This window comes from Bacillus sp. FJAT-47783, from assembly GCF_022808615.1.
Classification (GTDB): Bacteria; Bacillota; Bacilli; order Bacillales; family Aeribacillaceae; genus Bacillus_BZ.
Genome location: NZ_JAKZKS010000016.1, coordinates 1 through 57,671, shown reverse-complemented (window position 1 = coordinate 57,671; position 57,671 = coordinate 1). Strand labels below are relative to the sequence as shown.

At 36.9% G+C, this 57,671-nt stretch carries 45 protein-coding genes, 3 pseudogenes, 2 CRISPR repeat arrays and 1 riboswitch (1 of these 51 running past the window's edge); of the genes and pseudogenes, 13 read left to right on the top strand and 35 right to left on the bottom strand.

Annotation, left to right across the window (positions count from 1 at the left end; all coding sequences use genetic code 11):
* Together MLD65_RS12085 and MLD65_RS12080 are read right to left on the bottom strand one after the other, a co-directional pair.
* Nucleotides 1-1,635 carry the 5' portion of an IucA/IucC family protein gene (locus MLD65_RS12085; protein WP_243292121.1) on the bottom strand. 327 nt of this gene lie to the left of the window's left edge, so only the first 1,635 of its 1,962 coding nucleotides appear in the window; its start codon is at nt 1,633-1,635; its stop codon lies off the left edge, out of view.
* The gene (locus tag MLD65_RS12080) at nt 1,632-3,452 is read right to left on the bottom strand and encodes an IucA/IucC family protein (RefSeq protein WP_243292120.1); all 1,821 of its coding nucleotides are present in this window, start codon (nt 3,450-3,452) and stop codon (nt 1,632-1,634) included. Before MLD65_RS12080 ends, MLD65_RS12085 begins: the two co-directional genes overlap by 4 nt.
* Nucleotides 3,453-3,805: 353 nt before the next feature.
* Between MLD65_RS12080 and MLD65_RS12075 the strand changes: the two genes are divergently transcribed.
* A complete protein-coding gene (locus MLD65_RS12075; RefSeq protein WP_243292119.1) occupies nt 3,806-5,662 on the top strand; it encodes an acyltransferase family protein in 1,857 nt (618 codons plus the stop codon).
* Between the two features lie 177 nt (nt 5,663-5,839).
* Here MLD65_RS12075 and MLD65_RS18305 read toward each other — a convergent pair whose 3' ends face one another.
* Nucleotides 5,840-7,072 (bottom strand): DUF418 domain-containing protein, encoded by a 1,233-nt coding sequence (locus tag MLD65_RS18305; RefSeq protein WP_243292118.1) that lies wholly within the window; start codon nt 7,070-7,072, stop codon nt 5,840-5,842.
* A gap of 724 nt (nt 7,073-7,796) precedes the next feature.
* The gene (locus MLD65_RS12065) at nt 7,797-8,750 is read right to left on the bottom strand and encodes an L-lactate dehydrogenase (RefSeq protein WP_243292117.1); all 954 of its coding nucleotides are present in this window, start codon (nt 8,748-8,750) and stop codon (nt 7,797-7,799) included.
* Nucleotides 8,751-8,962: 212 nt separating this feature from the next.
* Between MLD65_RS12065 and MLD65_RS12060 the strand changes: the two genes are divergently transcribed.
* On the top strand, nt 8,963-9,898 hold the full coding sequence (locus MLD65_RS12060) for an LCP family glycopolymer transferase (RefSeq protein ID WP_243292116.1): 936 nt from the start codon (nt 8,963-8,965) through the stop codon (nt 9,896-9,898).
* Between the two features lie 133 nt (nt 9,899-10,031).
* Here the strand turns inward: MLD65_RS12060 and bioF are convergent, their stop codons facing one another.
* The 4 genes from bioF to MLD65_RS12040 form a co-directional block, all read right to left on the bottom strand.
* Nucleotides 10,032-11,195, bottom strand: a complete 1,164-nt coding sequence (gene bioF, locus MLD65_RS12055) for an 8-amino-7-oxononanoate synthase (protein WP_243292149.1) — start codon at nt 11,193-11,195, stop codon at nt 10,032-10,034.
* Complete coding sequence (gene bioA, locus MLD65_RS12050) at nt 11,188-12,552, bottom strand: adenosylmethionine--8-amino-7-oxononanoate transaminase (RefSeq protein WP_481748524.1); 1,365 nt, start codon at nt 12,550-12,552, stop codon at nt 11,188-11,190. The genes bioF and bioA overlap by 8 nt, the downstream gene beginning before the upstream one ends.
* A 2-nt stretch (nt 12,553-12,554) precedes the next feature.
* Complete coding sequence (locus MLD65_RS12045) at nt 12,555-13,319, bottom strand: 6-carboxyhexanoate--CoA ligase (protein WP_243292115.1); 765 nt, start codon at nt 13,317-13,319, stop codon at nt 12,555-12,557.
* A 538-nt stretch (nt 13,320-13,857) separates the two neighbouring features.
* Nucleotides 13,858-14,919, bottom strand: coding sequence for a M24 family metallopeptidase (locus MLD65_RS12040; protein WP_243292114.1), 1,062 nt, complete (start codon nt 14,917-14,919; stop codon nt 13,858-13,860).
* 481 nt (nt 14,920-15,400) lie between these two features.
* Between MLD65_RS12040 and MLD65_RS12035 the strand changes: the two genes are divergently transcribed.
* Nucleotides 15,401-15,988, top strand: coding sequence for a hypothetical protein (locus tag MLD65_RS12035; RefSeq protein WP_243292113.1), 588 nt, complete (start codon nt 15,401-15,403; stop codon nt 15,986-15,988).
* Between the two features lie 447 nt (nt 15,989-16,435).
* On the opposite strand, the pseudogene MLD65_RS12030 reads toward MLD65_RS12035, so the two are convergent.
* A pseudogene (locus MLD65_RS12030) lies at nt 16,436-17,062 on the bottom strand (peptide ABC transporter substrate-binding protein); the annotation flags it as partial.
* A 268-nt stretch (nt 17,063-17,330) separates the two neighbouring features.
* Between MLD65_RS12030 and glpT the strand changes: the two are divergent.
* Entirely contained in the window at nt 17,331-18,689 is a 1,359-nt protein-coding gene (glpT, locus tag MLD65_RS12025; protein WP_243292112.1) for a glycerol-3-phosphate transporter, read from the top strand.
* Between the two features lie 245 nt (nt 18,690-18,934).
* Here the strand turns inward: glpT and MLD65_RS12020 are convergent, their stop codons facing one another.
* The 3 genes from MLD65_RS12020 to MLD65_RS12010 are packed head-to-tail and all read right to left on the bottom strand — an operon-like array spanning nt 18,935 to nt 20,622.
* The gene (locus MLD65_RS12020) at nt 18,935-19,342 is read right to left on the bottom strand and encodes an IDEAL domain-containing protein (RefSeq protein ID WP_243292111.1); all 408 of its coding nucleotides are present in this window, start codon (nt 19,340-19,342) and stop codon (nt 18,935-18,937) included.
* 14 nt (nt 19,343-19,356) lie between these two features.
* On the bottom strand, nt 19,357-20,133 hold the full coding sequence (locus MLD65_RS12015; RefSeq protein ID WP_243292110.1) for a hypothetical protein: 777 nt from the start codon (nt 20,131-20,133) through the stop codon (nt 19,357-19,359).
* An 18-nt stretch (nt 20,134-20,151) separates the two neighbouring features.
* Complete coding sequence (locus tag MLD65_RS12010; RefSeq protein ID WP_243292109.1) at nt 20,152-20,622, bottom strand: flavodoxin; 471 nt, start codon at nt 20,620-20,622, stop codon at nt 20,152-20,154.
* Between the two features lie 366 nt (nt 20,623-20,988).
* Here MLD65_RS12010 and MLD65_RS12005 point away from each other — a divergent pair, with 366 nt between their 5' ends.
* The gene (locus tag MLD65_RS12005) at nt 20,989-21,870 is read left to right on the top strand and encodes a dihydrodipicolinate synthase family protein (RefSeq protein ID WP_243292108.1); all 882 of its coding nucleotides are present in this window, start codon (nt 20,989-20,991) and stop codon (nt 21,868-21,870) included.
* Between the two features lie 317 nt (nt 21,871-22,187).
* The gene (locus MLD65_RS12000) at nt 22,188-23,642 is read left to right on the top strand and encodes an aldehyde dehydrogenase family protein (RefSeq protein WP_243292107.1); all 1,455 of its coding nucleotides are present in this window, start codon (nt 22,188-22,190) and stop codon (nt 23,640-23,642) included.
* Between the two features lie 287 nt (nt 23,643-23,929).
* Here the strand turns inward: MLD65_RS12000 and MLD65_RS11995 are convergent, their stop codons facing one another.
* The 5 genes and pseudogenes from MLD65_RS11995 to MLD65_RS11980 all read right to left on the bottom strand — a co-directional run.
* Entirely contained in the window at nt 23,930-25,114 is a 1,185-nt protein-coding gene (locus MLD65_RS11995) for an NAD(P)/FAD-dependent oxidoreductase (protein WP_243292147.1), read from the bottom strand.
* Between the two features lie 3 nt (nt 25,115-25,117).
* Complete coding sequence (locus MLD65_RS11990) at nt 25,118-25,453, bottom strand: (2Fe-2S)-binding protein (protein ID WP_243292146.1); 336 nt, start codon at nt 25,451-25,453, stop codon at nt 25,118-25,120.
* Nucleotides 25,453-25,725 carry a (2Fe-2S)-binding protein gene (locus MLD65_RS11985; RefSeq protein ID WP_243292145.1) on the bottom strand — a complete coding sequence of 91 codons (273 nt, stop codon included), beginning with the start codon at nt 25,723-25,725 and terminating at the stop codon, nt 25,453-25,455. Before MLD65_RS11985 ends, MLD65_RS11990 begins: the two co-directional genes overlap by 1 nt.
* Nucleotides 25,726-25,801: 76 nt before the next feature.
* Nucleotides 25,802-25,957: pseudogene (locus tag MLD65_RS18440) on the bottom strand (helix-turn-helix domain-containing protein); the annotation flags it as partial.
* Between the two features lie 71 nt (nt 25,958-26,028).
* Nucleotides 26,029-27,193 (bottom strand): annotated as a pseudogene (locus MLD65_RS11980) (sigma-54 interaction domain-containing protein); the annotation flags it as partial.
* A 490-nt stretch (nt 27,194-27,683) separates the two neighbouring features.
* Here MLD65_RS11980 and MLD65_RS11975 point away from each other — a divergent pair.
* The 3 genes from MLD65_RS11975 (at nt 27,684) to nhaC (ending at nt 31,449) form a co-directional block, all read left to right on the top strand.
* The gene (locus MLD65_RS11975) at nt 27,684-28,865 is read left to right on the top strand and encodes an NAD(P)/FAD-dependent oxidoreductase (RefSeq protein ID WP_243292106.1); all 1,182 of its coding nucleotides are present in this window, start codon (nt 27,684-27,686) and stop codon (nt 28,863-28,865) included.
* On the top strand, nt 28,862-29,884 hold the full coding sequence (locus MLD65_RS11970; RefSeq protein WP_243292105.1) for a 4-hydroxyproline epimerase: 1,023 nt from the start codon (nt 28,862-28,864) through the stop codon (nt 29,882-29,884). The genes MLD65_RS11975 and MLD65_RS11970 overlap by 4 nt, the downstream gene beginning before the upstream one ends.
* 146 nt (nt 29,885-30,030) lie before the next feature.
* Nucleotides 30,031-31,449, top strand: a complete 1,419-nt coding sequence (gene nhaC, locus MLD65_RS11965) for a Na+/H+ antiporter NhaC (RefSeq protein WP_243292104.1) — start codon at nt 30,031-30,033, stop codon at nt 31,447-31,449.
* A 133-nt stretch (nt 31,450-31,582) separates the two neighbouring features.
* Here nhaC and MLD65_RS11960 read toward each other — a convergent pair whose 3' ends face one another.
* Nucleotides 31,583-32,743 carry a GNAT family N-acetyltransferase gene (locus MLD65_RS11960; protein WP_243292103.1) on the bottom strand — a complete coding sequence of 387 codons (1,161 nt, stop codon included), beginning with the start codon at nt 32,741-32,743 and terminating at the stop codon, nt 31,583-31,585.
* Between the two features lie 119 nt (nt 32,744-32,862).
* Here MLD65_RS11960 and MLD65_RS11955 point away from each other — a divergent pair, with 119 nt between their 5' ends.
* Both MLD65_RS11955 and MLD65_RS11950 read left to right on the top strand, forming a co-directional pair.
* Nucleotides 32,863-33,189 carry a hypothetical protein gene (locus MLD65_RS11955; protein WP_243292102.1) on the top strand — a complete coding sequence of 109 codons (327 nt, stop codon included), beginning with the start codon at nt 32,863-32,865 and terminating at the stop codon, nt 33,187-33,189.
* Between the two features lie 339 nt (nt 33,190-33,528).
* The gene (locus MLD65_RS11950) at nt 33,529-33,720 is read left to right on the top strand and encodes a hypothetical protein (protein WP_243292101.1); all 192 of its coding nucleotides are present in this window, start codon (nt 33,529-33,531) and stop codon (nt 33,718-33,720) included.
* A gap of 16 nt (nt 33,721-33,736) precedes the next feature.
* Here MLD65_RS11950 and MLD65_RS11945 read toward each other — a convergent pair whose 3' ends face one another.
* The 4 genes from MLD65_RS11945 to MLD65_RS11930 all read right to left on the bottom strand — a co-directional run bounded on the left by MLD65_RS11945 (nt 33,737) and on the right by MLD65_RS11930 (nt 37,554).
* Nucleotides 33,737-34,618 carry a hypothetical protein gene (locus MLD65_RS11945; RefSeq protein WP_243292100.1) on the bottom strand — a complete coding sequence of 294 codons (882 nt, stop codon included), beginning with the start codon at nt 34,616-34,618 and terminating at the stop codon, nt 33,737-33,739.
* Nucleotides 34,619-34,693: 75 nt separating this feature from the next.
* Nucleotides 34,694-36,478 carry a M3 family oligoendopeptidase gene (locus MLD65_RS11940; RefSeq protein WP_243292099.1) on the bottom strand — a complete coding sequence of 595 codons (1,785 nt, stop codon included), beginning with the start codon at nt 36,476-36,478 and terminating at the stop codon, nt 34,694-34,696.
* Between the two features lie 218 nt (nt 36,479-36,696).
* On the bottom strand, nt 36,697-37,239 hold the full coding sequence (locus tag MLD65_RS11935; RefSeq protein ID WP_243292098.1) for a GNAT family N-acetyltransferase: 543 nt from the start codon (nt 37,237-37,239) through the stop codon (nt 36,697-36,699).
* Between the two features lie 12 nt (nt 37,240-37,251).
* The gene (locus MLD65_RS11930) at nt 37,252-37,554 is read right to left on the bottom strand and encodes a hypothetical protein (protein ID WP_243292097.1); all 303 of its coding nucleotides are present in this window, start codon (nt 37,552-37,554) and stop codon (nt 37,252-37,254) included.
* A gap of 126 nt (nt 37,555-37,680) precedes the next feature.
* Between MLD65_RS11930 and MLD65_RS11925 the strand changes: the two genes are divergently transcribed.
* Together MLD65_RS11925 and MLD65_RS11920 are read left to right on the top strand one after the other, a co-directional pair.
* Entirely contained in the window at nt 37,681-39,006 is a 1,326-nt protein-coding gene (locus MLD65_RS11925) for an amidohydrolase family protein (protein ID WP_243292096.1), read from the top strand.
* A 159-nt stretch (nt 39,007-39,165) separates the two neighbouring features.
* Nucleotides 39,166-39,786 (top strand): RraA family protein, encoded by a 621-nt coding sequence (locus MLD65_RS11920; RefSeq protein ID WP_243292143.1) that lies wholly within the window; start codon nt 39,166-39,168, stop codon nt 39,784-39,786.
* A gap of 107 nt (nt 39,787-39,893) precedes the next feature.
* On the opposite strand, the gene MLD65_RS11915 is transcribed toward MLD65_RS11920, so the two are convergent.
* The 13 genes from MLD65_RS11915 to MLD65_RS11855 all read right to left on the bottom strand — a co-directional run.
* A complete protein-coding gene (locus tag MLD65_RS11915; RefSeq protein WP_279326059.1) occupies nt 39,894-40,124 on the bottom strand; it encodes a cysteine-rich CWC family protein in 231 nt (76 codons plus the stop codon).
* Between the two features lie 187 nt (nt 40,125-40,311).
* Entirely contained in the window at nt 40,312-40,515 is a 204-nt protein-coding gene (locus tag MLD65_RS11910) for a hypothetical protein (protein WP_243292095.1), read from the bottom strand.
* Nucleotides 40,516-40,918: 403 nt separating this feature from the next.
* Nucleotides 40,919-42,247, bottom strand: coding sequence for a Na+/H+ antiporter NhaC family protein (locus MLD65_RS11905; RefSeq protein WP_243292094.1), 1,329 nt, complete (start codon nt 42,245-42,247; stop codon nt 40,919-40,921).
* Nucleotides 42,248-42,347: 100 nt separating this feature from the next.
* Nucleotides 42,348-42,454, bottom strand: a riboswitch (SAM riboswitch).
* Between the two features lie 218 nt (nt 42,455-42,672).
* Entirely contained in the window at nt 42,673-44,109 is a 1,437-nt protein-coding gene (locus tag MLD65_RS11900; RefSeq protein ID WP_243292093.1) for a carbon starvation CstA family protein, read from the bottom strand.
* Nucleotides 44,110-44,337: 228 nt separating this feature from the next.
* A CRISPR array of direct repeats spans nt 44,338-47,222; the repeat unit is 30 nt; unit sequence GTTTCAATCCCTCATAGTTAAGATAAAAAC.
* Nucleotides 47,223-47,414: 192 nt separating this feature from the next.
* Nucleotides 47,415-48,161: a CRISPR-associated endoribonuclease Cas6 gene (gene cas6 / locus MLD65_RS11895; RefSeq protein WP_243292092.1), complete on the bottom strand. Its 747-nt coding sequence runs from the start codon at nt 48,159-48,161 to the stop codon at nt 47,415-47,417.
* Between the two features lie 16 nt (nt 48,162-48,177).
* Nucleotides 48,178-48,441 (bottom strand): CRISPR-associated endonuclease Cas2, encoded by a 264-nt coding sequence (cas2, locus tag MLD65_RS11890; protein ID WP_243292091.1) that lies wholly within the window; start codon nt 48,439-48,441, stop codon nt 48,178-48,180.
* A gap of 10 nt (nt 48,442-48,451) precedes the next feature.
* Nucleotides 48,452-49,453 carry a type I-B CRISPR-associated endonuclease Cas1b gene (gene cas1b, locus MLD65_RS11885; protein ID WP_243292090.1) on the bottom strand — a complete coding sequence of 334 codons (1,002 nt, stop codon included), beginning with the start codon at nt 49,451-49,453 and terminating at the stop codon, nt 48,452-48,454.
* A 2-nt stretch (nt 49,454-49,455) separates the two neighbouring features.
* On the bottom strand, nt 49,456-49,965 hold the full coding sequence (gene cas4, locus MLD65_RS11880; RefSeq protein ID WP_243292089.1) for a CRISPR-associated protein Cas4: 510 nt from the start codon (nt 49,963-49,965) through the stop codon (nt 49,456-49,458).
* Nucleotides 49,966-49,973: 8 nt separating this feature from the next.
* Nucleotides 49,974-52,313 (bottom strand): CRISPR-associated helicase Cas3', encoded by a 2,340-nt coding sequence (gene cas3 / locus MLD65_RS11875; RefSeq protein ID WP_243292088.1) that lies wholly within the window; start codon nt 52,311-52,313, stop codon nt 49,974-49,976.
* A 63-nt stretch (nt 52,314-52,376) separates the two neighbouring features.
* Entirely contained in the window at nt 52,377-53,102 is a 726-nt protein-coding gene (gene cas5b / locus MLD65_RS11870) for a type I-B CRISPR-associated protein Cas5b (protein WP_243292087.1), read from the bottom strand.
* Between the two features lie 11 nt (nt 53,103-53,113).
* Nucleotides 53,114-54,061 carry a type I-B CRISPR-associated protein Cas7/Csh2 gene (cas7b, locus tag MLD65_RS11865; RefSeq protein WP_243292086.1) on the bottom strand — a complete coding sequence of 316 codons (948 nt, stop codon included), beginning with the start codon at nt 54,059-54,061 and terminating at the stop codon, nt 53,114-53,116.
* Nucleotides 54,054-55,823, bottom strand: coding sequence for a TIGR02556 family CRISPR-associated protein (locus tag MLD65_RS11860; protein WP_347709296.1), 1,770 nt, complete (start codon nt 55,821-55,823; stop codon nt 54,054-54,056). Before MLD65_RS11860 ends, cas7b begins: the two co-directional genes overlap by 8 nt.
* Before the next feature lie 232 nt (nt 55,824-56,055).
* Nucleotides 56,056-57,397: a CRISPR direct-repeat array (repeat unit 30 nt; unit sequence GTTTCAATCCCTCATAGTTAAGATAAAAAC).
* 72 nt (nt 57,398-57,469) lie between these two features.
* Nucleotides 57,470-57,671, bottom strand: a 202-nt coding sequence (locus MLD65_RS11855; RefSeq protein ID WP_243292084.1) for a transposase domain-containing protein, incomplete at its 5' end; no start/stop codon positions are given.

The window sequence follows — 57,671 nt, the reverse complement described above, 5'->3', positions numbered from 1 at the left end:
AGGATACAATTGAAAAGTTATTCCTTGCTTTTCTAAGCGCTCCTTATAAATCCGGGAGCCTCCCCAATCTCGAAAAAGCAACTTCACTGGCTTTCCATCTTGAAACACGACGACCGAATTTTGCAGATGACCCTCTACTCCGATTCCGTATTTCACCATAAACGTCAAATATCCCGGTAATGTAATTTGGCAATAATCATAAATAAAAGATTCAGCCGCTTCCTTGGAAGTCAATGATTGATTTTTACAATATTCATCAAAAAGATCCTCTAATAGACGCTTTTCTGTTGTAACTGTAACACTATGAAAGGACGAAGCCGGAACAGGTATTTCCCCTTGCTTAACGTACTTCGAAATTCCCTCACGTATCATCGCCGTTAAATTCCGGCTTTTTACTCGATCATTGGATAAAAATCCAATTCCGAATGTTTCATGAATTGGTATAAAAGTGGATGCCAACCATTTTTCACGTCCCAAAATAGTTTGAATCAGTCTCGAAACAACGGGGCCATTCATCGCTGTTTGAATCGATATGGAACGCGTTGTCGAAGTCATCTGACTATGTACCGCTAATTTTACAAATAAATCCTCATCATCTGGGACTACCGTCCGAAATGACGTCGTCGCTTTAGATGGAATCGAAAAATCTTTAAGTGGCACGATGGTTCCATCTTTTATTTCTTGTTCATACAAATCAAATAAAACGTGGTCAAATTGCCAAGAATGGACTGGAATAAGGGCATATTCATTTTGTATAAGCTTTTGAATTCGCTCGTTGTGAAGGGATGGAAATTGTTTCATTAATATTTCATTTGAGTCTTCTCCGTTTATCGTGTTTTTTGCAATACAATCCTTTTTTACGGCAACAAACTTTATATCTACTTCTCCATTTAATTCAGGAGCATATCGTACAACGTCCTCAACTTCCATTCCCATTTTCGTTTTCGTTCCAGGATGCAGATGATGCCCTTCTGTACACAATTGCTCAAAATATAAGCCCATTTGTATAGGGGACATTCCATCCTCTTTCCTATTGTCCAACGATTTCTTTTTTTCAAAAAACGTATACGAAAGGGCTAAGTTAACACTTCCGTTCATGAGTTCATTCAGTAGTTTTTCCCAATTTCTCTGTTCTTCATGTATGCGGGGAAAGCTTTCAAATAAACTGTTAAACAACTGTACACAGTCCGGTATCACTCTTTCTTCCCCACGATAAAACAGTACGTCACCCTCTAATTGATAGCGATAAAATGCATGCTTGGTGCTGAATGGAATTAAGTAAAAACAGTTATCAGACACCGGTAAAAATAAATATTTCTTTCCTTCTTCGATTGAAACATGTGCTAAAATACGGCTTACTTGCTCCCATTGATAAGAAAATTCTGGATCATTCACAACAAAAACATTTCCAATTCGCTGTATTTCAAAACTATTACTTCGAAAATGAAGAATATCTTCTCGCAAAAAAGACTCAAGAAGCCGATAAAGAATGGTTCGCTTTCCGTGCTCTAATTGCTTTTGAAATGTATAGAAATGTTCTTTTTCCTCTTTTTCCATATAACGCAGACAAGATTGTTCATACTCTAAGTACGGTTCAATATTTAAGCGACTATTTATGACAAGGTGAATGCTCAATGGATTCCCTCCTTCATTTTCCAAAGCGGATTGTTCACTGCAACAAACTCATTTTCAATGGAGTTGTAAAGCCTCATTTTTACTAAGCTTTTTAACGAAATAAATGGCTTTCGTATCATTTCTTGATCTTGAGGTTGCTTCAAATGATCAAATGTGTTCATCCACTCCATTTGAACGATTTCCCATAGTTCTTGTTCCTTTATAGGAAGATGCTTGACAAGACAAATAATCAATTCACCAAGATGATTTTGAATGACGGCATGAGAGAACGTTTCGTACAACTCGTCAAGTTCGGTTGCCTTAAGATGTGATCCTTTCTCTAGTTCAATAGACAAGCCTTGTTTCTCCAGCCGTTTATTGTATAGTTTAATTCCGCCGTAATCCCGGATGATAAGCCGAACAGGCTTCCCATGTTGAAACACAGGAATACTATTTTGCAAGTGTGCTTCAAAGCTTACACCATACTTCGTCATAAATGGAATAAGCGTTGAAAAACATAATGCTACATATTCCTTCATAAAAGTGATGACAGCTTCTTTATCTGACGCTATTTCGTGTTCTTTTTTAAACGTGTTTAAAACATCTAATAGAACAGGTTTGTTAGAAAATGGTGAATCTGAAATTAAGGAGACAGCTGGAATTGCCATTTCTTGAGATTCAAATGATACAAGCTCTTCCGGATTTTGACGAATAATCGCGGCTAAATTTTTTCCTAGCTCATATGCTTTCTCATCTGTTTCTCCTTTAGATCGATAATGGATACCACTGTATTCCTTTAATAAACTGAGCTTCTTAGCTACCGCTTTTTCTTTTTGTAAAATAGTTGTAAACAATGTTGATAGCTTCGGTCCGTGAATCGTTGAAGGAGGAGATACAGTTCGAATCGCACTCGTCGCTTGAACATTTATTGCCGTTTTGATATGAAATAAAGCTTGTCTTCCCGACTTCTTTGCTAATAACGTCCGTAAAGAGGCTAATGCATAAGTTTCTCGCTTTTCAGAAAGGATGACTAGCTCTCCTTTTTTTATCGGCTCCTCATACATCGTTGGCAGTGTATGTTCGAGCTGCCACGGGTGAACGGGAATAATCTCATAATCATCCGGAATGAGCCCCTTCTCTAGCAACTCTTTTCTCACCAATGCTTGTAGATGTGGAAATTCTTGATACACCAAATCGGAAAATCGTTCTCCTTCTATTGATGTAACATGTGTACTATCACGTTTTACAGCCACAAAAGAAATAGAAGGTTCACCACCACACTCAGGTGAGTAACGAACAACCTCTTCTTTGGAAAAACCGAGCTTCGTTTTCGTACACGGATGAAGCGTATGACCATGTACAATGAGTTGTTCAAAAAAAGCTAGTGGACTAAAATCATTATTTTCTTGTACTTGCTGTAAGCACCAATCGATCGAATTATGATGTGTCCCTTTATTGATTTCGTTTACACGACTTTGAAAAGTTTGAAGAGACAAGGCATAGTTTTGAACACTATTTTCAACCTCTTTGAAAAGCGTTTGATAACTTTCTTCAGGGAATACAGCTTCTCTTTGCAACAATGTTAATAAGGTCAGAGGGTCTGTAATTTTCTTTTCTTTACTTTCTTCCTTCCATATTACTTCTCGAAGATCAAACCGATTTAGTTGATAGGTTCGCTGTAATTTTACGGTTAATTCAGCTCCTGTTGACAATGAGCTTTTTAACTTTAGTGGTTCAATCAGAGTGAGATCCAATAATCTCTCACGATACAAACACTCAAGTAACCGATTCATAATTCCTTTTTGACTTTCTTTAATAAAATTTATATTGACTGTCACTATTTCCCCTCCTTATGATGATAATGATTATCAATATCATAAAGCTTATTTTATTCTAATTGAAAACTATTATCAATAGGGGGAGGAAAAATTAGACCTTTTGTTTTATTTATCCATTTTCATTTACATGGCTTATCTCCTATTTATGTCGTTTGATAATTTAAAGGAGCATTCATTATGAGAAAAATTGAGGTCTTAAAAAGGGGGAAAGGAGATGTTAACATTCTGTAACCTCTCTCTACATCTTCCATGCTATTCTTTTTCATGATTACTTTGCTCATGTACATACAAATAGTCATTTAAATTTATAGAAGTATTATCAAAGAGTTGTACAAGTAGTTGGAGGAATAATAATGTTAGAGAAGCAGAAGCAAAACCATCGTTACGTTTATGGACTTGATGGACTTAGAGCTATTGCTGTCCTGTCCGTTATTGCTTACCACTTTAACTTCTACTGGGCTAAGGGAGGTTTTCTAGGTGTAGACATTTTCTTTATTCTATCCGGGTATTTAATTACGTCTATACTTTTATCCTCGTTTGAAAATAAACAAAAGATCAATTTACGAGAATTTTGGATGAAACGTTTTAGACGTTTACTTCCAGCTGCCTATGTAATGATTATAGTGACAGTCGTATGGGTTATCTTGTTTAAACAAGAACTATTAACAACAATCCGCGGAGATGCCTTATCTTCTCTTTTCTATATAAGCAATTGGTGGTTTATCTTTCATGAAGTTTCATATTTTGATAGCTTTGGTTCTCCTTCACCTTTAAAAAATTTATGGTCTTTAGCTATTGAAGAACAGTTTTATATCATTTGGCCACTCGTTTTAACCGTTGGCCTTTTTATATGTAAAAAACGATTCAAGTTTTCAATTGTTATCTTTATAGGAGCATTATGTTCCGCACTTTTAATGGGGCTATTTTATGAACCAGGAGGAGATCCTAGTCGTGTTTACTACGGGACTGATACACGTTCTTTTTGTTTGCTTTTAGGTTGTTGCTTAGCTCTTGTTTGGCCAATGAACAGACTCAGCTCAAAAAAACTTCCATCACATATGGAAAAAATGCTGAATGTAACAACGATGATTACCTTCAGTATTTTTATAGTTTGTGTAGTATTTATCGATCAATATCAAACATTTCTTTACAGAGGAGGGCTTTTACTCATATGCCTAAACTCCACCGTTCTTGTAGCATGTGTCAGTCATCCAAGCAGTTTGTTAGGACGCATGCTCTCATTTAAACCTCTTCGTTGGATTGGTACAAGATCTTACGGAATATATCTTTGGCACTATCCTGTCATAGTTTTAAGTACGCCTGTTCAAGAAATTGGCAGTCCCGTTTACTGGCGTGTCTTCTTACAACTAAGTGTAACGTTAGTCATTGCTGAATGGTCTTATCGTTATGTCGAAATGCCTATACGAAAAAATGGATTTAAACCATTTGTCCAAAAGTATTTATTAAACGCACTTCTAAATTGGAAAAAGTTAACTATCCCTAAAAGAGTATTAACTACTATAACTTTTCTGATGTTACTCGTATTTAACTTCGGCATGGCAGGTTTAGTTGAAGAAAAAAAAGCAAATTCTCCTGTAACAGAAATAAAAATTAGCTCTAAAGAGAAGACTTCTGTCTTAAAAGATTCTCCTTCCAATGAGGAAAGCAATAAAGTTTCTAATGAAGACAAGGGAAAAGAACATGACAGTGAAACCGATCAAGAAAGTACAATGAATACAAATAACTCTTTTGAAAAAATACTTGCTATTGGTGATTCGGTTATGCTTGATATCGGCACAAAGCTCCAAGACATCCACCCTGACATCACGATTGATGGAAAAGTTGGAAGACAAGTAAGGCAAGCCGTTCAATTAGCACCTAGTTATGCATCATTTAATCACTCGGATAATGCCGTTATTATTGAGTTAGGAACAAATGGTTATTTCACGAATAGTCAGATCGATACATTACTTAGCTCTTTCTCTAAAGCACAAATTTATTTAGTGAATACACGTGTACCTCGACCATGGGAAAAGAAAGTGAATAGAGCGTTAGAACAAAAAGCAGAAGAAAATGAAAATGTGACTTTAATTGATTGGTATTCACAAGCTATTAATCATCCAGAATATTTTGGTAGAGACGGTGTTCATTTAACACCGGCAGGAATAGAAGCTTTAACATCCCTTATAAAAAAATCCATAACTAAATGATTTAAACCGCCTATATGCTCCTTAGCACTGATAGGAAACCACTAATAAATCGGTAGGAAAAGGACCTTATTAATTGGCCGAATCCCCTTCTTTTTGGGGATTTTTTTATTATTTGGGAGGTACTAGTTTTTGAGAAGGATTCAGCCAACGATAGAAAACTGACACCTAGCATACGTGTCAGTTCATTTCTTCTACTCGTTTTAATCGTTGTACACGCCCGTACGTCATCGTACGCCATACCCATTCGAGTGGTCCCATCCGATATTTCTTTAACCACCATGTACTGACGGCCATTTGCATAGCAAAAATCGCAACAGAAATCCATAGTCCAACAAACGGATTTACTTTCCCATAAAGCCCGAGCCCATAACTGTAAAATAGCAATGTACAAACAATTGATTGTAAAATATAATTCGAGAAAGCGGTTCTCCCTACCGCCGCCACCTTTTTACATCGATTTTGCCATGTCGGCCGCTGCATACATAAAGTCATCGACATCACATAAAACAGCATAAGAAATGGTGCACCAATCATTAAAAAAGATGTCTCGTAAGCTGCTAAACTATTTAGAGGAAGGCCTACAAGGAGACCCATCCACCAAATTCGTTTAATGAGTATATTATGTTTTTTTACGTCATAAAAAATTTTCAGCTTACTAAATGCTGCTCCAAGCAGAAACATGCTAAAGTATGGAATCATCGAAAAACCATAAAAAAGCGGATTGAAAGGCCACATCCCTAATGCTTCCATGTAATAGAGGCGGTCATGAATGCGCTGCTTAAAGACTTCCACGAACGTTCCATTTTGGTAATTTTCATACGCATTTTTTGCCTTTTCATTCATTTCATGTTGAAAAGAGCGGTCGTAAAACATATCAAGTGCATCTGGCTGTGTCATGGAAAATATACCAGCTGCCAATAAAGGTAGTGCATATAAAGAAAATAGCGAAATAGCCCAAATGATAAGCGTCTTTGGCTTACAATTACGGAAAAGTAATAAAATAAATCCAAGAATTGCATAATCCATTAAAATATCGCCATCCCAAATGAAAAATGCATGGAAAACACCGAAAACTAGTAATGCAAGTAGTCTTCGAGCATAAAGGGGTACAAACTTTTCCCCTTTCTCCTTTGCCCGCTCTAACATCATGACCATACCGAAGCCAAATAAAAACGAAAACATCGTAATAAATTTTCCTTGAATGAAAACATCTAAAAACCCTCTCGTCCAATGATCCAATCGGCTCCAAGTTTCTGTTATAAAATTAGGCTCCCCGACAAACATTATGTACATATAGGGATAACTAAATTGAGCCATGTTCACAAGTAATATCCCGAAAATGGCAAACCCGCGTATAACATCAATGACCTCTAATCGTTCAGACTTTAAAATAGGCTGTAATTTTCCCACGGTAAACTCCTTTCTACATTTTCCTTTCTACATTTTACCATATTCACTTTGTTGGAATGCCCTCTTTTTTCCTTGGGGTCGCCCTTCACAGGGTTGAAGAAGAATTGTTTCGAAAATCTGTTAACTTCATTCAGTGGGGGTTTTTTTCATCCCCCACTGAATGTTAGTCCCTACGGGATGACCTAAAGGCCCTTGTGACCCATAGGATGTGGGTTACACAGACGTGGCCACAGGACGTGGCGCTCTTAGTCTGTGTTCTTTATGTTCGGACCTTTACGGGCAGTTGTCCCCCACCGATCTTCTTTGCTTTACTACAGAATCTTGAGGTGGGGGTCTTACTGCCCGTTAAGAGTCGGATAAAAAAGCAAAAAATCATCATTTTTTCATACGAAAACGCTCTCAAAAATAGTTTTCTTAAATTGTGGAGAACTAATTGAGGATAATTGCACGAGTTTAAGAATGAATTGCACCAGTTTGGACAACTTTTGCACGAACTTCACCTTTAATTGCACGAAACTCAAAATAATTGCATATGATTTACACTAATTGCATATTTGATGCTGTAATTGCACATTTATAAGTTTAATTGCATCTACTTTTGCTTAATTGCACGACCTAACTAAAATCCCCCCTCTATACTAGACGTGAAAACCCAGAACAGTAAAAAACTGGTTGAAACAAAACTCTTTCAACCAGTTTTTTATAATCCATCATGAAAATGGACTTACATATTAAAATGTGGTGCTAAAATTTCTTTTAAAACGTTCGCACTGTGCTTGAATTGTTGTTTCTCTTCTTCATTCAACTCAATTTCCAGTACTTCACGAATACCACCGCGGTTAATGATGGCAGGGACACCAATATAAACATCCTTTTCTCCGTATTCTCCTTCGAGATAAGCGGAGACAGTTAAGATAGCATTTTCATTATGCAAAATGGCGCGAGTTATACGGACAAGTCCCATCGCAATTCCATAATACGTGGCACCTTTTTTCTCAATAATGTGGTAAGCTGCATCGCGAACATTTGTGAAGATTTGATTTAATTCTTCTTTTTTATACGTTTCATCACGCTCGACATATTGCTCCACTGGAATGCTCCCAATTTCGGCATGACTCCAAACGGGTAGTTCCGTATCTCCATGTTCACCAATAATATAAGCGTGAACATTGGTTGGAGCAACTTTGAAGTAATCACCTAATAAGAAACGAAATCTTGCCGTATCAAGAATCGTACCAGAGCCGATGACTCGCTCTTTAGGTAAACCGCTAAATTTCCACGTCGCATATGTTAAAATATCAACTGGATTTGTCGCCACAAGAAAAATCCCGTCAAATTGAGCTTTCATAACTGAATCTACAATGGATTTAAAAATTTTAATATTTTTATCAACAAGTTCTAGTCTTGTCTCTCCAGGTTTTTGATTCGCCCCTGCACAAATGACAACTAAGTCTGCATCACGGCAATCTTCATAATCCCCATACCAAATATTCGTCGGATGTGGTGCAAATACTTTTCCGTGGTTTAAGTCCATCACGTCACCCATCGCTTTATCTTTATAGAGATCAATTAAAACGAGTTCATCCGCAATTCCTTGATTCATAAGAGCAAACGCATAACTTGATCCTACAGAACCCGTTCCAATAACGACTACTCGATTCACGCGTTCTTTTGCCATTTTTCATCATCCTTCCATACACTACACATTGTGAAACTTTTCACATTTAAATTTTAAATGATTTTTATCGTTCTCTCTAGTCTTTTTTTAATAAATTATTGTCAACTTTGTTAACTACTATAACATTTATATTGTATAACACTGTATTTGTCAAAAATTGCTGAAACTTGTCCTGATTTCAATCGTCAATGTAGATGAAAGGAGATTGAGTGATGAGGAGAAATCGGCAAAATAAGAAAAAGCGCAAATGGTTACGAATTGTTCTATGGACATTATTATTTTTATTGTTAGCAGGGGGCGTGTACGCCTTTACCGTTTACAACTCCTTATCAGGTGCATTAAAAAATATGCATGAAGGAGTTGACCATGTTTCGGATAAAAGAGATGGGAAAGTCTCTTTAAATGAAGCTGAACCTTTTTCGATTCTTTTGTTAGGAGTCGATGAACGGAAAAATGATCGTGGACGATCGGATACGATGATCGTAATGACGGTTAACCAAAAAGAACAATCGGTCAATATGTTAAGCATTCCCCGTGACACAAGAACTGAAATTGTCGGAAATGGGACAGTGGAGAAAATAAATCATGCCTACGCTCGCGGTGGAGTCAAAATGGCCATGGCAACGGTTGAGAACTTATTAGACATTCCTATTGATCATTATATTCAAGTAAATATGGAAGGATTTGTTGACATTGTCGATGCTGTTGGTGGCGTCACAGTAATGAATGACATGGACTTACATTATAAAGGAACACATTTTCCAGAAGGAGAGTTATCGTTAGACGGGGAAAATGCCTTAATTTATTCACGAATTCGAAAAGAGGACCCACGCGGGGATTTCGGACGTCAACTGCGTCAAAAGCAAGTCATTTCTGCCATCATCGATAAAGGAGCAAGTGTCTCATCACTTTGGAATTTTAATAACATCTTTGAAGCAATCGGAGATAACGTCAAAACAAGCTTAACATTTGATGAAATGATGGATATTCAAAAGCATTATAAAAAGGCTGCTAAAACGATTAACGAATACCAATTTGAAGAAGGAACAAACGAATACATTGATAACGCCTCCTACTATATAATGTCTGAAGAAGAGTTAGCCAAATATCTAAAACAATTAAAGAACCACCTTGAGATAATTGAATAATAATAAACAGTAAGGGGCTGTCTAAAAAAGATATATAAGGACAAAATACTCCAAAATTAAGACCGAAAGAATGCTGTAAAATCAACATTCTTTCGGTCTACTCAAGGCGTAAATACTCCTTTTCGGACAGCCCCTAAATAACATTTAATTCTTTCCCCATTCGCTCAAATGCTGAAATTATATAGTCGATTTGTTCAGTTGTGTGGTTCGCCATTAATGTAAGGCGAATTCGACTCATACCTGCTTGGACGGTTGGTGGACGAATTGCAGGGGCATAAATGCCTGCCTCGAGCAATTGTTGGGCAAAGCGAACGGCCTCATTAGCCTCACCAATTATGACTGGAATGATTGGCGTATCATCACCTAATACACGAAAGCCGAGCTTTCTTAATTCAAAACGGAGCATTCTTTCTAACTGATGGAGATTTCCCCTTCTCTCAGGTTCTTCTTCGATACGCTCAATCGCTTTCGTTGCAGCAGCGACAACAGCTGGTGATAGACTTGTTTGAAAAATAAAAGACCTCGCTTTGTTTCGTAAATAATCAATAAGCAACTTAGAGCCTGTTACAAATCCTCCTTCCGCTCCAATTGCTTTACTTAATGTGCCCATCGTTACGTCAACTTGTACACCGAAGTACTCACTTGTTCCCCTTCCATTTTCCCCGAGTACCCCTGTTGCATGAGCATCATCGACGAGGACGAAAGCGTCGTACCGTTTGGCCAATGCAACAATTTCAGGAAGCGGGGCAATATTTCCGTCCATGCTAAAAACTCCATCTGTAACGATAAAGCGACGGCGAAAATGTTTGGCTTCTTGTAATTTCACTTCTAAATCGGCTAAATCAATATGTTTATATACGATTGTTTTCCCTCTACTCAGCCGACATCCATCGATGATACTTGCATGATTAAGCTCATCACTTAAAATACAATCGCCCTTTTCTACTAAGCTCGAAATGACGCCAACATTTGCTAAATACCCACTTGAAAATAATAAGCAAGCCTCTTCCTGCTTAAACGTTGCCAGTTTCCGCTCAAGTTGTTCATGTAGCACTGTATTTCCAGTAGTTAATCTTGAACCTGTACTCCCAACACCAAATCGTTTCATTGCATCAATCGCAGCCGCGACTAATGTTTCATCTTCTGCTAAACTTAAATAATTATTAGAAGCGGCCATGACATATTCTTTTCCATCGATGATGACTGTTGGAGAAGGTGCTGACTCGATCGTTTTGAATTGTCGATACAATCCGTTTTCCTTTATTTCATCTAATTCGTCCTTTAACCAATTATACATGTGTACCGGCAAGGGCCTTAGCCTCCTTTACCGGAACGTCTAAAATGGCTTGTTTATAAATAGTGAGCATTTCTTTTAACTCTTCCTTCGTACTTACAAGCGGCGGCATAAAAACGAGAACATCGCCCATTGGTCTTGTTAATAGTCCGAGCTCTCGCATTTTCAACGTTGTTTTATACCCGACTCGCTGTTTAAATGGAAATGGTTCTTTCGTTTCCTTATCTAACACGAGCTCAATTCCACACATAAACCCAATTTGTCGAATATCGCCAACGTGTGGAAGTTCTTTTAATTCTTCCAATAGCTCGCTTACATACGTTGACTTTTTAGCAACACGCTGAACGATTTTGTCTTGTTCAAATAAACGAAGGTTTTCAAGAGCTACTGCGCAGCCGAGCTGATTACCAGTATAAGAATGACCGTGGAAAAAGGTTTTAAATTGATGGAAATCACCATAAAACGCTTCATATATTTTTTCCGTGGCATAGGTGACCGCTATCGGTAAATACCCACCTGTAATCCCTTTTCCAGCCGCCATTAAATCAGGTTCGATTGCTTCATGTTCACAAGCAAACATTTTACCTGTACGCCCAAAGCCTGTCGCAACTTCGTCTACAATCATTAATACATTATATTTTGTACAAAGCTCTCTTACACCGGATAAAAACCGTTCCGGCATCAAGATCATGCCTCCTGCCCCTTGCATCATTGATTCAATAGAAAGAGCAGCTATTTCCTCATGCTTTTCAGCTAATAATTGCTCTAATTCTTTTAAGCATTCATCGCGGCAAACAGAAGCATCTTCAGATGGATGGCGATAAACGTACGGAACAGGTACTTTATAGCTTTCGAACATGAGCGGCCCGTACACTTGATGGAACAATTCAATTGCCCCTACACTAACAGCACCAATTGTGTCACCGTGATACCCATTTTTAATGGAGATAAACTTCTGCTTTTTCGTTTGACCGGTGTTTTGCCAATATTGGTACGCCATTTTTAACGCAATTTCCATCGCTTCGGCGCCACTATCAGAGTAAAACACACGCGTTAACGATTTTGGCGCAATTTTCACCAATTTTTCTGCTAGCTCTGTAGCTGGAACGTTCGTCATTCCGAGTAACGTTGAATGAGCAATTCGCTCTAACTGTGCAATAATTGCATCGTTTAACTCCTTTTTCCGATGCCCGTGTACATTTAACCAAACCGATGAAAACGCGTCATAGTACTCTTTGCCGTTAATATCCTTTAATTTAATCCCCTCACCGCTTTCAATAATAAGCGGATTTTCATCATAATCTTTCATTTGTGTAAACGGTAACCATAAATATTTTTGACTTTTCTCGACTAGATTCATGACTATTCCTCCCATCCAATCCATTTAGGTGTTTTTTCTAAATAATGAATAAATGCTGCAATCTCCTCGATGTCTTTCACAAACAAAATCCTTCCACCTTGTTCATCCCCATGTTCTTTTAGAGGCGATATTCGTTGATAACCGTATATGCGACTTGCAATATATCCTGTCACATAATCGGGATCATCTGACCAGCAAATTTCAGCAACAGTCTTTTCGTGTGAACATATTTTCGATGAAAGGGCTAGTGCCTCTTTCATTCGCGGATTGTCTTGTTGTCCTGTTTTCTTTAGCCACTTTTTATAACTAGCATCATGCCAATCAAATGTTGAAACGCGAACACCTCGATCAACGCGTGGATCGATACGTATTCCTGTTTCACTATCGATGATGATAGCGCCACGAACGTGAAAATGTTGCTGCAAATAGCGAAAACTCTTTTCAATTACATGTGACGCAATACCACATTGAGAAAGAAATTTTTTCGCAAGCTCGCGTCCTTCCGAAATAGATGAAACATTATGTAGTTCGTGTTGAAGAGGAGGAGTGAAGGAAATGGGTTCATGAATTTCTTCTACCTTCAATTGAAAAAAGTCTGGGGTACCTCTTGGGTGGGAAAAGGCTTTATCGACTAAGTATTGAATATTTTCCTGTAGTTGTTCATGAGAAGAAAGCTTTTCCCCGCCAGAAATATGTTTCCCTCCTTCTTCATGTGCACCACCTTCAGATGCACGCATGCGTATGTTGTAATAGCGACTGGTACTCATCCCTTTAACTTCACGCCCCTTCAAGTTAACCAAAACTACTTTATAGTTAACATATTAGAAGCTATTTGTAATTGTTGTCAAATAAAAATTGCATTTTTCATTCAGTAAAAGAAAAAAAGCTTTTATATACAGTATGTTTTTTGGAATTATTGTACATAATAGGAGTAGATTCCAAGTATTCCCCCATTCTTCATCACCCGGATATTTTTATCGGGTGATATTTTTTTGGGAATTTACAAGGTGTTTCATCACTATCTGTTTTTATTGAGGTGTTTTTCATAACTTGCGGATTCTTTCCATTACTTGAACTTTAAGTTTCACTCCTTAATGTTGAGGGTAATAATAAAGTGAAACTTCATTCAGTGGGGGGTTTTTTCATCCCCCACTGAATGTTAGTTGAACCAATCGGACCTTTACGGGCAGTTGTCCCCCACCTACCTTCTTTGCTTTACTACAGAATCTTGAGGTGGGGGTCTTACTGCCCGTTAAGAGTGGGATAAATTCTATGTGAAAAAGAGACAGCTTGTCCGCTGTCTCCTTATATAATGATTAATTCTTTTGTTGAATGTGTAATGATTTCATAACCGGATTCAGTTACGATCATATCATCTTCAATGCGAACCCCACTCTTTTCTGGAATGTAAATACCTGGTTCTACGGTAATGACCATGTTCGGTTCTAAAACAACATCTGATTTTGTAGAAAGAAAAGGCTCTTCATGAATTTCTAAGCCAATTCCATGACCTGTTCCTGTACCAAAATATTGACCATATCCTTTTTCTCTCAAGTATCCTCTCGCAAGCTCATCAATTTCCCGTCCTGTTACGCCCGGCTTAATTCCTTGTATCGCCTTTTCTTGTGCATGAAGCACAATATGATAAATTTCTTTCCACTCTTCACTAATCTCTCCAACCGCAATCGTTCTTGTGATATCAGAGCAATACCCTTTGTAATAGGCACCAAAATCTAATGTCACAAGCTCTCCTTTTTCAATCACTTTCGGACTTGCAACTCCATGCGGTAATGAAGCACGGTATCCAGATGCAACAATTGTATCAAATGAGGAAGAAGTCGCACCAAGCGTTCTCATATAGCGCTCAATTTCATTGGAAACCTCTAATTCCGTAATTCCTGGTCGAATATATGAGAGGAGATGCGTAAAGGTCTGATCAGCAATATGAGCGGCTTCTTTCAAAATGTTTATTTCGTCTTCTGATTTTATCATGCGAAGTTGTTCTATTATCTTTCCAACAGGTACCATCTCTGCTTCTAATCTCTCACTATAATGACAATATTCTTCATGTGTGAGACTTTTCGTTTCAAACCCAAGCTTTTTAATGTTCATTTTTTTCACTTGAGCTACAACAGCTGCTGTCATGTCTCGCTCATTATTCACAATTTCATAGTTTTCTGCTTGTTCTTTCGCTTGATCAATATAGCGAAAATCTGTAATGAATTTCGCTTCTGTTTTAGAAATTAACACAACTCCTGCTGTTCCTGTAAAGCCTGTCATATAACGGCGATTGAATCGGTTTGTAATTAAAATTCCATCAATTCCCAATGAGTCAAATTGTTCTCTTACTTTATTAATTTTATTCATAACGATCCTCCTATAATTTATGTTCCAATCTACCCTGATAACATTTTACCACTACTCAAAAGAGGAGGCAGACTAATTTCTCTTCTTCCTTTCTATCGGTCATTCTGTAAAGACCAGTCATCCGTGGGATGGGCACGGATGACTGGTTTCCGTTCACACATCGTTCTTTCACCCATCATTTCATTTCCGTCCATCTTTTCTCCATCAACAGTGTCGTCCTTGTTTATAAAAGTCATTAGGAGCATTACGAAATAAAAACAAAAATTTCAAGTGTTTTAGTGTGCTATCTACACCCTTTAACCTTTACAAATTTGTTAAATTTAAGGATCATCACCCAGCCCCTTCTTAGTACTAATCTTTTATCAGATAGAAAATTAAAAGTTTATAAAATTCTCAAAAACAATGATTCTATATATTTGGTTTATATGTTAATATATTACATATTACTTGTAAATATAAACCGTAGGAGGATGTTTTTGTTATGAAAAGTTTGAAGACTAGGGTGTTAACGCTTCTTTCAGTATTGGCACTCCTAACAACAGTAATATTGACTACTCCAGGAGCTACAGTACAGGCAAAAAATGCAACAGAAAGTTTGATCAATCATCAAGAAGTTAGTGATGTTGTGCAAAATGTTGATGAAAAAGACATGGAAAAAGCGAAGAAGTTTGTAAAAGAAGCATTGAAAACCAATGATGATTTTACATATTCTGTAGACCGCCAAAAAGCACTCCAAATTGGTTTTTCAGTAGATCAAGTGACAAATATGGCGATGTTTTTTGAAAACTTACCAACAGAACAAGTGAAATTTTTAGAGGAAGAGAAACAGGTTGCAGTAAAAGAAGATAATCAAATCAAGGCTATGATTGCCCCTGCGTTACCTTGGGTTGTATATATTTCGTTGCAAGAATTAATCGCAATTTTGACAGCACTTGGATTAGCAGGAGTGGCACAACAGTTCTTAAAAGATGTTTATACACATGGGATTAAACAAGCATGCAAAAAGTTTTCAAAAAAACATAAGAAGATTAAAGACTTCTGTAAAAATAATGGATATCCTACGGAATAAGAAAAGCTCCTGGAAATATTCTAGGAGTCTTTTATAAATATAATGTGCAAATAACCGCAAAAACGCCCACTACGAAGTAATCGTTACTATCCAATTTCTTACCGTTTTTAACAAAGACATTCAAAGCCCAATTCAGTTTAGTACCATCAGCCGTTTTTGTAATCAATTTTTTGCTGATACTATAGTACATTACCTTAAAAAGGGCGAACGCAATTGTACCGAACAAATAAAACAAGATAAACTTACCAAAAAACAAAAGCATTACTGGTCACTCCAAATTTTGAATTCTTCAACCAACATCTTAATTTTACCAAAAATGTTTATAATAGAAAAGGAGACGTTGTAGCATCTTAGGCCGTGAGAAAGGTTTCTTTTAATTCTATACCGACTACATTCTCAAATTTAAATTTGTGTCTCATTTTGAATTTCCTGCTGCTGGTGTATGTATTCAACGTTCACAACAAACCAATACGTAGCCGCAATGGATTGAATATTTAACGTCCCCTTATCCTGAAGAGTTGGAATTGCTTCAGCTGGAAGTGAGCCAGTTGGAGAGCCAGCCCAATCTAGTTCGTGATTTTCAAACATATTTAATTCCGTATTTTGGTCATTAATCATTAACATTTGAATTTTTTCTATATTTACTGCATCATCATCCCAATATTGTTCATTTTTTTCAAGAGTAATCTCATTATTATGTTCCCAATTAGTTAAAGTAAAAGGGCCATTTGTGACAAATTGTTCTCCTGCATCGAGATACCATTCGTTTTGTTCCTTTGCAATTTTGCTATTAACAGGAAAGTAAACACTAAAAGCTGTTAACTCAAGGAAATACGGCGCGGGGGATTCCAATGTTACTTCAAGTGTTTTGTTATCTATTGCCTTTACTCCAACATCATCTAAACTTGCTTCACCTCCATGAGCCGCTTTGCCATTTTTTATGTAATAAAGATACCAAGCTTGCTTCGACTCATTTTCAGGATTTAATGCCCATTTCCATGCATACTCAAAGTCCTGTGCTGTAACGGGATCACCGTTTGACCATTTTGCATCTCGAAGTGTAAATGTATAGGTAAGTTAAGTCATTCTAGCATTACTTTCAATCATAAAAGGAAAAATAGCACTAACGTATTGACAACGCTTTCTTAAGTATGTAATGTATTAGTACAAGTTAATGTCGAATGGAGAATTGGAGGCTCGCACTATTAATACACTTCCCCTTTGGTAAGTGTGAATTAGTGTGGGCTTTTTTTTATGTTCCAACTATATAGAGAAAAGGAGGGAGATTGGCTTATTAATAAGTGGCATTAATTCTCTATTCAATAGGTTAGGAGGTATTATTATGTTTAAGTTTTTTAAGCCTGCACCAGCTATAGAAAGACTTCCAAAAAATAGAATTGATTCAGAATATAAAAAGCTAAGATTGCAAGTATTTCTCGGAATTTTTATTGGTTATGCTGGATATTATTTAATTCGAAAAAACTTTTCCTTAGCGATACCTTATTTAACGGAACAAGGGTTTTCCAAAGGGGAACTAGGTGTTGCTTTATCAGCAATCTCTATTGCTTATGGTATTAGTAAATTTGTGATGGGCACAGTATCAGATAAAAGTAATCCTAGATATTTTTTAGCAACTGGTCTAATATTGTCAGCCATCATTAACTTATTATTCGGCTTTATTCCATTTTTTACGTCATCTGTTACGATTATGTTTATTATGCTTTTTTTAAACGGTTGGTTTCAAGGAATGGGGTGGCCTCCTTCTGGACGAACTCTTGTTCACTGGTTTAGTGTTAATGAACGTGGGGGTAAAACAGCTATCTGGAATGTAGCACACAACGTAGGTGGAGGATTAATGGCTCCATTAGCCATCGCTGGAGTATCGATCGTTTCGACATATTTTGGAGCAGTTTATACAGGTTATGAAGGTGTTTTTATCCTGCCAGCTCTTGTAGCTATTGGAGTAGCAATAATAGCATTCTTATTAATGAGAGACACACCGCAATCAGTTGGTTTACCGCCAATTGAAGAATATCGTAACGATTATCCTACTGCTTCAAAAAAGACATTTGAAACAGAATTAACCACAAAAGAAATTTTATTTAAGTATGTGTTAAATAACAAATGGATTTGGATTATCGCAATTGCCAATGTATTTGTTTATTTTGTTCGATATGGTGTACTTGACTGGGCACCTGCTTATTTAAGTGAAGAAAAAGGATTTAATATGGAAGAGTCTAGTGTGGCTTACTTTTTATATGAGTGGGCCGGAATACCAGGCACTCTACTATGTGGTTATCTTTCCGATAAATTATTTAAAGGTCGCCGAGGACCATCTGGTGTTATATTTATGATTGGTGTCTTAATTGCTGTCGTAGTCTATTGGCTAAATCCTGCAGGAAATACTATGATTGATAACATCGCTTTAATTGCAATTGGTTTCTTAATTTATGGACCTGTTATGTTGATTGGATTACAAGCACTAGACTACGTTCCTAAAAAAGCAGCTGGAACAGCAGCTGGTTTAACTGGCTTATTTGGCTACTTAGGTGGGGCCGTAATGGCTAACGCTTTACTAGGTTATGTTGTAGAATTGGCGAGTTGGGATGCAGGATTTATGTTACTAACAGGATCTTGTATTTTAGCTATTATTCTTTTCGCCTTAACATGGAACGTAAAGGGACAAACAGAATTAAAATAAATACATACTTAAAAATCAAGCCTCCAATTGGGTGCTTGATTTTTTTGCGAAGATATGATTGTTTCAAGTATGTTTAAGAGATGATTCATTCTCCTATATAAGTTTAATGTGATAAAAACCTTTATTGTTATTTCATGAATATACTTTGCTTATCTACAAATTCCTTAATTTCCTCTCACACTATCAACCTTAAAATATAATTTCTGGTAAAAAACCTTCTCCTTAAAGTTCGTAATTTACACATTTTATACATTCTGTAGTAGAATAGAATTTTTTTGCAATACTGTCCTTAGAAACTCCTGAATTTCATTAAATTGATAAACATAAAAGTGGAACGACTCTTTATCACCACAGTCAAGTGCTTCATCAATTTTAAAGCGTAAATAGTTTTCTTTCAGCTGTAAATCTCCAGTGGAACAAATATTTTCTTTCTTATAATAATAATCTAAGTCTTCTAAAGCGATAAAAAATCGATATTCTTTATTCACTTGAACTAAAATATAGGTACCCATTTCAGGGAGAAATTTTTGTTCTTCTGTTAATTCAATGATATCTCCTTTTTGAAATTCGAAATGATTCAATTCTTGACAATATGGACAATAACAATCTAGCACGTGTGTAAATTCATTTATTACAACAAATTGCTGAAACATCGCCTTCTCCTTTCTTAATGCACGTATTGAAATGGTGTCTCTTTTTCTGCCTGTAACATACTTTCCTCACATTTGTTCATATATGGACATTGTTCACAGTGAAAATACGTTTTTGAATAGCTGCTTGGATCTTCTACTATTTCTTTTAACAGCTGTAAATACGTAATCGCTTCTGAAACGTCTTCCTCTTTTGGTGTGTACACTTGTTTTCTTCCATCAATGACACCGTAAACTTCAATCACTTTTGGAATAGTGTTGAATACTTCCTTTGAGAAAATAATCATTAAGTAGTAAAAAAGCTCGCTCAAGCCTTGTTCTGAGGAAGTAACAAATTTTTTTATTCGAAATGACCGTTCTCCCCCTTCTACTACTTCAAAAAGAACGGACAATTTCGTTTCTAATTCTTGTATGTACGATTGGAGCTTTTCGTACAGCAATAATGGCGGGCATTGACTTCGTTCTTTGCTTAAAAAATGAAGAAGGTGGTCGGTTACTTTTGCCAAAATCGCATAGTAATGAATTTTTGATTCAAACTGATTTATACTTAATAGCTTCCAATACTTCTCAATTAGAGTTAGTATACGATGTGCAGTCCGAGCTTGATATGGCAATAAGTAAAACTGATGAACAACTTGATTGATAACTTGTTGTACACCTTCTTCCCATGTCCATTCCATTCGACTTTCCTTTACTACATGTTGATAAAAAAAGCGTTGCGGACAACGAATAAACGTCTCTAAATGTTGATCTGACATTGTTTTAATCGAAATATACGGGTTTTTATTTTGCACGGTAAAAACCTCCTATCGTTAGACACTTGGTTGTTCCTTTTCCCCTTTCAACTTTTGGACGAAACGCTCGCCAAACTGTATGCAAGCCTCAACATCTTCTCCCTCCGGTGTTAGTTCAACTTTTAATCCGTCCAACACCATTTCTGCCCCTCTTTCCTTTAGACGTTCCGTTAAAATATCGACAGCTCCGCAAAATTGTGGATAAGATGTATCCCCTGAACCAAAGACCGCCGCTTTTTTCCCTTTAAGGTTAAGGTCTTCCATTTCATCATAAAAATCTAAAAATTCATCTGGTAGTTCTCCGTCTCCCCACGTATAGGCACCTAATAAAATTCCATCGTATTCTTCAAGTATGGAAGCAGTTGTTGCTTCAATCATATCCAACACCTCTACTTCCCCACCTGCTTTTTTAATTCCGTTTACAATCTCATCTGCCATCGCTTCAGTATTTCCGCTCATACTGGCAAAAACTAAAATAATCTTCTCCATAAAAAATCTCCTTTCACAAACTATCTATACTAAACGAACAATTGATAAACATTCTCATTAATATCACTATAAATGATATCGAGAATCATTGTCAATTAAATTTAAACCTCTATTTTATAAGAATATTTTCTTATCAGTATCTATATGCCAATATGTATAACTTTTTTAACAATGTATAACTTCATTTACATCATGCTTCCATCATCATGTATAGAAAAATAGACACATTAAAACATCGTAGGAACAAGACAATTAAAGAGAATATGCGAAAAATAATCATTTTTCTTTCAATATTTACGAATTGGTACAATTTTTGCACTAAATAATGATGAATAGAAATTTTGGAAAAAGAGAGGGGAAAACAGAATGGCTAAATTCGAAGGTGTTTACGTCGCATTAGTTACTCCATTTACAGAAGATTATGAAGTTGATTACAAAAGATTATATGAGGTGTGTGATTGGCTGATCCAAGAAGGGATTAATGGACTTGTTCCAGCAGGATCTCTCGGAGAATATGCGACTTTTTCTCCCGAAGAGCGAGCAAAAGTGGTTGAAACTGTCATTCAAGCTGCAAATGGACGTGTACCTGTAGTTGTCGGATCTGCTGCTCCATCTACGAAGCAAGCCGTCCAATGGGTAGAGCATGCCAAAAATGCTGGAGCTGCTGGGGTCATGGCATTGCCACCTATTAACTATAAGCCGTTAAAAAATGAAATTCTAGAACACTATAAAGCCATTAACAATGTAGGAATTCCTATTATCGCTTATAACAATCCACGCGATTATCCAACAGATTTAACACCGGATTTGTTAGCGGAAATCGCTCAATTTGAAAACGTCGTGGCTGTAAAAGAATTTTCAGGTGATATTCGCCGTATGCATGATATTTTAGATAGAACGAACTTAGAAGTCATGGTTGGGGTTGACAATTTAGCACTAGAAGGTCCAATGATTGGCGCAACAGGTTGGATTTCTGGTGTACCGAACGCATTACCTCGTGAAGGCGTTCAATTATTTAAATTAGCGAAAGAAGGCAAAATAGACGAAGCACTTCCATTGTACCGTCGTCAGCTTCCGTTATTCCATTATGATGCAAGCCCTCAATTAGTCCAATACATTAAATACATGATGGAATTAGCAGGACAACCGGTTGGACCATCTCGTCCTCCTCGCCTTCCGTTATCTCAGGAAGAGTATGAAAGTGTTAGAAAAGATTTTAAGAGAGCAGTAGAAATCGTACATCAATAAAGCAAAGGGGGCCTGCCTATCGTCGACAAGTACAAGACAAGCCGGCTTCACCTGCTGGACGGATTGGCTTGTGACGATCTGAACCGATGGAGCCTGGAGTTGGACAACTTAAACGCAAGTAGCCCTACAAACCTTTGCATACATGATATAAATTCTGATGTGATAAAAAATGGGCAAGCGCCTTGCTCAGCTGGACTTTTGCTGGACAAAAACGATGTGCAAAGCTTTATACTTTCTTATCTCTTAAGAAAAAGGGTAAGGAACTTCCTTATCCTTTCCGTATTCTAAATGTATAAAACGATTGAGGAGGTTTTTAAATGAAAACGAAGGTGCTCGTTGAAGCGAAAAGCAACATTGGTGGAGAGTGGGTATCAACGGATGGGAACAGTACGGTTTTATATAACCCAGCCAACATAAAAGAAGAAGTTGGAACAATCTACTACTCTAGCGCTAAGCATGTACTAGAAGCGAATAAAGCAGCAAATGAAGGTTTTCTTGTTTGGTCAAAGTTAACTGGTGTTGAACGCAGCAGCTATTTATATAAAATGGCAGATGAATTAGAAAAACATCAAGAAGAGCTGGCGGTTTTAGCGAGCCGAGAAATGGGCAAACCGATTACGGAAATGAAAGGCGAAGTTGTCAGAGGGATTCATTTATTACGTTATTATGCGGGAGAAGGTGTACGTTCAAACGGTGAAATCATTCCGGCAAGCGACAATGATGTCATGCAATATTATAAACGTACCCCGTTAGGCATTGTCGGTATTATTACACCGTGGAATTTCCCTGTGGCGATTCCGATTTGGAAAATAGCTCCGGCACTTATTTGCGGAAATGCGGTCATTTGGAAGCCAGCAGAAAACGCCTCCCTTTCTGCAACACGATTAATGGAAATCTTCGAATCAGTCAATCTCCCTAGCGGCGTAATCAACCTTGTCATTGGAAAAGGTCGAGAAATCGGCGATGTTCTTTTAAAAGAGACTGACCTTGATGCCGTTAGCTTTACCGGCTCAACTTCCACCGGCCAACACGTCGCCTCTATATGTGCGAAACGAAATATTAAATATCAAACAGAAATGGGCGGGAAAAATGCGGCGATCATTTTGAACGATGCAAACATTGAAAAAACGATTCAAATGGTATTAAGCGGCGCCTTCCGTTCGGCAGGACAAAAATGTACCGCAACAAGTCGTATTATCGTTGAACAAAACATTTACAAACAGTTTATGGACGCACTAAATAACGCCGTATCCACTTTAAAAGTTCAGAATCCATTACTACCGGATACGTATCTCGGTCCTGTTGCATCGAAATCACAATATGAAACGGTTTCTTCATACGTCAATCTTGCCGAAACAGAAGCAGAAATCGTTGCCCAAGGAGCCATTGATTGTGAACATGATGGGTATTTTATCAAACCTTTAGTCGTCAGCGGTGTTGATACGAAACATCCATTAGTTCAAGAAGAAATATTCGGACCTGTTACGACTGTACTCCAAGCGAAAGACTTTGATGAAGCAATCGAATTATGTAATGAAACGGTATTTGGTTTAAGTGCCTCTATTTTTACTACAAACTTATCGAAAGCACATCGTTTTCTTGATCAAGCTGAAGCTGGCATGGTAAGAGTCAACCAAGAAACAGCAGGTGTTGAGTATCAATCACCATTCGGTGGAATGAAGCAATCAAGCTCCCATACACGTGAACAAGGCCAAGCAGCTCTTGATTTTTATTCACAAATTAAAACGTGTGCGATAAAATATCATTTATAATGGTAGACGAATCACCCGATGAAAGTGTATCGGGTGATTTTTGTTACGTGTACATAGGATTCGGGGGAGATTCAAGAGGAGCGTTTCCACAAGTTGGGGGCATTTTTGCGCAAGTTTTGAAAATGGTCCGCAAATCGATGAATGCTTTCCGCAAACTTTGAAACTTATCCGCAAGTAAAGTCCACGAAAAACACACAACCCGCTTGATTAGCAACAGTCCTTTAGAAAAGAGCTATAAAAAGACTGACCAAAAGTTTTCCTTTTTAGTCAGCCTTTCAAATAATCTGTTAAACTGAATAGAGCTTTTTTCTACCTTCTTCAATATTCGGGTGAAATTGTATTACTGCATGATGACGAACGTTTCTTACATGTTCTAAAGCTTTTTGTAGTTTTCCTTCGACTAAGCTTGATACGCCCATATTTTCCGCAATGGAATAGCCTGCTACAGTTCCTTGTGCCATCGCCACTTTTGCACTTTCAATTCCGGTAATGTTGCCTGCTACATATAGCCCTTCTAGAGGTGTTTGCATTTGCTCATTATGTTTCGGAATATGGCCGCCAAGTTCAGGACAAAAATGAAACGGACATCTTGCAACGGCTGCAAGTTCTGCTAATGGGTACAAGCCTCCAGCTATACAAACAAAATCAACCGGGATTATTTTTTCCGAACGAGCTACCTTTTCTCCTTCTATCGTAATATCCGTTACCTTTACTCCTTCGACTTTCCCTTCACCTACGATTTCAACTGCTGCTTTTCGTAGATGAACGGGGATTCCCCATATGTTATATCCGTTTTTTGGAAACCATTTTAAAGCGAGCTTACGCAGCTGATCATGAACCATGAAACGACTTCCCCACCTTAATAAAGCAGATGGTGCTAAATGAGAGGCTCTAATTAAAGATTTCATCACTTCAAGCGGATCGCCAGCCTGTTTTGTCATCTTGCTTTTCTCTGGTAAAAGCATACACTCAATATCGATCCCAGCAAGCTTTAATTCATTCATAATTGCAAAGGAGAGAATGTTGGCGCCAATGATTATTCCTCTTTCTCCAACTTTGACACGGTGAACATTTGTCATCACTTGAGCGGCACCAATCGACATCACCCCTGGTAATGTCCAGCCTCGTATTGGCACAGCGTATTCAGCGGCACCTGTTGCGACTAAAACATTAGCTGCTTGAAAATTTCCTTGATTCGTATGAACCGTCCACTGCTCTTCTTTACTTAAATGATGGACAGATACTCCTAATTTCACTTCGACACCTAATTGCTCCGCTTTTTGGTACAATTTGTCCGCTTCTTTAATCCCATTCCACCATGTCCCGTCAGGCTCTTGATGAAGCTGTCCTAACAATCTGCCACCTGGCTTCATAAACTCATCCAACACGATTACGTTTAATCCCCATTCCTTTGCAGCGATTGCACCAGATAAACCAGCAGGACCAGCACCAATCACAATCACATCAGCCATCATTTAAGCCTCCCTTCCAAACAAGTCTTTTATTGGGGTCGGCTCTTTTTTACCGCTTTGAACGTCCATCTGATCTTCGACTAACGTCATGCATGCTCGAATATTTCGATTACCATTTACCGTTACACGGCATTCAAAGCAATGGCCAATATTGCAATAAATTCCTCGTGCTGTTCCTGCTTCTTCGTGTACACGCAATGTTCGAATGTTATTTGCTAACAAAGCTGAAGCAATCGTCTCCCCTTCTAACGCTTCAAAACGTGTTCCATCGAACGAAAAGGAAATCTTTTTCCGAATTTCTAATTCTCCTAAAATAGGATGACTCATAATACGATTCATCATTTCCCATCACCTAACATACCAAATGTAATCGGTCTTATTGGGGCTTGATATTTTAACGGAACTGTATCACTTCCTTGATGATTCGTATATTTATCCACTAGCGTATCAATGAGATGACGGCACGTTCGTCCTCCACAAAAACCCATTCCAGCACGTGTCCGTAATTTTAATTCTCTTGATGAGCATTTATACAATTCAACAGTTTTAACTAACGTTTCATATGTGACCTCTTCACAACGACAAATGATCAATTCCTTTGACGCTTCCATCATTCTCCCCCTCATCAATCAGTTAGCATGTTTACCATTCATAATGCAAAAAACATGCCAAACAAAAGATGAAAAGCTAGTTCGTCATACCGAGCTTTTTCATTCGGTTGTAAAGGGTCGCTCTTGTAATCCCTAGCTTTTTTGCACACGCCATCTTGTTTCCATTCTCTATTTTCAATGCTCTTTCAATAATTTTTCTTTCATGATTCTCTAACTCTTCTTGTAAAGTTAATAGTTCATCGCTGTTTTCAGTTGGATGATCATTTATATAAATCGCTTCAGCATGCATTGAGCTATTTTGAGGAACAAAGGGCAAATCTTCTTTTTTCATAATCCCGTCTGTGGCAAAAACGACTAAACGTTCCACTGCATTTCTTAATTCACGAATATTTCCAGGCCAATCATAGTTTAATAGCTCATGCATCACATCTTGCGAAACCCCATGAATCGGTCGTTGATAGCGAACCGAAAACTCATAAAGAAAATAGTGTGTTAATTCGATAATGTCTTCCTTCCTCTCTCTTAACGGGGGAATATTTACACTCACTACGTTTAGCCGATAAAATAAATCTTCTCGAAACTTCCCTTCTCTCGCCATTTCTTTTAAATTACGATTCGTCGCGGCAATGATGCGAAAATCAGCACGAACTTCCTTCACTCCGCCAACTCGATAAAACGTTTTATCTTGCAATACTCTAAGTAGCTTTACTTGCATTTCCATTGGCATTTCACCAATTTCATCTAAAAATAACGTTCCGCCTCTTGCTAATTCGATTTTTCCCTTTTTCCCCCTTTGATCAGCTCCTGAAAACGCCCCTTTTTCGTAACCAAATAGCTCACTTTCAAATAAAGATTCCGGTATCGCCCCACAATTTATCGATATAAATGGAGCTTCCGCTGATTCACGAGCATCATGGATAGCTTTTGCAAACATCTCTTTCCCAACTCCGCTTTCTCCTAAAATGAGTACAGTGGACTTTACGGAACTTACTTTTTTTGCAACATCAATCGTTTTTCTTATTGCAGAACTTCTTCCTTTTATCGGAGTGAATGGATCTTGTGATGGCTTTAATTTCGCCACCTCTTGTTCTAACCGGTGCACTTCTGTCGACATTGTAAAGAGCTCTTGATTTAAACGGACTTGATCCGTTATATCGGTTTCAGACACGACAGCACCGATTATTTCATTATCTAAATAAATTGGATTTGAGTTGATTAATACAAATAAATCAGATCTTGGTTGATGCTGTTGACGATAAAGTCTTTTGCCATCTCGTAATGTTTTTAATATTTCCAGCATATCAGGCTCAAAAAAATCGGTAATCGGTTTCCCAATAATCGATTCTTTCCGTACGGAAAAGATTTTTTCAGCCCCTTCTGTCCAACCACAAACAATTTTCTGTTTATCAATGACTGTACACGAGGCATCCATAGTATTTAACACGGTCTCAAAAAATGCGTTCAAATATTTGTATGCATTTAATAGATTTTCGCCTACTATGACAGCATCAACATAACCTAAAAATTCCCCTTCTTCATTTTCCACAAGCAAATGCGAGTATTTTTTTAAATACTTCAATAGTTGTTCGATCGAACTATTACTCGTAACCGTCATTGTTTTTGATCGTGTCATAGGTTCAGAGTTTTTGATAAAAAAAATATCTTTTCCTTCTTTTAAAAATAAAGCTTTTACATTACTTGATGAAGGAATGCTATTTTTAGATTCTACGACCTCAAAATTTCGATTAACCATTTCATTTATACTTAGCAAGTTGTGGTACACACTTCCTCCCCCTTTACAACTGTCTATATCTTTTTACACGTTAAAATAATTTTTACACACCTTAATAAAAATGACAAACATTTTTGACAATTAGGAAAACGAGGAGAAGAATTCCTTACTGGCATATTTCTTGCTTCTTTATTACTGAACTAGCAAGAAAGGAGGGTCAGCATTTGTGAATAAAAATTATGAAGTTGTCATTATCGGTGGAGGAATTATTGGAAGCGCTATCGCTTATTACGTGTCAAAGTCAGGACGAAGTGTTGCCATCATCGAAAAAAATGAGCTTGCCAGTGGGACATCGTCAAGGTGTGATGGAAATATTTTAGCGATCGATAAAGACCCCGGTTTTGATAGTCAAATGTCTTTAGCGAGTCAAAAACTCGTTGATGAGTTAAGTAAAGAACTAGATCATCCTTTTGAATATCGAGCACCTGGCAGCATTTTAGTTTGTGAAACAGAAGAAGAAATGTTGGCAGCAGAAAAATGGGTTTTGCGTCAAAAAGAAGCAGGGCTTCCGTTTCGAATGTTAGATCGACAAGATATTCGTCAAGAATCCCCCTATTTTGCAGACGATTTACTCGGTGGATTGGAATGTGAAACAGATTCAACCGTCAATCCTTATTTATTGTCGTTTTCCTTAGTAGAAGGGGCGAAAAAATATGGAGCACACATTTTCACCCATACTGAAGTGAACTCACTCAAAAAAGACGGATCAGGAAATTTCGAAATAGAAACATCCAATGGACGATTTACTGCTAAAAACGTTGTCAATGCCGCCGGTGTATGGGCACCATTTATTGGACAAATGGTCAATGTCCATGTCCCGATTAAACCAAGAAAAGGGCATATTATTGTGGCATCAAGACAACAGCCTGTCGGGATTCGAAAGGTAATGGAGTTTGGTTATTTAATATCGAAATTCGGCGGGAAGAGAAAAGTAGACCCTTTAACAGAAAAATATGGTGTAGCCTTAGTATTTGAACCGACCGAAAGCCAAAACTTCCTCATCGGTAGCAGTCGGGAGTTTGTAGGCTTTCATACAACGTCAAATCTTGATGTAGTCAAGTGTATCGCCAGACGTGCCATTCGTTTTTATCCAAAAATGAAAGACATGATGGTTATTCGAAATTATGCGGGCTTGAGGCCTTGGACAGAAGATCATTTGCCAATTATTTCTCATGTTGAAGAAGTCCCTGGGTTTTATATTGCCGCAGGCCATGAAGGAGATGGAATAAGCTTAGCGGCCATTACGGGGAAAATAATCGAAGAGTTAATAAACGAAGAACCGAAAACTACGATTCCAATCGAACCGTTAAGACACGACCGTTTTAAGAAAGGAGTAGTTCACTCATGAAATTTAAACGCATCTTCCATACAATCGATACCCACACTGGCGGCAACCCAACAAGGACGGTTTTAAGTGGGCTTCCGAAATTAAAGGGCAGCACGATGTCAGAAAAAATGCTTCATATGAAAAATGAATATGATTGGATTCGGAAGTTTTTAATGTTTGAGCCGAGAGGACATGATGTTATGTCAGGTGCTTTACTCGTAGAGCCATGTCATCCAGAAGCAGATGTAGGCGTCATCTATATTGAAACAGGTGGATATTTGCCAATGTGTGGACATGACACAATTGGTTTTTGTACAGCGTTAGTAGAAGCTGGCTTAATTCCTGTCGTAGAACCATATACCGACCTAACACTTGATACACCGGCAGGACTTGTAAAAGTACGAATAAAGATCGAGCAAGGTGAAGCGAAAGAAGTCACATTTTGTAATATTCCTGCTTTTTTGTTAAAGAGCATTCATGTTCATGTAGAGGGAATCGGAGAAATAGATTGTGATATTGCTTATGGTGGGAATTTTTACGGAATTATCGATGCACGAAAAATCGGGTTAAAGCTAACAACCAAAAATGCTACAAACATTATTCAAACAGCTGTTAAAATTCGCGATAAAATCAACGATACGGTTGATGTCATTCATCCAGAGCACTCCTTTATTAAAGGGCTTACACATATTGAATTTTTTACGGACCCTACTCACCCTGAAGCCAATTGCAAAAATACTGTGATCGTTCCACCAGGTGGAATTGACCGATCACCATGTGGGACTGGAACGTCTGCCAAACTTGCTACTTTATTTGCTCACAATGAGATTGAAATGGGTGAGCAATTTATTCATGAAAGCATTGTTGGAAGCCTTTTCAAAGCTAAAATTATTGAAACGACAACTATTGAAAACTATGAGGCAGTCATTACAGAGATTACAGGATCTGCCTGGGTTACAGGAATGAATCAGTTTCTTTACAACGAAGACGATCCATTAAAAGAGGGATTTTTACTAATACCACCTATGAAGCAACATTAGGTTCTTTTCGAGAATAATAGAGTGTCGAGACACGCTTATCGGCCCTTATTGAACAATCCACACTTTTTTAGGTAGATTCTATTCATAGAATCTACCAGGAATCTTACATGTTTTATTTTAAAACTATTTTTTGAGGGGGAATAAGTTTGGTTAGTCATCCGATACGATTACCTAATTTATTGGAAGTTGCTGCGGTTTTAGTTGGTTTTATTCTCATTATGTATGTATCGATTGGTGTTTTAGGTTTACCGATACAACTCGCCCTATTTGTTTCTTGGTTTTTAGTCATCCTTTTAGGCTTAAGACTTGGACATACGTATCAAAATATGCAAAAGGGTTTGCTAAATGGCATTAGTCAAGGACTTGAAGCCGTTTTAGTCTTAACAACAGTCGGTGCATTAATCGGAACGTGGATTGCTGGCGGCGTTGTTCCAAGTATTATTTATTATGGGTTAACCATTATGAATCCTAGTATTTTCCTCTTTGCAGCATTTGTCATCTGTGCGATTACCTCCCTTGCAACAGGAACCTCATTCGGAACAGCAGGTACAGCTGGAATAGCGATGATGGGAATTGGTCATAGTTTTGGAATCCCACTTCCATTAGTCGCAGGCGCTGTAATTTCAGGTGCTTATGTCGGTGATAAACTTTCTCCTCTTTCCGATACAACGGTTATGACCGCCTCCTTATCAAAAGTAGGTTTAATTGAACATATTCGTTCCATGCTCTATGTCAGTACACCAGCATTTGTCGGCACAAGTATTTTGTTTCTTCTCGTTGGCTTTTTCTATGTAGGAGGCAATGCAGACTTATCACGTGCCGAAGAAGTAATGACATCGTTAACGACTTACTTTCATATTGAATGGTATATGATCATACCAGCAGCTATCGTCATCCTTTTGCTTGCATTGAAAAAGCCATCGATTCCAACCATTAGTTTTGGTGCATTACTCGGAGCCATATGGGCATTTTTATTCCAAGAAATGTCCATGTTAGAAGCGATCAAAACTTCGTACAGCGGGTTTTCAATTGAATCAGGTGTCGATTTCATTGACAACTTATTAAACCGCGGCGGCATTGTTTGGATGCTTGAAGTGATTATTTTAATTATCTTTGCCTTAGGATTAGGGGGATTAATGGAACAAGCCGGCATTTTAAAAGTCATTTGTAATAACATGCTCTCTTGGGCAAATAATTCAGGTAAATTAACAGTATCTACGTTACTTGCTGGATTTTTCGGTAATTTCTTTGGTGGTGCAGCCTATGTATCACTCATTACAGCAAGTAAAATTACAGAGGAAAACTACGAACGTTTAAACATCGACAGACGTGTTCTTTCCAGAAATACTGAAGCTGGAGGAACGATTACAACACCAATGGTTCCGTGGTCAGATGGAGGTGTCTACATGGCGTCAGTACTCGGGGTTTCAACACTATCCTACCTCCCGTTCATGTGGTTTAATATTCTCGTTTTACTCATTTCTATCATCTATGGATTTACAGGGAAATTTATTTGGTATACAGATAAGGTGGAACAGACGAGTGAGTCTACGGTGAATTTGTAAGGATATTTTTCGGAATATTCACAAAAATAGAGGTCGATACATTTTGACGTATCAACCTCTTTCTTCATTTTTTAATATCGTCAACCCGAATTTTTTCATTTCAAAGCATGTGGTAATGGGTAAACATGTATGATTAAAAGAAATCATAAAAGAACGGCTTCTGATCCGGGATCAACTGCTCTAGTTGCTCGATCTGCCTTTCATTTCCATTGATCCTTTCAATCTGATGCAATTGAGTAGGACGTTTATATCCGAAAAGCATGGCCGCTAACGATTGAACAGAAAGGTGAAGATTATGTGGATCTGTTTCCGTTTCAGACAAGACCGTTACTTTTCCATCTTCCAATACATAACATTTATTGTTCCAAGGTGCATAAGAGTCTTCAACTCGCAACACAACTTGACCTTGTGCTTTGGACCATTGAAATGGATATTGATTTAGAAAAGCTTCAACATCAACAATTCGCACCATAAAATAAGGCTTAATCTCCTGTTGAATTCTCGATTCCCGTAATGTGAAAAATAGCTCTTCACGCTCCGATGTTACCATTTCGACTTGTTCGACCATTGAATCGTGCTGGCATATAAAATTCCATAACCCTTTTCGTGCATCATTTGTTAAAACGACAAACTCTTCCACAGTCATTTTCGAATCTTTTACTTTGTACAACATATACCCTGACGGATTTTGGCTTACATCATAGTAAACAGCCGCATATAAATCGCTGTAAACAGATTGAAGCCACCAGTCTCGGTGTCGTACAAGCATTCCGGAAAATTGTTTGGCGTATTGTTCATACACTTGCTCTACGTCTTCTCCATGTCCTTCTTTTTTAAATCGTTTAATCGCTCCTTCTGGAGAAGGCATCGGCACGAGATCTTTTTTCTTTAACGTACTTTTTAAATGGTTGGAAAACAACTCCCATCCATATTTTCGGTAAAAAGAAACATCAAAAGGATGGAGCATGGAAATAGAATAACCGTTCTCTTTCATGTACGATAGTGCTGATTCGATTAATGCTTTGACATATCCGTTTCTTCGGTATTCTGGATAAGTGGCTACACTTGCAACTCCTCCCATGTTCATCTTTTCTTTGCCTAAAAATATTTCAAAAGGAATGATATGAAGCTTTGCAGCAAGTTGCTCCTGATCAAAAATACTTAAAATGTGGTGACGTTCAAACCGTTTTAAGCGTTCTTCTATCTCTTCTTCTGGCACTTTGTATTGAAAGGCATACTCCGATAAGGCTAACGCTTCACGAAAATCGTTTTCTTCCAATTTTACAATCTTCATCTCTTTTTCCCTCCCCTATAATTCATTCGAGTTTATTTGTAAAAATCCTATAAAAATAAGGTAAAAAGGGAAGTTTCCATTCGGACTTGCATACAATCTTCACAAGGATGGTGAAGTAAATGAAAAAAATAGGCTTACACATGCTCTATATCACACCGATTGTGGTTATTCTTCTTGTTGTTGCCCACACAGATTATGAATTTGTATCACGAAATGACATCGTCGTAATTGGTGATACAGATACAGAAAGTGCTCCTGTAAGCAATGAAGAGTTGGAAAACGTCAATTTCACATTAGAAAAACGATTTGAAAAGCGTGAGCTTATTGATAACTATTGGGTCGAAACGTATCGAGAATATGAAATTTATACAGATGAAAAAGGAAATATTATTGAAGCAATTCCTACTTCAACCTTCGATTATATTAGATATTGGGCGAATGAATAATATGTAACAAATATCACATTCATCCTACCGATTTACATTTTAAGGAAAATCACTAACTAATGGTTTTCCATTAGTACAGAAGTACTAAAAAAGAGGGTAAACGCTTCCATTTTATCTCCTTTTTGCGTGAATATAATCTTATTTTTTTCTATTCGACAAAACTATTTATATTTCGCCGTCTCCTTTATGATACACTTTTATTCATATTGAGAATATGTAGTTAAAAGAATAGGTACAATGGATAAATCAAAAGCCAAACGTGACATATTGTAAAGAAATGATCGTCTTATCTGCCATCTGAGCGAAAATACTACCATTGCGTGTTTTGAGGTGATTTCGATGAAACAATTTTTGTCAAACCATTTACTGAACTTTTTATTAGTAGTTGTTTCGATCACTATCATTTACTCAGCTTTACAAGTACCAACAACCGTCCCAGAATTGATTGCGTTTGGCTTCGGAATTTTTGGCCTCCTTGCACTCGTTTACCTTTCTGTTTCAATGAAGCACAAAAGCCAAAAGGAGAGGTAGCAAACCTCTCCCCGTTTTACTCATACTTCAAAAGCTCATCAGGTTGAATTAAATAATAGGCTTGTAATTCACACCTTGAATCCCCTTCAAGTTTTTTCGCCCCGCTTTTTACCATCCAGTATGTATCGATCGGTAAATTTTGATTGTCAACTTTCTTGAAATCGCCCTCCACAATCAAATACTTATCATGATACACCATAGCAATACTCTGTATATACCCCCCACCAAACAATTCAAACTTCTCATACTCCTCATCCGATGCTATTTTTTCAAACGGTAACGAGTCTAGCATTTTTAAAAATGGTTTAACCGGAGCTGAGTTTTCATGATGAAAGTAAGTGCCTTCATGTTTCTCTTTCCGAACGGAAATCTTTTGACCTTCCTTATCAAATTCTAACCAATAATAAATGTGACTCGTTTCATCGATTTCATCTACAAAATCGACGTCAAAGCGAAGTAATTCGCCTGTTTTCGTAAAGGCAACCGTGTAATCTTGAAGGACTGCTTCATCACTTATTTCCGCCTTTTTTTGCAATCTTTCATAGTGTTCAATGATCGATAAATCAAATACATTGTCTGTCGTTAAGTCAATGCTTCTTGGACGTTCAAACCAATAATGCTCGGCATATTGACTTGCAATGTTCATAAGGAACATAGCGAGACCAAAGACAGCTGCATACGTTTTTATCTTCTTGTTCACTTTCGGTCGCATAAAAAAGAGGAATATGAAAAAACCTACTGGAATAGCAAATGTATCGAAGTAAAACGAAAAAGTTCCTAAGAGAAAATACCCTATAAGCTTCCAGCCAAAATATCGTTCCTCTTCTTGACGTTTTTGATAAATAAAAATGAGGCCAGCTACAATGATGAGTACATACAAAATCGATATCCAAATCATCTCTAAGGTCTCCCCTTTTAACAGAAAAACCTAGAAGAAGTGAATCCTTCTAGGTCATTTATAAAAACCGTTGCATTAAATGAGATCTTTTGTTAGTTCAAGAAAATCATCCACTTCCTTTGTCACCATTTGGAGTCCATTTTCCCAAAATGCTTGTTTCGTTAAATCAACGTTTAAATGTTTACTCGCCAATTGTTCTACCGTCATGGATCCCGTATCTTTTAATAATGCAATATACTTCTCTTCAAAAGTGGAACCTTCTTCTAATGCTTTCGCATAAATGCCAAGTGAGAATAAATAGCCGAACGTGTATGGGAAATTGTAAAACGGATAATCGGTAATATAAAAGTGCAACTTGGAAGCCCAAAAATGCGGATGATATTCCTTTAATGCCCCGCAATAGGCACGTTTTTGCGCTTCGGTCATTAGTTCATTTAAACGTTCCGTTGATACCCAGCCTTTCTTCCTTTCTTCATAAAAAGAGGTTTCAAAAAGAAAGCGAGCGTGAATATTCATAAACATCGCAACACTTGACTGCAATTTTTCTTCAAGGAGAGCTATTTTTTCTTCCTTCGTTTGTGCTTCTTGTACCGCTGCGTTCGATACGATTAATTCAGCGAACGTAGAAGCTGTCTCTGCTACATTCATCGCATAAAAGCTATTTAAAGGATGAACTCCTTTCATTGCCTCTTGGTGATATGCATGTCCTAACTCATGTGCAAGTGTTGACACATTTGTCGGCGTACCTGAATATGTCATAAAAATACGAGACTGTTCACTTTCAGGAAAGCTCGTGCAAAATCCGCCCGGCGCTTTTTGCGGTCGATCTTCCGCTTCAATCCATTGCTCCGTAAACGCCCGCTCAGTAAATTTCGTTAATTTTTCTCCAAATTGACCAAAATGCTTTAAAATAAATTCGGCTCCTTCCTGATATGACACCGTGCTCTCCACTTTTCCAACTGGTGCATCTAAATCATACCAGCTTAATTGATCAACATTTAACAACTCCGCTTTTCTTTTCAAGTATTTAATGAGTGGCTCCTTATACTTTTCAATAGTCGACCACATCATTTGTAATGTTTCACTCTTCATTCGATTAAGTGCTAAAGGCTCTTTTAACACATCACTCCAACCACGCTTTTCGTACGTGGATAAACGAAAACCAGCGAGATGATTTAACGTTCTCGTTAATAAATCTGCTTCTTTTGCCCATGCTTTTTCCCATTCCTCGAAAACGTACTTACGGACTTCCCGGTTCGGATCGGAAAATTTATTATAGGCCTGACCCACTGAAAAATTCTTCACTTCACCTTCTTGTTGAACTGGTATCGTCATTTTGGAAACAATCTCATCATACATTTGTCCCCAACTATGATAACCATCGACCGCCAATGATTGAATGAGCATTTCTTCTTGTACAGACAGCAACTCTTTCGCACGATTTCTTCTCTCATTTAAGACAAATGACAATTCTCGTAAAGAATCGTTAGCAAGACCATCGTTCCATTCTTGATCTGGAATTTCGACCATTTTTTGATCCATCACCGTCAGCGCATTGTCTAGCTTCGCAAAAAGGGATGTGAGCTCAATTTCTAGCATGCTCGCTTTTTTATCGGCTGTATTTTGAGCTTTTAAACATTCTACAAAGGCACTCGCCTCATCCATTTTTTCACTTACATCCTTATATTGTTCTAATACCTCTTGGAGAGAGTTCATGGAGTTTATGTATGGTACATTCTCGTTAAACTGATGAAGACTCACTTTGATTTCGTCTAAATAGTGCCGAAATGCTTCTGATTCACTTCCCCCTTTAAAAAATACGTCTAAATCCCACGTTTCTTTATACGTTCTATTTTCCATCGTATTCCCCCTCATTAAATAATTCGGCAATAGGCATTTCCTTTTCCATTTGTATATGCCAACTCTCCCTTAGTAACGAAATGTACTTTGAATTCATCGTGTTTTCGTTCTCATTTATATATTCGTATACAGTCATACCTTTTCCTTTTTTACTTTCGGATGATTTTAGCAATCATCCCTACCAACAGGAGCTTTGTCACCTTCCAAAATTTCTTCGATTACGAGTTTCGAATGTTCTCCCATTCCTCTCGCAAAATCCCCATCCGAATCGAATCATAGTATTTCCCCTTGTAAAGCCGGCATTTTCTTAAGCGACCTTCCAGTTTCATTCCAAGTTTCTCTGCACATCTTATCATTCGTTTATTCCCCGACCACGTTGTAATGCCCACTCGAACAAGTGGTAGTGTATGAAACAATTCATCAACCCATAAACGAAGGGCTTCTGTCCCATAGCCTCCACTCCAATAGTCTGGATGATAAATAACAATCCCCGCTTCTAACCAATTGGAAGGACGATGCTCCCAGTAATACGAAACAGCACCAATCACTTCACCATTCACTTCGATAACTTTCCTTCTTGGAATCTTATCATTCACAATCTCATCCATATCTTCACAAAATTCCTCATAGGTAATTTCTTCTAGCGGAAAGTAAGGAGCATCCCACTTCTTCCATTCTGGATCTTTTTCCCCGTAAATATATTGCCAAAGTATCGGATAATCTGAAGTTTTAATTCTTCTTATCAATACGTTTTTATCCATTTTCCCCTCCACTTACTCGGAATAACGCAATTCTTCTAGTCTTATTACTTTCTTTAACTTGAGCTCATTCGTTTCCTCATTATATTGATAGATTTCGAGCTCTTGATCCCATTCAGACATACCTCGTAATATCCCAATATGTTGATCCCCTAATTTGATCATATTCTCTCTATACGGATATAACTCATTTTCACTACTATCGTACGACTCTTCTACAATCACTTTTTGATTATTAAGGCCAAATAACAAAAAAATAGCCATAAAAATTAGGGTAATCCGTATTCTCCTCAACTCTATTCGATGTTCTTCACCCAATGTTCACACCTCCAACATCTAAATTTTACCATATATTTTTAAAATAAATAGGTATGTTATTTACTTTTTCGTGGTATTTTGTTAATCTAACAGAAATCATTTTAGTTGTATGACGTCTAACTGATAATGGAAGGAGAAGACAACATGAAAGCTTTCCACAATGGAACGTTTTTTACAATGAATCCAGATCATGAAATCATTGAAAATGGACTCATACTTGTAGACAGTGACTCCATTTCCTATATTGGCCCTTTTAAAAAAGAACTTTTTGAAAAAGCAGATACGAAAGTCAATTTAGAAGGGAAATGGGTGATGCCAGGCCTCGTGAATACACACTCACATATTGTCATGACCCTTTTGCGCGGTATTGGCGATGACATCCTTTTAAAGCCTTGGTTAGAAACAAAAATTTGGCCACTTGAACAACAGTTCACACCTGAAATCGGCGTTGTTAGTTCAACTCTTGGGGTTTTAGAAATGCTCAAGTCCGGAACGACTACATTTTCTGATATGTTCAACCCGCATGGCATTGACGCAGACGCTATTATGGAAGCGTTATCGGAAAGCGGCATACGCGGTGCTTTTTCTCACACGATTTTTAGTTTTGGTACAGAAGAGGAACAACAAAGAAACTTACGGGAAGCAGAACGCTTCGTGAAAACTTATAAAAACTATGCAAATGGCCGTCTTACGACAATGGTTGCACCGCATAGTCCTTATGCATGTACACCTAAAGCTCTTGAAGAAAGTGCTCGAATTGCCAAGGAGCAAAATGTCTTTGCCCATATTCACGTATCCGAAACAGAACTAGAAGTTGAAAACATCTCGAACGAATACGGGGTTCGTCCTGTCGAGCATGTTCGTCGCTCGAACCTTTTTGACCAACCAACTGTTATCGCCCACGGTGTTGTATTGAATGATGAAGAACGTCAATTGTTAAAACAGTACGATGTAAGGGTTGCACACAACCCGATTAGTAACTTAAAGCTCGGATCTGGTGTTGCTGATGTTCCAAAACTATTAGAAGCTGGAATAAAAGTCGGCATCGCAACAGACGGCGTTGCTTCAAACAACAACTACGATATGTTTGAAGAAGCCCGAACAGCTGCGCTTTTGCAAAAAGGATTATATCAAGATGCAACGAAAATGAACGCAAGGACTGTTTTAGCAATGGCTACACGCCTTGGTGCCGAAGCAATAGGTATGCCTCACACCGGTTCCTTAGAAAAGGGGAAGCGTGCTGACTTTATCACGATCGACCCAACGAATAAGCCGCATCTCCAACCTGTTAGCGAAGCGTTCTCTCATCTTTTATACGCTGCAAACGGTCAAGATGTTTGCGATGTTTATATTGATGGGAAGCAAATCGTGAAAAACCGCGAATGCGCAACAATTGATGAAGAAAAAATCATTGCAGAAGTAAATCGATTACAGAAGTCACTTACTCGTTAAAGAACACAAAAGCGTCAAAACAAATATGTTTTGATGCTTTTTCTTTTTAACCTCTGATATGCACATTTGTTATATCTATCGATAACTATTTTCTAATTTACTTCATTATTTTTATATGATTAAATTCAGTTAATAGCCCATGATGAAAGGAGTAGTATGATGACAGATAGCATTAAGTTATTTGCAAATATTCCGACTACATGCATATCAGATGCCATGCAAGGACTGAACAATCTAGATCCAAGTATTAAGCCGTTAAAGGATGAGTTTAAGGGAGCAGGAAGAGCTTTTACAGTAAAAATGCCGGTTGGAGACAATCTTGTTGTACTTCGAGCTATTCGAGAGGCCAAACCCGGTGATATTTTAGTCATTGATGCCAAAGGGGATACTTATCGAGCAATTGCTGGTGATTTTGTAGTAGGTATGGCAAAGACTTTAGGAATAAGAGGAATGGTTGTTGACGGTGTCATCCGTGATATCCAAGGCGTTAAAGCATTAAACTATCCTATCTTTTGTAAAGGAACGACTGTTGCTGCTAGTGGTAAAGCCGGTGTTGGAGAAATAAATGTTCCGATTTCATGTGGAGGAGTTTCGGTCAATCCTGGAGACATCATCGTAGGCGACGCAGATGGAGTAGTAGTCGTACCACAAAACATAGAGAAAGACATTCTTTCAAAATCAATGAAAAAGCTAGATCAAGATATTAAGAGAGAAGAGCAAATTTCAGGGAATCCAGATGCAATAAGGAAGTACCTCGACTCTATTCTTTTAAATAATTAATTGCGTAAATAAGAAACAGTAGTTAGTTTTTTAACTTCTGTTTCTTATTCTAACTACTTTATTTTTAGTATTGAAAAACCAGATCTGTTCTCGGAGTCATTTACGGTTCAATTTTCTATGTTTGATTGTTCTCTAAATGTATTTACACAGTTTTCACATATACAATGTTTCCCATTACTCTCTGTTGGAACGAACTCAAAGATTCCTTTAGGAAATGTTCCTTGCTTACCACACCAGCAGTTCCATTGTTCTTGTGTCCCTGCCATACACTTGTTTTCTTCTCCACATATCGGACAATATTTATTTTCCAACGTCAACAACCGCCTCTCACTTTCCATATATAATAAACGTATTAGCCTTACTAAGGGACATTTTTTAAGTTAACTTGCCGAGATGCTATCTAATTATTCATTTTAATTAAGAAATCGGAAGGCGCGCCCGTCTATTGGCTTTTGACCTCAATCCGATGAGCCCGGAACTAGACAAAAAATTTTGTACAACCTATTATGCTTTCAATAAAAAGGCTTAATCGCCCCCTCCACAACTACCGCTATCCCCTCCGCCAAAATCTCCTCCAAAGCTATCACAATTAGTTGAATCGTCATAGTCTCCTGTGTAATGGGTAGAATGATTGATTCCTTTCATATAACGACGATTTGATGGTTTGGATACACCGATAGCAATAAAAATTATGACAATTGGGAGTAAAATAAGAAAGAATACGGACATTTTCATCACCTCTTTCTTAATTTGTACGTTTGATAATAATGAAAAGTTTCGAATATTTGTTAATGAAAGTTATGTTTTTTGGAGTTTAGTTGGGGGTCTTTTTCATAAATTGAGGGTTATTTTCATTAATTGGGGGTTATTTTCATTAATTGGGGCTTATTTTCATTAATTGGGGCTACAATCGACATAATTGGGGTTTCATATAAAGTGAAACTTCATTCAGTGGGGGTTTTTTCCCCCACTGAATGTTAGTCCCTACGGGATGACCTAAAGGCCCTTGAACCAATCGGACCTTTACGGGCAGTTGTCCCCCACCTATCTTCTTTGCTTTACTACAGAATCTTGAGGTGGGGGTCTTACTGCCCGTTAAGAGTGGGATAAAAAAGGCCTCATCCGAGACCTTTTATATCGCTTTATTCACTTCTACTTCTTTTTGCATTTCTTTTTTTCTATTTAATCGAGGGAATTCAAAGAGAATCGCAAGCACACCGCAAATTCCAATTAAAATAGGGTAGTACGAATATTGTAAAATGCTGATTGGTGAAATCGATGCGATACCCGCTGCTGCTAACATTTGAGCACCGTAAGGAATCAATCCTTGGAACGCACAAGAGAATATATCAAGAATGCTTGCTGATTTCCGCGGATCCACATCAAATTTGTCGGCAATATTTTTTGCAAGCGGTCCAGCGATTAAGATGGAAATCGTATTGTTCGCCGTTGATAAATTCGTTAAGCTAACAAGTCCTGCGATGCTTAGTTGAGCACCTTTGTTCGATTTCACATTTCGTGTCACAAGTTGAAGTAAGAAATCAATACCGCCGTTATGCTTAATAACTGCGACCATTCCAGAAATAAGGATGGCTAATAGAGCAAGGTCTTCCATTCCAACAACACCCGTTCCAATCGCCTGAATGAACGCCATACCACCTTTATAACTGCCGTCAACTAAGCCGATGATTCCAGCAAAAATAATTCCACCCGTTAAGACGATTAACACATTCACTCCAGCTAATGCTGCAATAATCACACCTAAGTACGGTAAAATTTTAATAAAGTTAAAGGATTCATTTGTAATTTGCGCCTCTGCTCCTGCTGTTAATACACCGAACAAAATCGCGGTCACAACGGCAGCCGGTAACACGATAAAGAAGTTTACTTTAAATTTATCTTTCATTTTCGTGTTTTGCGTACGAACAGCTGCAATCGTCGTATCCGAAATAAACGATAAGTTGTCCCCGAACATCGCACCGCCAATCACAGACGCCATCGATAAGGCTAATGAAATATCTGTCTGTTCACTAATTCCAACTCCAATTGGGGCTAATGCGACAATGGTTCCCATCGATGTTCCCATCGAAATCGAAATAAAACAAGCAATGATGAAAACCCCGACGATCAATAAATTTTGCGGTACAACAGAAAGGGCTAAGTTAACAGTGGATTCTACCGCTCCCATACCTTTTGCCACTTCCGAAAAAGCACCTGCTAATAAAAATATGATGACCATTAACATGACATTCGGATTTCCTGCACCTTTTGTAAACACGTCTATTTTCTTGTGCAAAGATTCCTTTCTTTTCATTAAAAGCGAAATACTAGATGCGATCATAATCGCAACAATGACAGGAAATTGATAAAAATCTCCTGTGACAATACCAGCACCGATAAACAAGATTAAAAAGACTAAAAATGGAAATAACGCAAATGGATTTCCCTTTTTGATTTCCATACTTCCACCTCATTTCATAAAATGTCGAAAAGGCCATACAAAAAGACCTCTTCTTTTTGCAAACATAAGAAGAGGTCTTATACGTATCTATAAGAAACCCTTCTTATCTTTCAAGCCAAAAAGCTTGCTGGATTTGGCACAGCACTCATAAATGAGTCCGCTGCCGAGACATCCTCGGGCCAGTCCCTCCGTCTCTCTTGATAAGAAGATATATATTTTTATTTCGCTAAAATAACAAAGTAAATAAAGAGTACAGCATTTTAAACAGAAGTGCAATACTTATCAGGGATGTCATATTTTTTTAAATATTCAATGAAATTTTATTTGCTACTTTATAATGCTTTCTAAACTCCTTGATATATAAGTCTTTTTACTGTATGTTTTTCTTTTCAAAAAGGAAAAAGCTGTCTTAGTTGACAGCTTTTTTATACTGCTTTGCTTAATGTTTTGTATTCAGAATTTTTAAACTTTTTAATTTGAGCAAAATACCAACCGATAACCGCAGCCGTTAAAATTAAGCCGATGATCATAGACGGTCGGAAAGCCATCTGGAACCCTTCTGGAGCGTAAAATAAATACGTAGTAACGACACTTGTCATAAACATTGCGGGAATACTACAAATCCAGTGAAATTTTCCGTTTTGTAATAAGTAGACAGCGCCCGTCCAAAGCATGACCGTTGCAACGACTTGATTTGTCCAGCCAACGTATCGCCATAGGAATGTATAATCCATTTGAGTCAGCGCAAATGTCACAACGATAACTGGAATGGTCAATAATACTGATTTTTTAGGGGAATTCACGTTCATTCCAAATTGCTTCACTAAGTCTACGAGCATCATCCGAGAAGAGCGTAAAGCCGTGTCACCTGTTGTGATTGGTAAAACAATAACACCTAAAATCGCCATAATTCCACCGAGTGTACCGAGTAATGAGGTGCTAATTTCATTGACAACACCTGCAGGTCCACCTTCCGCTAATGCACTACCTAATCCGTTTGTTCCACCGAAGAACGTCATTCCTGCCGCTGCCCAAATGAGCGCGATAACTCCTTCTAATATCATCGCACCGTAAAATACTTTCCGACCGTCACTTTCTTTTTTCATCGTCCGAGCAATAATTGGACTTTGCGTAGAGTGAAATCCAGAGATCGCTCCACATGAAATAGTCACCATAAGCAGTGGCCAAATTGGCAATTCGTTCGGATGTAAATTTTCAAATGTTACGTTTGGAATCGGTTTGTCCATAAAAAACAGTCCGATACCAATGGATACAGCCATAAATAGTAAAACCGCCCCGAAGATTGGATAAATCCGCCCAATCACTTTATTAATTGGTAATACAGCAGCTAACACAAAATAAGCAAATACGATTAGAATCGCTGCCATATAGCTTAACGGTGTTACTTGGGCAATAAGCTGCGCAGGCCCCGCCGTAAAGGCTGCCGCTACTAGGATCATTAAAATGATAGAAAGAACATTAATAAAAGCCTTCACAACATTTCCTAAATAACGACCGACTAATGAAGGATATTGCTCTCCCCCATGCCTTAGTGATAACATTCCGGAAAAATAATCATGAACGGCCCCTGCAAAAATACACCCAATCACGATCCAAATAAAAGCAACCGGACCATATAACGCCCCCATCACAGCTCCAAAAATCGGACCAAGACCAGCAATATTTAAAAGCTGAATGAGTGTCCCTTTCCACCAGCTGAGTGGCGTATAATCAAGCCCATCCGCTTTTGAATAAGCAGGCGTTACATTTGCATCATTAATAACAAATATTTTTTCGACCACTTTCGAATAAATAAAATACCCTAAAATTAATAACACAATTGCCGTCACAAATGTAACCATTTTTGCAACCTCCTAGTTTTGTCGTTTGTAAGTTTAAAGACTATTTTAATGATCTTTTAATAGTTTTTCAATATAGAATTTTGATATTTTTTAGAAAACTCAAGATAGAAGGAGTGATTTTTGAAAACTTACAAGACATAAAAATAGAATTTATGAATTATTTCAAGAGAGGTTCTACTAATGATTAGTTTTAAAATCCACTAACTCTTTATTGGATGGAAAAAACCGGTTTGAATTCCTCATAGTTAAGATAAAAACGCATACGTACTTTAGCAAAGTTAGCTGTGCATTTATTGTTTCAACCCCTCATAGTTAAGATAAAAACGATTCAGTTACCCAATTGTGTCCATCCCATTCGTCGTTTCAATCCCTCATAGTTAAGATAAAAACAGTTTGAAGAAATCCTCGACCTGATTCGGAAGTCGTGTTTCAATCCCTCATAGTTAAGATAAAAACGCGGCAAAACCATTACGGTTAAAGGTGTCTATTTAAGTTTCAATCCCTCATAGTTAAGATAAAAACGCTGTGCGATTTCTTCGCGTCGTGCCACGTCATCCCGGTTTCAATCCCTCATAGTTAAGATAAAAACATTAAAGGCTTATTGCAAAGTCCAGGACTGGGATGACTAGTTTCAATCCCTCATAGTTAAGATAAAAACGCATGAAACGCATTTTGAATTATGTCGGTTGAATGAGTTTCAATCCCTCATAGTTAAGATAAAAACGGGAAATAACGATGCAACTGGTTACATCATATTAACTGAGTTTCAATCCCTCATAGTTAAGATAAAAACAAGTGGTTCGAAACTATGAATCGTACCTTGTATCAGAGTTTCAATCCCTCATAGTTAAGATAAAAACTTGAGCGAGCCGCATAGTCTCCGTCTTCATGCACGGTTTCAATCCCTCATAGTTAAGATAAAAACCGATCTGTCCCAACATATCGCAGGAATGAGTTATTAGTTTCAATCCCTCATAGTTAAGATAAAAACGAAAGATACATTGTATTGATCAAACGTTTGAAGCAAGTTTCAATCCCTCATAGTTAAGATAAAAACTTGTTCGGAGTGTTGTGGCTGTTGTCGTCTCCTTTGTTTCAATCCCTCATAGTTAAGATAAAAACGCACAAAAACAAAAATAAAATGAAAAGGGGAAATGGTTTCAATCCCTCATAGTTAAGATAAAAACCTGGAAAAAGCGATGAATGGACAACAAAAGAAGGGAGTTTCAATCCCTCATAGTTAAGATAAAAACGAGGCTACCGCACACCATAGTAGGCTTAGTGACAGGGGTTTCAATCCCTCATAGTTAAGATAAAAACATCGCTAATAGATTGTCAGACGGGTCAAAAATATAGTTTCAATCCCTCATAGTTAAGATAAAAACCAGTTGCTATTGTTTAGCCGACCAAGCAGACGCACTTGAGTTTCAATCCCTCATAGTTAAGATAAAAACCTTGCGTGCTTCGCTCGGACAATTAAGTATTCATTTGTTTCAATCCCTCATAGTTAAGATAAAAACAAGCAGAAAAGTAGCTATATTTATAAGTAAATAGTGTTTCAATCCCTCATAGTTAAGATAAAAACCTTTGTTCCAGCGCCCATTGTTCCATCTTCTTCAAGGTTTCAATCCCTCATAGTTAAGATAAAAACGAGGTGAAAGTATGAAAAAGAAATTATTGATTGTTAGTTTCAATCCCTCATAGTTAAGATAAAAACTTCGTGGTTCATGACGCGCCCTCCTTTCATCACTCGGTTTCAATCCCTCATAGTTAAGATAAAAACAGCTTTGCGCTCGTATCTTTGATTCGTTGTGCTAAGGTTTCAATCCCTCATAGTTAAGATAAAAACGCAAGGATGAAGGAACTTAAACATGTGCTGAAATATATGTTTCAATCCCTCATAGTTAAGATAAAAACGGCTAAGAGGATTAAATGTGTTCTTCCTATTCTTAGTTTCAATCCCTCATAGTTAAGATAAAAACGGGAGAGAAGAGAGATTCTAACACCCTCACTTCGGTTTCAATCCCTCATAGTTAAGATAAAAACAGGGATGGAAAGCAGGGCTTTAGTGCTTTAATAAACGTTTCAATCCCTCATAGTTAAGATAAAAACTGGAAGACATGGAAGAGAAAATGACAGCTCGTACAGGTTTCAATCCCTCATAGTTAAGATAAAAACGATGGAACGCCACTTTTAGTTGCTACTAATTATTATGGGTTTCAATCCCTCATAGTTAAGATAAAAACATAGTAGAAGGAACATAAATTTTTACTGATTCGCTGTTTCAATCCCTCATAGTTAAGATAAAAACCAATGAAGCCCAGAAAAGCCCTGTAAGGTGTCAAGGTTTCAATCCCTCATAGTTAAGATAAAAACTGTAAGCATGTAAGACTTTGCCTCCAATGTTATTTTGTTTCAATCCCTCATAGTTAAGATAAAAACATGATACACAGACAGAAAAGAATCCATAGAAATGAGCTGTTTCAATCCCTCATAGTTAAGATAAAAACGAGGAGCTATTCCGATACATGAAAGATGAGTTAGATGGTTTCAATCCCTCATAGTTAAGATAAAAACCTTCGCGCGTGTTTATAGCAGCAGCATATATATTATTTGGTTTCAATCCCTCATAGTTAAGATAAAAACTCTAAGTCGCTATTGAACTGATCTTTAAATTCTTTGTTTCAATCCCTCATAGTTAAGATAAAAACAAGTGAAATCACCGAAGAGTTTAAACGACTTGGATTGTTTCAATCCCTCATAGTTAAGATAAAAACGAAAAAAGAGGATATCGAAAAACTTCTTGATGAAAAGTGTTTCAATCCCTCATAGTTAAGATAAAAACCAGACTCTTGATGATCATCTTGATCAGTTTGCTTAGAGTTTCAATCCCTCATAGTTAAGATAAAAACCTATCACAACTAACAATGTGCTCGTCATGGTTGGCGTTTCAATCCCTCATAGTTAAGATAAAAACGTATAGCTCGTGGAACGTAACGCTATCATATTGCTTGTGTTTCAATCCCTCATAGTTAAGATAAAAACATTTATGAAAGTATTCAAAAAATCGAAAAAGAATCGGGGTTTCAATCCCTCATAGTTAAGATAAAAACCCCAAAAAACCGCATGTATTATAGGTTCTACATTCTTTTTTGAATTCCTTTTTATTTGTTTTAAAAAATGTGCCTTTTTTGTTAAAATGGGTATTTTTTCTTTAATGCTTTGATTTTGTCAATTTTCCTTTGAATTTCGAAAAGTCGTCGATCTCCCGGGATTTTAGCGCTATTGGAGGTCGACGACTTTTTTTACTTAATAATCTGAAACATTCCAAAACCTTGTGAGTTTCTACTTCCTAGTCCCGATCCATAAGCGAATCGGATTTGCTCTGGAGATGAAGATAGTTCAAATTTTCCCTGCCATGCTGTAATTCGAAATCCTTTAAAGCTTGTAACTACTTTGTATTTCTGTTTTACATCAATCGGCTTAATGACGAATCTTGTTTCAGGACTTGTTCCATAAAACGCTTCATATTTATTATAAAAGTTATTCTCAACCATAATTGGAAATACTTCATCAAATGGCGAGAAAAAGTGTGTCTTTTTTGTTCCATTTGCTTGTTCATATGTACTATAAACAGTAAGTGGTGACAACATCTCAATCAAATACGATTGTTCATTGATTTCTACTTTTTCCACTTCAACTTTTACGATTTCTAGAGGCTGTCCTTTAAGGTAAATTGTTTCACCACGAAACAGAAAATTCTCACCGAGCAATTGGATAAATTGGGACATGACAGCCCCTACATGCCAAGTAATGGTATTAAAATATTTTATCTTTTTTTCTTTTCTAAGAATAACATGCTCACCGAATAATCGACTGAATGTAAACAACTTAAATGATCTCTTTCCTTTTTGAAATCCTTTATCATGTATAAATGACGAAAAAGTTGGATCATTTAATGAACTATATAACAATCCTTGAAGACACTCTTGATAATTGAGCGGTAAGATTAACGAATCATTGATTGGTCGAAATTGTACTTTTAATCTCATGTATTCAAACTCCTTATTATAAAATAAATTCATCTCCACCTTTTTTCAATCCGTACTCTTCTCTTTTCGAGTACTTTTGTGATCGAAATGTATAAAAAATAATGGAATCTTCTTCTGGATTCATCAATGCTTTCAATTCATATTTTAACTTTTTAAAATTAGCTTGTGTCATTTCCCCTTCAAAAACTGAATTTTGCACCCAATGCAGATATTTTCTTGAAATCTTTAAAGCTTTGCCAACTCTTCTTTCGTTAAAATCATAAACGAGAATAACAAACAATTCACTTCACCTACCATTTCGCCGCATACGGTTGATAGAGTGCTTCCCCTAGAATATGCTTTTGCAGTTTATATAACTCAAGGCGGATTAACCTTCGATATGAAACGGATTTGCCAAGATGTCGATGATTAATCGTCGTCTGCATTTTTTTCTCCAACTCACTTATAAACACCTTTCTTCCTTCCTCTGACAGCAAAATCCCATCCGTCATTTTTTCAAAATGCTTTTTGGATAACATCTTTTTATTAATGAGTGTAAAAATTAACCGATCAACAATGATTGGTTTAAAAATTTCAGCAATGTCTAAGTTTAGCGAGAACCTTCTAAAATTCGTCGCATGCAAATAACCAATTCTTGGATCTAAATACGTTTTATAAATTTCACTTAACACCATCGTATAAACAATAGAGTTTCCGAAACTAATTAACGCGTTTAAACGATTAAGCGGTGGCCTTTTTGATCGTTTTTCAAAAATGAAATCTTTGTTGTTTATGATCGTATCGAACGTCGAATAATATTTTTCTCTCATATGTCCTTCACTAGCCATCAACTCCTCAACTGAATTCGCTTCAAGTAACCGTTTCTTTTCTTCTTTCATTTGGACAATTACATCTTTTAATCGTCCATTATCTGTTATGCGTGATTCATAATATTTCAAAACTCGGTGCATTTGCTGTATGGAACCATCAATAAACGTTCGGGCTAACGTTAATCTTTTCTGATTATCTAAATAATGCTCGGCTTGTTTTAAAATAACGTGACCGGCATTTAAATGTTCCCTCGGATAAAACGATCCAATATAATATCCATAGTGGTTAAAATAATGAATGATTAACTCTTTTTGAGATGCAAATTCAAGAAATCGTTTGGAAACATCAACCTCACCAAAAAGATAAATATCATTCGTGTTTTCCACAGGAATATATTTCTTCCTTCCCTCGCTTTCAAAATATAAGCTATTATCTTTCCGGCGTAATTCACCATTTTGAAATATATAGAGCGTCTTTTTCACATTTATCCCTCCGCCCAGCAATATTCTTTATACGCGCACTTACGACAAAATGGAATTTTTTCTGGATTTGGTGGTACTGGAAGTCGAGCGATTTTCCGGATATCTTCCATCGCTTTTTTTAATTCCTCTATTCCTTCCACACTCCATTCAACGACTTCCTTCTTTCGCTCTTCGGGAAATAATAGCTCTCCTTTTGCCTCGATCCCCATTTTTCTTAAGTTGTCCAAATAATAAAGCAGTTGCATTTTAGCACTTTTTTTAAACTTTGAAGACTTCTTTACTTCACCTACAATGAGTTGACCATTTTCAGTTCTCAAACGATCCACTACTATATTACCAATTGAAATTTCTTTTTTATCGCGACGATATCTTTGCTCAGAAATAAATCGTCCGTAGTCTAAGTCCTCATGATCTTGATCAGCTGCAATTTGGTGGATCAGTAACCAAACTTCTCTTTTACATACAAAGTAATACCAAATGTGTGTACCGGTTATCGGCATTTCAAAGCTCATTATTTCACCTACCATATTAATCCTGTACTACTTGTTTTATATCCTAAAACAAGATCATAAAAATCACTTAACTGATCCTGACCGACATAGCCAATCCCGTTTCTTAAAGGCGGTTTATGATCAACTTTTAATGGAATCGACACGACATATTGATGAAACTTCGAATTGATTTTTGAAAACTTTTCTTGTTGTTCCCATCTATTTTGAATGTCTAAAATTTTCTCAAATCGATTAAATATGTCTCGTGCCTCATCATTTAATTCGATAAACACTTCGATTCGGTCATGGTTTTCTTCAATTAATTTAAAATGGGAAATCGGAATGCGATCGGACTCTACCTCACCGTCAAAATATAATGTCTTCATTCCATTTAACAGGCTAGTAGATTCTTTGTTAGCCACTCTCTCTAAAAGCTTTTGAAAATAGATTTCAATGTATTGAAGAAACTCTTTTTCACTGAGTTTTGGCTTTGTCCTTAACAGTTCCTTTGTAACATTTAATCGAATGGCATCATAAATATACGATGCATAACTCCTATGACCATCTTTCAGATGAATAACATGAACTTCACCTTTATTCAAACCATTTCGATTGCATCTTCCAGCAGCTTGATGGATGGAATCAAGCGGAGCTATATCACGATAAACAACATCAAAATCAATATCCACCCCTGCCTCTACAAGCTGTGTACTAACGACTACTCGATATTTTCCACTTTTCATATCTTTAATTCTTTTCAATCGCTCATAAGGAGTAATATGAGTCGATAAAAAAGTCACTTCATCCCCATCGATCAGTTCGGTCATTTCTTCATAAAACTCTTTAGCAGACCCAATTGTATTAAAAATAAATAAATAGGACTTATGATCATCTAGTTGCAACGAATCAATCAGATCAGTAATCGTAACGGGTGCCATATGCGCAAACAACTCAACACGGGATAATACGTGATAATAATTCTCTGGTACGACTAATTGTGTGATTTCCTCTTTCGGAAGAATAGCTGGCGTTGTCGCAGAACTAAACACAAAATAACACCCTAAATTTTCTGATAAAGCCTTCATCGTTTCCCGAATAACAAGCCAATATTTATGCGGAATAGCTTGAACCTCATCAATAATAATGATGGCATTTGCTAGGCGATGAAACTTTCTTAAAGATTTATTTTTATTCGAAAAAATCGTTTGAAACAATTGTATAAAGGTTGTTAATATAATTTCTGCATTCCATCCTTCTATTAATAATTTTGCAGCGTTATAATCGTACGTTTGATAGCTTTCTTGATCATAAATAGAATAGTGAAAATCAGCCAGATGATGATGAGCAAGAACTAATGATTGATCCACTTTTATTTGATTTTCTTTAAAAATCGTTTGGATGATTTGTTCGGTCTGGTCAATAACACTTAAAAAAGGTAAGCTATAAATAATTCTTGGCTTAATTCCTTCAGTCTCCTCAACCACTCTTCTTAAATTTAACGCAAATTGGATTGATGTTAATGTTTTCCCAAGCCCGGTCGGTAATTGCAGAGAATAAAAGTGGTTGGATAAATCTATATTATGTTGATCCACTTCCTGAAACGCTTTTTCACGCAATTGATTTAACTCCGTTTTTTTCCATTGTTGTGCACTTTTATATGTTTTGATGAGATTATTTGCTAAATCTTTGCGTTTTGGAAAGTGATGTCTTTGTAAAATCCCTGCCTCAGACTTATCAGCATCAATTAATATCGAAAATAAAAATAAATATTGGATATAAAGCGAAAGGGAATTTCCATCTCGATTGTACTGCATTACTTTCCGACGAATTTTTCGCGCTTCTTTAAATAAATCTTCGACCCAGCTTTCACAAACGTCCTTTGTCAACGGGCTATAATACGGCATCGTTTTGAATGTTTCGTTTAATAACCGAAAGTCAATAGAATCAATTTGCATGATTAGTTGCTCTTTCATCTCATGATTGAACTGTTTAAACTCATCAAGCCAATTCGTTAGTTGCCCGTGATGCCTTTTAACAATGAGGAAAGAGATGAGTATTAATCGGTCGTCAGAAAAATGCGTATCCAATTCTTTATTCATAAATTGATAAAGGAGAAAAGCCGAAAGCAAACTATGACTTTTCAACTGGTTTGAAATTTTTATATCTCCAACATGGCGTATATATTTTTGAAAATAGCTTGTCGCCTTGCCAATATCATGAAAGAGTCCAAGTAGCTCCGCAATCTCCTTTATTTCTTCATTATCATGAAAGGATAAGTTTTTTTCATCTATAAAGTGTTCAATTTGTTTTAAGACTCCTTGAACATGTAATTGTAATGAATAATCCGGATGTGAAAGAAGCGTCTCCACACCTTGCACCCCCCAATGAAAGAAAAGCACGTTTTAACACAAACGTGCTTTGTTTAAACAAGGCTAATTGATAAACGTAATGTAGTCTCCATGCTCATTTTGATAACATTCACTTATGCTAGCTTTTATAGGCATGCCATTGGGCTCAAAAATGACTTCTTCATAATTTGACACGACTCTTTGAGGGCTCATGGCCGTCGCAACTCTTTCCTTCATATACGTTTTTCCTTCTTCGATTTCTACCCCATTTGATGCAACATAAGAAGCAGGAATTGAAGTTAAAATATTATTTTTTTCCTCAAGAGGGCATTTTTGAAAAAAATCGTCCCGTACGTAGCGAAAATTAGCTAGACATTCACTTAGTCCTAAAGAAGTTGAAAACACCGTTTTATGTTCCTTTACATAATCAATCAAACGATTAAATAACTGCTCGTCTGTTAAATGAATATAACATCGATAATACGGATTCTTTAAGAATTCCGTTCGGATTTGTGTTCTAGCCCCTTCCCTCCGTTGTTTCGGAATCCAAACTTTTCCTTTTGTATTAATATAGTTCATACCTAAGCGAATTTTTTTAATCGGATTCACAATTTGCACACCATATTTTACGGTGTTTTCATTTACCTTCATTAAGTATTGATTCTCTTCCTTTGAAAGTCCTAAAATTGCACCTAATATTCCATACATCGCTGTCGGTGGTATGATTGAATAGGTTAATGGTGAAGATGTTGTAAAATATTTACGAAAATGACCGTAATCTGCCCAAATATCAAAAACGAGAACTTTCATCTTCTTCACCCTTAATATGACAATAGTTTAACAACAAATTCTTTATTCTTTAACTCATTAATTAAATCAGAAGATAATTGTAGGCGTTCGTCTATTGCTACTTGAATGGAATCGATTTTGTGATGATACTTTGTAAGTACGTCAATAAGCGGATCAACATCAATAACATAATCTCGAACGTCTCGAATCTCTTCCGCAACTTTTTCTGAATGTAACTGAATATATTTATCTAACTCCCCAATTTGAAAATGCTTCTCTTTATAAACTACATTCATAAGCAAACGAGGAACTTGTCCAACTTTTGACCGTGAAATTAAACTTTTCGTCCCATTCCACATTCCTTCTAAAAGTAATTGTACATCTTCTCCTGTTAACTTTGTGAATTTTGCTGCCTCTTCATTAACGATTCCATAAAATGAAATCATGGAATACGGGAGTACATATTCTTCTCTAAACGTTTTTTGCGAGGCATTGCTACCTGAGGCGAATGCACCCGTTCCTTTCACATATTCTAGTTTCACAGAATGTAAAGATTGCCCCATTTTAAATTGAACAGGACCTGTATGAGTGATTGAACTTTTCTCAATTGGAAGTGTGACACCAAATAATCGAACGTCAATACAAGAAGAAAGGACTTGTTCGTTAATGATTTCCTTCATTTTGGCAAGAGTAACACTCGATTTTTTTATTTTCTCTCCATTTTCAACGAGGAAGTCTTCCGCTCGCTGCTTAGCGTCTTGTATGTAATCATTTTCATCAGCAATTTCACGAATAAAAATTTCCTTTTCGCGATATTGATAGAGAAAATCGCGAACCGTTCGCTTTAAACGAACGTCCGTAACAATGTTTCTCCCAGTTTCTTCATCGATCCGTGGTTTGTTTTCATCAACCGGATCACCATTTGGATTCACCCACTGAGCATCGTACAAAAATAAGATTTCTGATCGATTTTTAAGCATTCGTTGTTACCTCCTCTTTTTCATATAAAACATTTTTTACTTTCGTTGCTAAAGTCATGCCACAAACAAAATAATAGTTTAGTTGATCGACAGGGAGCTTCCATTTTTCTTGTGATTTCATAAAATATGATGCAATCTCTTCTGCTAATAACCTTCTAGATTTTGTGAACGATCCATATTCTTCTAATTTATTGATCACTTTTGGAAGTAAAGCTTTCATAGTGCTTTCATCCATTTTCAGTCCCTTTAATTGCTTCATAAAAGGTTTCGAGCCGCGTTCGATTTGTTGAACTTCTAACAATATCTGTGTCAATGAGCCGAGTAAGAAAACTCCTCTCTTCTCGTTCGAATTTAGTTGCTGACCAAATTCTTCAAATAAAGAGTCGAATTTGCCCATAAGTTCTTGTCCTCCTTCCATATGTAACACATCAATTTTTTCCAAAAATAATAGGCAAGCGATTGCTTGTTTTACCTTCCAATAAAATTGTTCTTCACTGTGCTGGATAAAACTTTTGCGAATTTCTTTCATCATAAATTTCAATAGGAATGACAGTTTTAACTCTTTTTTCTTAAAAGTAGATTCAACTACAGTTAAAAAGTATTTATTCAAATCTGCATTCCGCTTTCCGTCGTCCGATTTCGCAAAAAAGGTTCGGAAATAGCCATAATGAAAGTTACCGAATTCATCACGATTTTTTCTATAAAGGACTGTTTTTTCTACATGCTCTTTCGCTTGAAACAACTGACGCAACCTTGACGGCAAAATATCATCAATCACTAGTAAAATCCGTTCCGCACTTTGAACTTTTTGCATAAACAATAAATGAAACGAAATCGTATTATTTTGTTCAGATAATACTTCTAATAAATCCCCTTCATCTGTCATAAGAGAATTTTTATGGTCTTTTGATAATTGAATATGCTTTTTTTGATTTTGCAAAATTTCTAATACTTCGTCATCACTTTCCATCTCTTCATTTTTCAGAAGGAAACTAGGGATTAATAAATATGGTAATCCATAAAATTGAAACTGTAGTTTTTCTTCGATAAAATGTCTTCCTGCTTCAACAAATGATTTACACTCCAAACAAACCGGATAATTCCGCCACGCATTTTCTTCTTGGAACCCCCCAGTAATGAATCCTGGCTTATCGAGTGTGAAAAATTTGAAGACGGACATTTTCCCTATAACTGTTGACTTATTTTGATTACAAATGGAACATCTTTGGTTCGATTCAGAAACTTCAAAATCTTTTTTGTGGATTAAATAGGAAAAAGCTTCAGTGAAAATATGAGTATCAAAGAGATAATGATTATTTACTTTCAATGAGATTAATACCCTTTGCTGGAACGATTCAATATTTTGTTCAAGATCGTTCAGTATGTCGTCTCTTTTCTCTAACAAACTTTCATAAATCATTTCCAATTTATCCGTATGAGGGGCTTTTTTATCCTTAATAACACTTTTAAACCAACCTAAAATTTTTTGCTCAAAAGTGTTATTTAACACAGTAACTTTTGCAGTTGGAGCAAAATTAGCTCCCCTAGATGATCCTGATCGAAACAAATATTTCGCATAATCCGAAGAAGTCTCCTCATAATCAATTCCTTTATAAATATAACGATTATCGGATTCTTCAAGTAAGATAAAAAAACAGTAAGGATACCCTGGGTTTTCAACCACTTGTTCGATCGCACTTTTGCTCTCAGTTTTCAAAAGATTTTCTCCTAAACGAGCAATCGATTCTATCAAACACTTCACCCCACTTTTTTATAAAATAGGTCAAAAATACTATCTATAAATAAGCAATTATACATCCACCTCTAAATTCCTCTCTAAAAATTTCTAAATATTAATTTTTTAATAGCTGTTCGTCAAATTGACACATTTTTGAAGAATTAAAAAAAGAATAGCAAGCTCCCTTACCAATCAATTCCCTATCCTCTCAATAACTACCAACCTAGCCACAAAGACATTACAAAGCCAAAATGGATCCTCACCCCTTCATAGTTAAGATAAAAACTAGAAGGATATGCGGGAGAAGTGAATGTGGAATTTCGTTTCAATTCTTCAGAGTTAAGATAAAAACGCAACGAATTGTATAGTGAATCACCGAAAGAATTGTAGTTTCAATCCCTCATAGTTAAGATAAAAACTGGCGTGCCTGTTCTGGTTGCTACTAACTATTATGGGTTTCAATCCCTCATAGTTAAGATAAAAACGCTTTACGAGATTTAGAGACACTGTTTATCGAAGGAAAAGGTTTCAATCCCTCATAGTTAAGATAAAAACGATATTCAGCAATTTATCGGAGCTGACGAAACAAAGTTTCAATCCCTCATAGTTAAGAGAATTAATTTACCAACTAAAACTTATACGTGTTTCAATCCCTCATAGTTAAGATAAAAACATATACAGTTTTCCCTTGTACAAGATCACCACCTCGTTTCAATCCCTCATAGTTAAGATAAAAACTCCTTCGTTCATTCTTCACGTTTTCGAATTCTTGGGTTTCAATCCCTCATAGTTAAGATAAAAACAGTTTGGGAAGTTGACAGTTTTAGGAAAATCTAACATGTTTCAATCCCTCATAGTTAAGATAAAAACGCGTTTGTTTCTGCCGTATTGGCGACCGTATCTGCAGTTTCAATCCCTCATAGTTAAGATAAAAACTGTGCACATTCTTGTATATTATACATTGTGAAAACTCAGTTTCAATCCCTCATAGTTAAGATAAAAACGTGGAAATGGCGAGTATGAGGTGTATTCTGGTAGATGTTTCAATCCCTCATAGTTAAGATAAAAACGTTATCTTCGTAAACAATCTTATCTCCGAAAATACGTTTCAATCCCTCATAGTTAAGATAAAAACGTGGAAATGGCGAGTATGAGGTGTATTCTGGTAGATGTTTCAATCCCTCATAGTTAAGATAAAAACGTTTGAGGGTTACCGCTCGCATCCATATTGACATTGTAGTTTCAATCCCTCATAGTTAAGATAAAAACGCTAGCGAAAACAACCCGCAAACATGCGAGGGAAAAAGTTTCAATCCCTCATAGTTAAGATAAAAACTATGGAACTGACATTATGGCAGTCCAAACTCAAAAGTTTCAATCCCTCATAGTTAAGATAAAAACATTTTGGAACAAGTACGGCATTCAAATGAAATACGAGTTTCAATCCCTCATAGTTAAGATAAAAACCGCGCGTGTTTATAGCAGCAGCATATATATTATTTGGTTTCAATCCCTCATAGTTAAGATAAAAACAATTCAGTTGACACATATATTGAGAAGGCATTTCGGTTTCAATCCCTCATAGTTAAGATAAAAACAAGAATAAGCAACAATTTTGTAGGGTAAGCGTAAAATAGTCCCCACCTTCATGCAGATGGGGACTTGAAGTATTATTTAAATAACTTTTTAAAAGAAATACAAGACACTGGTAAAGATGTTGACCATGGAAGTAGTCGGTCTAAGGCATCCATATCTGTCAAATCTATATTGGGAAGCTGCTCAAATAGATAGCGAAGGTAGTAATAAGGATTTAATCCATTTGCGATCGCTGTCTCCACAATACTGTAAATGATGGCACTGGCTCTTGCGCCT

Excerpts from the sequence above, each read along its gene's own strand:
- MLD65_RS11925 (WP_243292096.1), top strand. The coding sequence starts at position 37,681 with ATGGAAGGAGAAGACAACATGAAAGCTTTCCACAATGGAACGTTTTTT.
- MLD65_RS11910 (WP_243292095.1), bottom strand. The coding sequence starts at position 40,515 with ATGTCCGTATTCTTTCTTATTTTACTCCCAATTGTCATAATTTTTATT.
- MLD65_RS11950 (WP_243292101.1), top strand. The coding sequence starts at position 33,529 with ATGAAACAATTTTTGTCAAACCATTTACTGAACTTTTTATTAGTAGTT.
- cas5b (WP_243292087.1), bottom strand. The coding sequence starts at position 53,102 with ATGAAAGTTCTCGTTTTTGATATTTGGGCAGATTACGGTCATTTTCGT.
- MLD65_RS12060 (WP_243292116.1), top strand. The coding sequence starts at position 8,963 with ATGAGGAGAAATCGGCAAAATAAGAAAAAGCGCAAATGGTTACGAATT.
- cas6 (WP_243292092.1), bottom strand. The coding sequence starts at position 48,161 with ATGAGATTAAAAGTACAATTTCGACCAATCAATGATTCGTTAATCTTA.
- MLD65_RS12005 (WP_243292108.1), top strand. The coding sequence starts at position 20,989 with ATGGCTAAATTCGAAGGTGTTTACGTCGCATTAGTTACTCCATTTACA.
- MLD65_RS11935 (WP_243292098.1), bottom strand. The coding sequence starts at position 37,239 with ATGGATAAAAACGTATTGATAAGAAGAATTAAAACTTCAGATTATCCG.
- bioA (WP_481748524.1), bottom strand. The coding sequence starts at position 12,552 with ATGAATCTAGTCGAGAAAAGTCAAAAATATTTATGGTTACCGTTTACA.
- MLD65_RS11905 (WP_243292094.1), bottom strand. The coding sequence starts at position 42,247 with ATGGAAATCAAAAAGGGAAATCCATTTGCGTTATTTCCATTTTTAGTC.
- MLD65_RS11920 (WP_243292143.1), top strand. The coding sequence starts at position 39,166 with ATGACAGATAGCATTAAGTTATTTGCAAATATTCCGACTACATGCATA.
- MLD65_RS11990 (WP_243292146.1), bottom strand. The coding sequence starts at position 25,453 with ATGAATCGTATTATGAGTCATCCTATTTTAGGAGAATTAGAAATTCGG.
- MLD65_RS11945 (WP_243292100.1), bottom strand. The coding sequence starts at position 34,618 with ATGATTTGGATATCGATTTTGTATGTACTCATCATTGTAGCTGGCCTC.
- MLD65_RS11900 (WP_243292093.1), bottom strand. The coding sequence starts at position 44,109 with ATGGTTACATTTGTGACGGCAATTGTGTTATTAATTTTAGGGTATTTT.
- MLD65_RS11970 (WP_243292105.1), top strand. The coding sequence starts at position 28,862 with ATGAAATTTAAACGCATCTTCCATACAATCGATACCCACACTGGCGGC.
- MLD65_RS11955 (WP_243292102.1), top strand. The coding sequence starts at position 32,863 with ATGAAAAAAATAGGCTTACACATGCTCTATATCACACCGATTGTGGTT.
- MLD65_RS12040 (WP_243292114.1), bottom strand. The coding sequence starts at position 14,919 with ATGAATAAAATTAATAAAGTAAGAGAACAATTTGACTCATTGGGAATT.
- cas7b (WP_243292086.1), bottom strand. The coding sequence starts at position 54,061 with ATGCTTAAAAATCGATCAGAAATCTTATTTTTGTACGATGCTCAGTGG.
- MLD65_RS11995 (WP_243292147.1), bottom strand. The coding sequence starts at position 25,114 with ATGGCTGATGTGATTGTGATTGGTGCTGGTCCTGCTGGTTTATCTGGT.
- MLD65_RS11940 (WP_243292099.1), bottom strand. The coding sequence starts at position 36,478 with ATGGAAAATAGAACGTATAAAGAAACGTGGGATTTAGACGTATTTTTT.
- cas4 (WP_243292089.1), bottom strand. The coding sequence starts at position 49,965 with ATGAGCTTTGAAATGCCGATAACCGGTACACACATTTGGTATTACTTT.
- glpT (WP_243292112.1), top strand. The coding sequence starts at position 17,331 with ATGTTTAAGTTTTTTAAGCCTGCACCAGCTATAGAAAGACTTCCAAAA.
- MLD65_RS12065 (WP_243292117.1), bottom strand. The coding sequence starts at position 8,750 with ATGGCAAAAGAACGCGTGAATCGAGTAGTCGTTATTGGAACGGGTTCT.
- MLD65_RS12010 (WP_243292109.1), bottom strand. The coding sequence starts at position 20,622 with ATGGAGAAGATTATTTTAGTTTTTGCCAGTATGAGCGGAAATACTGAA.
- MLD65_RS12020 (WP_243292111.1), bottom strand. The coding sequence starts at position 19,342 with ATGTTTCAGCAATTTGTTGTAATAAATGAATTTACACACGTGCTAGAT.
- MLD65_RS11915 (WP_279326059.1), bottom strand. The coding sequence starts at position 40,124 with ATGGAAAGTGAGAGGCGGTTGTTGACGTTGGAAAATAAATATTGTCCG.
- MLD65_RS11985 (WP_243292145.1), bottom strand. The coding sequence starts at position 25,725 with ATGGAAGCGTCAAAGGAATTGATCATTTGTCGTTGTGAAGAGGTCACA.
- MLD65_RS11960 (WP_243292103.1), bottom strand. The coding sequence starts at position 32,743 with ATGAAGATTGTAAAATTGGAAGAAAACGATTTTCGTGAAGCGTTAGCC.
- MLD65_RS12075 (WP_243292119.1), top strand. The coding sequence starts at position 3,806 with ATGTTAGAGAAGCAGAAGCAAAACCATCGTTACGTTTATGGACTTGAT.
- MLD65_RS12045 (WP_243292115.1), bottom strand. The coding sequence starts at position 13,319 with ATGAGTACCAGTCGCTATTACAACATACGCATGCGTGCATCTGAAGGT.
- MLD65_RS12035 (WP_243292113.1), top strand. The coding sequence starts at position 15,401 with ATGAAAAGTTTGAAGACTAGGGTGTTAACGCTTCTTTCAGTATTGGCA.
- bioF (WP_243292149.1), bottom strand. The coding sequence starts at position 11,195 with ATGTATAATTGGTTAAAGGACGAATTAGATGAAATAAAGGAAAACGGA.
- MLD65_RS12000 (WP_243292107.1), top strand. The coding sequence starts at position 22,188 with ATGAAAACGAAGGTGCTCGTTGAAGCGAAAAGCAACATTGGTGGAGAG.